53 protein-coding genes and 2 tRNA genes (2 of these 55 only partly in view) are annotated in these 56558 nt (G+C 67.6%); 24 read left to right on the forward strand and 31 right to left on the reverse strand.

The window, feature by feature from the left end; translation table 11 throughout:
* The 7 genes from pulA to ACFOWZ_RS32655 all read right to left on the reverse strand — a co-directional run.
* Positions 1-1036, reverse strand: the 5' portion of a protein-coding gene (gene pulA / locus ACFOWZ_RS32625; RefSeq protein WP_382377804.1) for a pullulanase-type alpha-1,6-glucosidase. Its footprint begins 4364 nt before the window's first position; only the first 1036 of its 5400 coding nucleotides appear in the window; its start codon is at positions 1034-1036; its stop codon lies off the left edge, out of view.
* Positions 1037-1130: 94 nt separating this feature from the next.
* A complete protein-coding gene (locus tag ACFOWZ_RS32630) occupies positions 1131-2372 on the reverse strand; it encodes a hypothetical protein (RefSeq protein ID WP_382377805.1) in 1242 nt (413 codons plus the stop codon).
* Between the two features lie 21 nt (positions 2373-2393).
* Positions 2394-3902: an alkaline phosphatase D family protein gene (locus ACFOWZ_RS32635; RefSeq protein WP_382377806.1), complete on the reverse strand. Its 1509-nt coding sequence runs from the start codon at positions 3900-3902 to the stop codon at positions 2394-2396.
* Positions 3903-3968: 66 nt separating this feature from the next.
* Positions 3969-4667, reverse strand: a complete 699-nt coding sequence (locus tag ACFOWZ_RS32640) for an ESX secretion-associated protein EspG (protein WP_382377807.1) — start codon at positions 4665-4667, stop codon at positions 3969-3971.
* Position 4668: 1 nt separating this feature from the next.
* On the reverse strand, positions 4669-5943 hold the full coding sequence (locus tag ACFOWZ_RS32645) for a WXG100 family type VII secretion target (RefSeq protein WP_382377808.1): 1275 nt from the start codon (positions 5941-5943) through the stop codon (positions 4669-4671).
* On the reverse strand, positions 5940-6554 hold the full coding sequence (locus tag ACFOWZ_RS32650; RefSeq protein ID WP_382377809.1) for a DUF3558 domain-containing protein: 615 nt from the start codon (positions 6552-6554) through the stop codon (positions 5940-5942). Before ACFOWZ_RS32650 ends, ACFOWZ_RS32645 begins: the two co-directional genes overlap by 4 nt.
* Positions 6555-6558: 4 nt before the next feature.
* Positions 6559-6864, reverse strand: a complete 306-nt coding sequence (locus ACFOWZ_RS32655) for a PE domain-containing protein (protein WP_382377810.1) — start codon at positions 6862-6864, stop codon at positions 6559-6561.
* An 84-nt stretch (positions 6865-6948) separates the two neighbouring features.
* Here ACFOWZ_RS32655 and ACFOWZ_RS32660 point away from each other — a divergent pair, with 84 nt between their 5' ends.
* The gene (locus tag ACFOWZ_RS32660; protein WP_382377811.1) at positions 6949-7698 is read left to right on the forward strand and encodes a hypothetical protein; all 750 of its coding nucleotides are present in this window, start codon (positions 6949-6951) and stop codon (positions 7696-7698) included.
* Here the strand turns inward: ACFOWZ_RS32660 and ACFOWZ_RS32665 are convergent.
* The 3 genes from ACFOWZ_RS32665 to ACFOWZ_RS32675 are packed head-to-tail and all read right to left on the reverse strand — an operon-like array spanning position 7683 to position 12048.
* A complete protein-coding gene (locus tag ACFOWZ_RS32665; RefSeq protein ID WP_382377812.1) occupies positions 7683-8081 on the reverse strand; it encodes a DUF4233 domain-containing protein in 399 nt (132 codons plus the stop codon). The two genes, ACFOWZ_RS32660 and ACFOWZ_RS32665, sit on opposite strands and share 16 nt — an antisense overlap.
* Positions 8078-9415 (reverse strand): bifunctional tetrahydrofolate synthase/dihydrofolate synthase, encoded by a 1338-nt coding sequence (gene folC, locus ACFOWZ_RS32670; protein ID WP_382377813.1) that lies wholly within the window; start codon positions 9413-9415, stop codon positions 8078-8080. The genes ACFOWZ_RS32665 and folC overlap by 4 nt, the downstream gene beginning before the upstream one ends.
* Before the next feature lie 5 nt (positions 9416-9420).
* The gene (locus ACFOWZ_RS32675; RefSeq protein ID WP_382377814.1) at positions 9421-12048 is read right to left on the reverse strand and encodes a valine--tRNA ligase; all 2628 of its coding nucleotides are present in this window, start codon (positions 12046-12048) and stop codon (positions 9421-9423) included.
* 119 nt (positions 12049-12167) lie between these two features.
* On the opposite strand from ACFOWZ_RS32675, the gene ACFOWZ_RS32680 reads away from it, so the two are divergent.
* Positions 12168-13025 carry a hypothetical protein gene (locus ACFOWZ_RS32680; protein ID WP_382377815.1) on the forward strand — a complete coding sequence of 286 codons (858 nt, stop codon included), beginning with the start codon at positions 12168-12170 and terminating at the stop codon, positions 13023-13025.
* A gap of 473 nt (positions 13026-13498) precedes the next feature.
* Positions 13499-15784 carry an FdhF/YdeP family oxidoreductase gene (locus tag ACFOWZ_RS32685; protein ID WP_382377816.1) on the forward strand — a complete coding sequence of 762 codons (2286 nt, stop codon included), beginning with the start codon at positions 13499-13501 and terminating at the stop codon, positions 15782-15784.
* Here the strand turns inward: ACFOWZ_RS32685 and ACFOWZ_RS32690 are convergent.
* Both ACFOWZ_RS32690 and ACFOWZ_RS32695 read right to left on the reverse strand, forming a co-directional pair.
* Positions 15781-17238 carry a glycoside hydrolase family 28 protein gene (locus ACFOWZ_RS32690; protein ID WP_382377817.1) on the reverse strand — a complete coding sequence of 486 codons (1458 nt, stop codon included), beginning with the start codon at positions 17236-17238 and terminating at the stop codon, positions 15781-15783. The genes ACFOWZ_RS32685 and ACFOWZ_RS32690 overlap by 4 nt on opposite strands.
* A 270-nt stretch (positions 17239-17508) precedes the next feature.
* Positions 17509-18066: a winged helix-turn-helix domain-containing protein gene (locus tag ACFOWZ_RS32695; protein WP_382377818.1), complete on the reverse strand. Its 558-nt coding sequence runs from the start codon at positions 18064-18066 to the stop codon at positions 17509-17511.
* 178 nt (positions 18067-18244) lie between these two features.
* Here ACFOWZ_RS32695 and ACFOWZ_RS32700 point away from each other — a divergent pair, with 178 nt between their 5' ends.
* Positions 18245-18394, forward strand: coding sequence for a DUF2238 domain-containing protein (locus ACFOWZ_RS32700; protein WP_382377819.1), 150 nt, complete (start codon positions 18245-18247; stop codon positions 18392-18394).
* Here ACFOWZ_RS32700 and ACFOWZ_RS32705 read toward each other — a convergent pair.
* Both ACFOWZ_RS32705 and ACFOWZ_RS32710 read right to left on the reverse strand, forming a co-directional pair.
* The gene (locus tag ACFOWZ_RS32705) at positions 18339-18830 is read right to left on the reverse strand and encodes a hypothetical protein (RefSeq protein WP_051783551.1); all 492 of its coding nucleotides are present in this window, start codon (positions 18828-18830) and stop codon (positions 18339-18341) included. The genes ACFOWZ_RS32700 and ACFOWZ_RS32705 overlap by 56 nt on opposite strands.
* Before the next feature lie 47 nt (positions 18831-18877).
* Positions 18878-20392, reverse strand: a complete 1515-nt coding sequence (locus ACFOWZ_RS32710) for a phytoene desaturase family protein (RefSeq protein WP_382377820.1) — start codon at positions 20390-20392, stop codon at positions 18878-18880.
* Between the two features lie 64 nt (positions 20393-20456).
* Here ACFOWZ_RS32710 and fdhD point away from each other — a divergent pair, with 64 nt between their 5' ends.
* From fdhD to ACFOWZ_RS32725, 3 genes are read left to right on the forward strand one after another with little or no spacing between them, the layout of a single operon-like run.
* Positions 20457-21284: a formate dehydrogenase accessory sulfurtransferase FdhD gene (gene fdhD / locus ACFOWZ_RS32715; RefSeq protein ID WP_382377821.1), complete on the forward strand. Its 828-nt coding sequence runs from the start codon at positions 20457-20459 to the stop codon at positions 21282-21284.
* On the forward strand, positions 21271-22401 hold the full coding sequence (locus tag ACFOWZ_RS32720) for a CaiB/BaiF CoA transferase family protein (protein ID WP_382377822.1): 1131 nt from the start codon (positions 21271-21273) through the stop codon (positions 22399-22401). The genes fdhD and ACFOWZ_RS32720 overlap by 14 nt, the downstream gene beginning before the upstream one ends.
* A gap of 39 nt (positions 22402-22440) precedes the next feature.
* On the forward strand, positions 22441-23319 hold the full coding sequence (locus ACFOWZ_RS32725) for an alpha/beta hydrolase (RefSeq protein WP_382377823.1): 879 nt from the start codon (positions 22441-22443) through the stop codon (positions 23317-23319).
* Here the strand turns inward: ACFOWZ_RS32725 and ACFOWZ_RS32730 are convergent.
* The 6 genes from ACFOWZ_RS32730 to tig all read right to left on the reverse strand — a co-directional run bounded on the left by ACFOWZ_RS32730 (position 23316) and on the right by tig (position 29843).
* Positions 23316-24593, reverse strand: coding sequence for a serine hydrolase domain-containing protein (locus ACFOWZ_RS32730; protein ID WP_382377824.1), 1278 nt, complete (start codon positions 24591-24593; stop codon positions 23316-23318). The two genes, ACFOWZ_RS32725 and ACFOWZ_RS32730, sit on opposite strands and share 4 nt — an antisense overlap.
* A gap of 227 nt (positions 24594-24820) precedes the next feature.
* Entirely contained in the window at positions 24821-25399 is a 579-nt protein-coding gene (locus ACFOWZ_RS32735) for an RBBP9/YdeN family alpha/beta hydrolase (protein WP_382377825.1), read from the reverse strand.
* Between the two features lie 152 nt (positions 25400-25551).
* Complete coding sequence (clpX, locus tag ACFOWZ_RS32740) at positions 25552-26832, reverse strand: ATP-dependent Clp protease ATP-binding subunit ClpX (protein ID WP_030468156.1); 1281 nt, start codon at positions 26830-26832, stop codon at positions 25552-25554.
* Positions 26833-27076: 244 nt separating this feature from the next.
* Positions 27077-27691 (reverse strand): ATP-dependent Clp protease proteolytic subunit, encoded by a 615-nt coding sequence (locus ACFOWZ_RS32745; protein ID WP_154697940.1) that lies wholly within the window; start codon positions 27689-27691, stop codon positions 27077-27079.
* A gap of 36 nt (positions 27692-27727) precedes the next feature.
* Positions 27728-28312, reverse strand: a complete 585-nt coding sequence (locus ACFOWZ_RS32750; RefSeq protein ID WP_030468158.1) for an ATP-dependent Clp protease proteolytic subunit — start codon at positions 28310-28312, stop codon at positions 27728-27730.
* 187 nt (positions 28313-28499) lie between these two features.
* Complete coding sequence (tig, locus tag ACFOWZ_RS32755; protein WP_382377826.1) at positions 28500-29843, reverse strand: trigger factor; 1344 nt, start codon at positions 29841-29843, stop codon at positions 28500-28502.
* A gap of 192 nt (positions 29844-30035) precedes the next feature.
* Here tig and ACFOWZ_RS32760 point away from each other — a divergent pair, with 192 nt between their 5' ends.
* Positions 30036-30761 (forward strand): hypothetical protein, encoded by a 726-nt coding sequence (locus tag ACFOWZ_RS32760; protein ID WP_382377827.1) that lies wholly within the window; start codon positions 30036-30038, stop codon positions 30759-30761.
* A gap of 290 nt (positions 30762-31051) precedes the next feature.
* Complete coding sequence (locus ACFOWZ_RS32765; RefSeq protein ID WP_382377828.1) at positions 31052-31951, forward strand: LysR family transcriptional regulator; 900 nt, start codon at positions 31052-31054, stop codon at positions 31949-31951.
* Between the two features lie 328 nt (positions 31952-32279).
* Here ACFOWZ_RS32765 and ACFOWZ_RS32770 read toward each other — a convergent pair whose 3' ends face one another.
* Positions 32280-33269, reverse strand: a complete 990-nt coding sequence (locus tag ACFOWZ_RS32770) for a LacI family DNA-binding transcriptional regulator (RefSeq protein WP_382377829.1) — start codon at positions 33267-33269, stop codon at positions 32280-32282.
* Positions 33270-33369: 100 nt separating this feature from the next.
* On the opposite strand from ACFOWZ_RS32770, the gene ACFOWZ_RS32775 reads away from it, so the two are divergent.
* From ACFOWZ_RS32775 to ACFOWZ_RS32800, 6 genes are read left to right on the forward strand one after another with little or no spacing between them, the layout of a single operon-like run.
* Positions 33370-34635 carry an ABC transporter substrate-binding protein gene (locus ACFOWZ_RS32775; protein ID WP_382377830.1) on the forward strand — a complete coding sequence of 422 codons (1266 nt, stop codon included), beginning with the start codon at positions 33370-33372 and terminating at the stop codon, positions 34633-34635.
* Between the two features lie 10 nt (positions 34636-34645).
* On the forward strand, positions 34646-35515 hold the full coding sequence (locus ACFOWZ_RS32780) for a carbohydrate ABC transporter permease (RefSeq protein WP_382377831.1): 870 nt from the start codon (positions 34646-34648) through the stop codon (positions 35513-35515).
* On the forward strand, positions 35512-36333 hold the full coding sequence (locus ACFOWZ_RS32785; RefSeq protein WP_382377832.1) for a carbohydrate ABC transporter permease: 822 nt from the start codon (positions 35512-35514) through the stop codon (positions 36331-36333). The genes ACFOWZ_RS32780 and ACFOWZ_RS32785 overlap by 4 nt, the downstream gene beginning before the upstream one ends.
* A gap of 22 nt (positions 36334-36355) precedes the next feature.
* On the forward strand, positions 36356-37474 hold the full coding sequence (locus ACFOWZ_RS32790; RefSeq protein ID WP_382378078.1) for a glycoside hydrolase 5 family protein: 1119 nt from the start codon (positions 36356-36358) through the stop codon (positions 37472-37474).
* A gap of 7 nt (positions 37475-37481) precedes the next feature.
* A complete protein-coding gene (locus ACFOWZ_RS32795; protein ID WP_382377833.1) occupies positions 37482-40388 on the forward strand; it encodes an alpha-mannosidase in 2907 nt (968 codons plus the stop codon).
* 3 nt (positions 40389-40391) lie between these two features.
* Positions 40392-41291, forward strand: coding sequence for a chitinase (locus tag ACFOWZ_RS32800; protein ID WP_382377834.1), 900 nt, complete (start codon positions 40392-40394; stop codon positions 41289-41291).
* Positions 41292-41352: 61 nt separating this feature from the next.
* Here the strand turns inward: ACFOWZ_RS32800 and ACFOWZ_RS32805 are convergent, their stop codons facing one another.
* Positions 41353-42489 (reverse strand): cytochrome P450, encoded by a 1137-nt coding sequence (locus ACFOWZ_RS32805; protein WP_382377835.1) that lies wholly within the window; start codon positions 42487-42489, stop codon positions 41353-41355.
* Between the two features lie 181 nt (positions 42490-42670).
* Here ACFOWZ_RS32805 and ACFOWZ_RS32810 point away from each other — a divergent pair, with 181 nt between their 5' ends.
* Entirely contained in the window at positions 42671-42847 is a 177-nt protein-coding gene (locus ACFOWZ_RS32810; RefSeq protein WP_382377836.1) for a hypothetical protein, read from the forward strand.
* A 216-nt stretch (positions 42848-43063) separates the two neighbouring features.
* On the opposite strand, the gene ACFOWZ_RS32815 is transcribed toward ACFOWZ_RS32810, so the two are convergent.
* From ACFOWZ_RS32815 to ACFOWZ_RS32825, 3 genes are read right to left on the reverse strand one after another with little or no spacing between them, the layout of a single operon-like run.
* Positions 43064-44017, reverse strand: a complete 954-nt coding sequence (locus ACFOWZ_RS32815) for an ABC transporter substrate-binding protein (protein WP_382377837.1) — start codon at positions 44015-44017, stop codon at positions 43064-43066.
* Positions 44018-44029: 12 nt separating this feature from the next.
* A complete protein-coding gene (locus tag ACFOWZ_RS32820; protein ID WP_382377838.1) occupies positions 44030-45952 on the reverse strand; it encodes an ABC transporter permease in 1923 nt (640 codons plus the stop codon).
* Positions 45952-46869, reverse strand: a complete 918-nt coding sequence (locus ACFOWZ_RS32825; RefSeq protein ID WP_382377839.1) for a quaternary amine ABC transporter ATP-binding protein — start codon at positions 46867-46869, stop codon at positions 45952-45954. Before ACFOWZ_RS32825 ends, ACFOWZ_RS32820 begins: the two co-directional genes overlap by 1 nt.
* Before the next feature lie 344 nt (positions 46870-47213).
* Here ACFOWZ_RS32825 and ACFOWZ_RS32830 point away from each other — a divergent pair, with 344 nt between their 5' ends.
* Entirely contained in the window at positions 47214-48155 is a 942-nt protein-coding gene (locus ACFOWZ_RS32830; protein WP_382377840.1) for an ABC transporter substrate-binding protein, read from the forward strand.
* 22 nt (positions 48156-48177) lie between these two features.
* On the opposite strand, the gene ACFOWZ_RS32835 is transcribed toward ACFOWZ_RS32830, so the two are convergent.
* Positions 48178-49932: a hypothetical protein gene (locus tag ACFOWZ_RS32835; protein ID WP_382377841.1), complete on the reverse strand. Its 1755-nt coding sequence runs from the start codon at positions 49930-49932 to the stop codon at positions 48178-48180.
* A gap of 19 nt (positions 49933-49951) precedes the next feature.
* Here ACFOWZ_RS32835 and ACFOWZ_RS32840 point away from each other — a divergent pair, with 19 nt between their 5' ends.
* Positions 49952-50707 carry an alpha/beta hydrolase family protein gene (locus ACFOWZ_RS32840; RefSeq protein WP_382377842.1) on the forward strand — a complete coding sequence of 252 codons (756 nt, stop codon included), beginning with the start codon at positions 49952-49954 and terminating at the stop codon, positions 50705-50707.
* 49 nt (positions 50708-50756) lie between these two features.
* Here the strand turns inward: ACFOWZ_RS32840 and ACFOWZ_RS32845 are convergent.
* Positions 50757-50830 (reverse strand) — tRNA-Pro (locus tag ACFOWZ_RS32845).
* 63 nt (positions 50831-50893) lie between these two features.
* On the opposite strand from ACFOWZ_RS32845, the gene ACFOWZ_RS32850 reads away from it, so the two are divergent.
* Positions 50894-50964 (forward strand) — tRNA-Gly (locus tag ACFOWZ_RS32850).
* A 544-nt stretch (positions 50965-51508) separates the two neighbouring features.
* Here the strand turns inward: ACFOWZ_RS32850 and ACFOWZ_RS32855 are convergent.
* Positions 51509-52063, reverse strand: coding sequence for an NAD(P)-dependent oxidoreductase (locus ACFOWZ_RS32855; RefSeq protein WP_382377843.1), 555 nt, complete (start codon positions 52061-52063; stop codon positions 51509-51511).
* Positions 52064-52120: 57 nt separating this feature from the next.
* On the opposite strand from ACFOWZ_RS32855, the gene ACFOWZ_RS32860 reads away from it, so the two are divergent.
* The 3 genes from ACFOWZ_RS32860 to ACFOWZ_RS32870 all read left to right on the forward strand — a co-directional run bounded on the left by ACFOWZ_RS32860 (position 52121) and on the right by ACFOWZ_RS32870 (position 53354).
* Entirely contained in the window at positions 52121-52471 is a 351-nt protein-coding gene (locus ACFOWZ_RS32860) for a winged helix-turn-helix transcriptional regulator (protein ID WP_382377844.1), read from the forward strand.
* The gene (locus tag ACFOWZ_RS32865; protein WP_382377845.1) at positions 52461-52796 is read left to right on the forward strand and encodes a VOC family protein; all 336 of its coding nucleotides are present in this window, start codon (positions 52461-52463) and stop codon (positions 52794-52796) included. The genes ACFOWZ_RS32860 and ACFOWZ_RS32865 overlap by 11 nt, the downstream gene beginning before the upstream one ends.
* A gap of 222 nt (positions 52797-53018) precedes the next feature.
* Entirely contained in the window at positions 53019-53354 is a 336-nt protein-coding gene (locus tag ACFOWZ_RS32870; protein ID WP_382377846.1) for a histidine triad nucleotide-binding protein, read from the forward strand.
* Here the strand turns inward: ACFOWZ_RS32870 and ACFOWZ_RS32875 are convergent.
* Positions 53351-53956, reverse strand: a complete 606-nt coding sequence (locus tag ACFOWZ_RS32875) for an MBL fold metallo-hydrolase (RefSeq protein WP_382377847.1) — start codon at positions 53954-53956, stop codon at positions 53351-53353. The two genes, ACFOWZ_RS32870 and ACFOWZ_RS32875, sit on opposite strands and share 4 nt — an antisense overlap.
* Positions 53953-54618: a 2-phosphosulfolactate phosphatase gene (locus tag ACFOWZ_RS32880; RefSeq protein WP_382377848.1), complete on the reverse strand. Its 666-nt coding sequence runs from the start codon at positions 54616-54618 to the stop codon at positions 53953-53955. The genes ACFOWZ_RS32875 and ACFOWZ_RS32880 overlap by 4 nt, the downstream gene beginning before the upstream one ends.
* 27 nt (positions 54619-54645) lie before the next feature.
* Here ACFOWZ_RS32880 and ACFOWZ_RS32885 point away from each other — a divergent pair, with 27 nt between their 5' ends.
* A complete protein-coding gene (locus tag ACFOWZ_RS32885; RefSeq protein WP_382377849.1) occupies positions 54646-55095 on the forward strand; it encodes a ribose-5-phosphate isomerase in 450 nt (149 codons plus the stop codon).
* Positions 55095-55895 (forward strand): Fpg/Nei family DNA glycosylase, encoded by an 801-nt coding sequence (locus ACFOWZ_RS32890; RefSeq protein ID WP_382377850.1) that lies wholly within the window; start codon positions 55095-55097, stop codon positions 55893-55895. The genes ACFOWZ_RS32885 and ACFOWZ_RS32890 overlap by 1 nt, the downstream gene beginning before the upstream one ends.
* Positions 55896-55952: 57 nt before the next feature.
* Here ACFOWZ_RS32890 and ACFOWZ_RS32895 read toward each other — a convergent pair whose 3' ends face one another.
* Positions 55953-56558 carry the 3' portion of a hypothetical protein gene (locus ACFOWZ_RS32895; RefSeq protein WP_382377851.1) on the reverse strand. 111 nt of this gene lie beyond the right edge of the window, so only the last 606 of its 717 coding nucleotides appear in the window; its start codon lies off the right edge, out of view; it ends in the stop codon at positions 55953-55955.

Consider the following 56558-nt stretch of genomic DNA (forward strand, 5'->3'; position numbering starts at 1 on the left):
AGGAGTCGAAGACCTCGCCGAACACGAAGAAGTCCTTCTTGCCCTTGCGGTTCGCGTACTGCTTCACGTGCGGCGCGAGCGCCTGCCAGAACTCCAGGTTGACGTGCTTGACGGTGTCGACCCGGTAGCCGTCGATGTCGAGCGTGTCGATCCAGCTGGTGAAGATGTCCTTCATGCCGTTGACCACGCGCGGGTGCTCGGTCATCAGGTCGTCGAGACCGGAGAAGTCGCCCTGCTCGCTGGACTCACCGGAGAACGTCGAGTCACCGCGGTTGTGGTAGAGCGTGGAGTCGTTGAGCCACAACGGGAACTTCGTCGGGCCCTGCTTCACCGGCGTGTACGGGAACGACTTGGACGCGTCGAGCTTCGGGAAGTCCTTGCGGCCCGCGTACTCGGCGATGTCGAACGGCTTGCCGTCGGCGTCCAGGTACGGCTGCGCACCCGTGCTGACGTACTGGGTCTTGCCCTCGGCGTACTTGATCACGTCGGCGGTGTGGTTCGCGACGATGTCGAAGAACACCTTGATGCCGCGCCGGTGCGCGTCACGGATCAGGTCGCGCATCTCCTGCGTCGTGCCGAAGTGCGGGTCGAGCTTGGTGAAGTCGACGGTCCAGTAACCGTGGTAGCCGGCGGAATCGCCCTGCACCCAGCGGTTGAGGAACATCGGCGTCATCCAGATCGCCGTGATGCCCATGCCGTCGAGGTAGTCGAGCTTCCCGCGCAGGCCCTTGAGGTCACCGCCGTGGTAGAAGCCCTTGTCAGCGGGGTTGAAGCCGTTCTCGGCGGCGGTGGAGCGGCCGCGGTCGTTGCCGGGGTCACCGTTCGCGAACCGGTCGGGCATCACGAAGTAGAACCGCTCACCTCGCAGGTCGTCGCGCTTGGGCGGCAACGCGAGTTTCGCGTCCCCGTCGCGCACACCGGGCGCTATGTCCACCACCTCGCCCACGGCGAGGCGTTGCTTCGGTGCGGCAACGGCCTGGACCGGTGTGAGGGGGAGCAGAACGAATGCAGCGAGCGCGGCGACGACCCGACGCATCGCGACCTCCTTGTCGCAACTTCTTGCAGGGTTGCTGCACGAAACCACGAGAAAGAGCGGGAAACAATACGTCGGGCCTTGCAAATATTTGCGATCAGCCTGCCGGGCGCCTGTAAGTGATCGCCATCCGGAGGGGGTGCGACCGCCACTCGTTGACCGCCATCCCGGCGATCAGGCCGATGCCCTCGACGGACTCCGGTGTCGCGGGCGCGCTGCGGCTCGGCGACCCCGCGAGCGGTCCTTCCGTCGGCGGAGGCGAGAACTGGGCGATGACGACCGGCTGTCCCTCGTGCTGCTGCACGGCGAGCAGTACGTGCGGGTTCGCCTGCTCCCCCTGGTTCTCGACCGGTTCGAGGGAGAGGTACTCACCGCGTTCCGCCGCCACCGCTGCCATCCGGCCCGCCCACGCGAAGGCTTCCTTCACGTCGTCGTCGGAGAGCTGGGCATCCGCTTCGGGCAGCGTGACCTGAACCAGATGCGTGCCGTGCGCGGTCATGTTGCCGTTGGTCGTGAAGCGGTCGGGGATCATCGCTTCGCCGGACTCGACGTCGATCATGAGCATGTCGCGGAACCTGGTCTCCGCGAGCGGCGACCGGCCCATGAGGCCGCGGCCGAGCATCTCCTTGAGCTTCGGGTCGGTCATGCGCCAGTACGTGGTCTGCTCACCGATCTGCAAGCCGACGAAGTCCTTGACCGGCAGGCTGGGCAGTGCCGTCACGAGGGTCTGACCTGGTGCTACCGGTGGCGGCGCTTGGACCTGGAACGGCGGCAGCGACGCGAACTGCGGGTCCAGCCGTGCCGTGCGGACGACGTGGTGCGCCCACGCGCGCACGCGCGACAACGGGTGGTCAGGGAACCTCGAGTCGTGGCGCGGATCGTCGCCCGCGTGGAACGGCAGCACGCCCTGCAGCTCCGGCGCGTACGGGTGCGGCTTCACCCACTGGTCGAACCCGATCTCCGCCATCAGCATCGCCTCGCGCAGGCCCGTCGTCCCGCGCTCCACCGCCCCGAGCTGCAGCACGGCGCTGCAGTTCGCCTTGGGCACGGTGAAGGAGCAGAGGAACATCTGCCCGTTCGGCTGGTTCGGCAGCGGCATCTTGACGATCCGCAGCAGCGCCGGCACTCCGGCGAGCTGGACGACGTGCGCCTCGATCAGGCAGCCGCTCTCGCCGTGGATCAGCGCGAGGTCGTGCCTGAGCTTGGGCAGGTCGTCCAGCCCGGCCGGCAGGTCCGGCACCAGGTTGTAGTAGGTCAGCTCGGCCTGGTCACCGCTGGCGTGCTGCCAGGTGTGCTGGCCGAGCTGACGGAAGCCGGTGGTGTCGAACGAGATGGGCACGCACCGACCCTATTGCGACCGTCAGGCCGCCCTCAGCGTTTTGGACCAGAGCGAAGCGCCGGTCGCGTCACGCAGCCAGACCGTGAGCTCGTCCCGGCCCGCCTGGACCTCGCCGAAGTGCTGGAACCCGTCCAGCGGCGTGGTGTTGGCGGCCGGCGGGGCGTGCACGAAGACGGCCTCGGGGCCGAACGTCGGGTCGAGGGTGTTCGGGCCGAACGCGCCGGCGTGCAGCGGGCCGGACACGAACTCCCAGAACGGGTCGAAGTCGCCGACGGCCGCACGCTCGGGCGAGTAGTGGTGCGCGGCGGTGTAGTGGACGTCCGCGGTGAGCCACACGGTGTTGCGGACGCGCCGCTTCTTGAGCTCCCGCAACACCCACGCGATCTCGTGCTCACGACCGTTGGGTGCGCCGGGCAGGCCGTTCGCGACGCCCTCGATGTCGGTGCCGTCGGGCACGGTGAGGCCGATCGGCAGGTCCGCGGCGATGATCTTCCACGTGGCGGTGCTGCGGGAGAGCGCGTCCACGAGCCACTTCGCCTGTGCCGCACCGAGAATCACGCCCGGCTGGTCCTTGGGCGAGGTGTTCTTGTCCTTGTAGGTGCGCATGTCGAGCACGAAGATCTCGACGTTGCGACCGTAGGAGAACTTCCGGTACACGCGACCGTCGACAGCCTTGTGCCGGTCGATCGGCATCCACTCGTGGAACGCCTGGAAAGCCCTCTGTGCCAACACGTCCACGCGCTTCTCGGTGTACTGCGGCAGGTCGAGGATCTCGCCGGGATACCAGTTGTTGGTGACCTCGTGGTCGTCCCACTGTGCGAAGACGGGAACCTGGGCGGCGAAGCGCTTGAGGTTCTCGTCGAGCAGGTTGTAGGCGAACTGGCCGCGGTACTCGTCGAGCGTTTCGGCCACTTTGGACTTCTCCGGCGTGACGACGTTGCGCCAGATCCGGCCGTCCGGGAGCGTGACGGACTCCTTCATCGGGCCGTCGGAGTAGACGCTGTCGCCGCTGTGGATGAAGAAGTCGGGGCGGCGGTCGGCCATGGCCTTGAAGATCGGCATGCCGCCGATGTCGGGGTTGATGCCCCAGCCCTGACCCGCGACGTCACCGGACCACACGAACCGCACGTCGTCGCGGCCGAGCGGGGCGGTGGTGAAGCTGCCGGTGACGGGTTCGCTGCAGGTGCGTCCGTCGAGGTCCTCTGCCGTGACGCGGTAGTAGGCGGGACGGCCCGGCAGCAGGCTCGTGACCCTGACCTGGCCGGTGCCACCGGTTTCCGGCGTGAGCAACGGACCGCGGACGCACCGGGCGTGGCGGAACCTCGGGTCGGTGGACACCTCGACGAGCATCCGGGACGGGCGGTCGGCGCGGGTCCACACGATGGCACCGTCCCGCGTGACGTCGCCGGACTGCACGCCGTGGGTGAGGATCGGTCGGCCGGTCTGCGCGAGGCCGATGCCGGACGGCACCAGCGCCGCGGCCGTGCCGAGTGCGCCTGCCTTGAACAACGTGCGACGGTCGAAGGTCATGCGCGGTTTCTAGTCCGCTGGTCTGACCAGCACTGAAACCGCAAGTGAACTTCGACCGTCACACGATCACGTGAGGCGCTGGAGCCAGTCCGTGATGATCTGACGCGACGCGGGCGTGGCGTGCACCCACGTCTGGTGGTTCTGGTCGGTGTACTTGACCACGAGCCAGCGGCCGTCCTCGAAGTCGATCGTGGTGAGGAAGGTCTTGGCCCGCTGCCTGCCCTCGGCACCGCGCTTCGCCGCGTACAGCTTCGCCGTGCCCTTGCGGGGCTGGGCGAGCAGCTGGCGCAGCGACACCGACGGCGACGCCTTGCCCGGCTGGTGCACGTTGATCTCGGACGCGTGCACGTTGATCGACGCACCCCGGCCCGCGGGCACGTCCGGCAGCTGCATCGCGAGGACCTCCGGCGCGTTCTCCGGACGGATCGGGTGCAGCTGCACGAACCCGTTGTCGTGCACGGCGAGCACACCGTGCTGCCCGTTCGCCGCGACGACGACCGGCTTGGTCTCACTCGGCGTGACCGCGATCCACGCCGAGTAGTCCCTGTCCGCCTTGGCGATCAGGTGCAGGGTGCCCCGAACGTCCGGGTGGTCCAGCCCGACCCTGCGCAGCTCGCCGATGACGTCGCGCTCGATGACCGCACGCTCGTCCTCGGTCTCACCGGGCGAGTCGACGTGCAGCGCCGGGTGGTAGTCACCCAGCTTCTCCTGCTTCCACAGCACGTCGAACGCGAGGTCGGACAGCTGAATGGACGATCGCAGCACTTCACCCCCCGATCGTCGGCGGTGCGACCATCGGCATGTCACCGATGATCTCGTTCGTGTTCTCCTCGGTGATCAGGTAGTCGGCGGACTTGTGCTCGAGGTCGTCCTCGCCCTGACCCTTCTGCCCCTGACCACCCATGCCACCCATGCCGGCAGCGCCACCACGACCGGCAGCACCGGCAGCACCACGACCGCCCGCGTTGGGCCCGTGCTCGCCCATGCCACCGAACACACCGGACTTGCCGCCGGGCTGCTGAGCACTCGTACCGCTACCGGTACCCGTGCCGCCGAGCCCGCCCATCTTGCCGGCGCCACCGGGCCCGCCACCGAACTTGCCACCGCCACCAGGCCCGCCACCGGACTTGCCACCGCCACCGGGCCCGCGACCGGTGTTCTGACCACCCAGGCCGGGACCACCGGGCACCCCGATCGGCGGAATGCCCGCGTTCGGCGGCCGGTCGATCACGTTGCCGGCGGGCGGCTTGACGCCACCGACGTCACCCGGCTTGTTGCCACCACCGCCGCCCCCACCGTCGCCGCCACCGGCCCAGCTGAGGTCGGTGCGGCCGCCGTTGAGGTCGCCGGGCTGGGTCCAGCCGTTGCCGTTCGGGCCCTGCGGGGAACCGGTCGGGTTCGGGAAGCCGGTGCCGGTGTTGCCGGACGGGCGGCCGGTGTTGCTCGTGTTCGTGTTGTTGACGCCGCCGCCATCGTTGTTCTCGACGACCTCGATGTCGAGGTTGTCGGCGGTGACGCCGGGGAACTGCTGCGGCAGTTCACCCTTGTTCGTGCGGGCAGCGCCCTGGAACTCGGTGTAGATCTTGCGGTTGTGCGACTCGTCGCTGTTGTACTGGTTGGCCGCGTCCTCGGCGTCGGTGTCCCACGGCGTCACGTCGTCCCAGAAACCGGTGTCCGGCTTGCTGCCCGGCATGTTCTTGAGCTGGGACTTGTTGTGGTTGAACTGGTAGACCTGGTTCGACAGCGAGTGATCAGCCTGACGGAGCGAGTCCTGCATCTGCACCATGGCCTGGTGGATCGGGTTCGCCGCCGCCTGGGCGGCATCTGAGCTCGTGCCGACCCACGCCTCGCCCAGCGTCTCGCCGACGCGCTTGAGCCGAGCCTCGACACCGGCGTAGGAGCGCTCGAGCTCAGCGGCCTTGTCGGACGCGATCTGCGTGCTGGTCGTGCCTGGGCCGGAGGTCATCAACGAGTAGATCTGGTGACCGGACAGTGCGTCCGCGCGTGTGTTGTCCTCGGAGTAGCAGTTCGGCGCTGTCATTTCGCACCTGCCTTGATCGTCGTGATGACCTGGTTCGCGAAGTCGGTGACGGCAGCGCAGGGTTCCGAGTACCTCGTGCCGCCCTTGTCGGTCTGGATCAGGAACGAGAGAACCTGCTTGTCCGTGATGCCGACATCGAGCGAGCAGTTGCCCGACGCCCGCAAATCAGCGGCTGAGTTCAACACCGCCGGAAAGCCCTGAATGGGTGGCTGCGGCTCCCACAGCTCCATGTTGGCCTTCGCGCCGTACAGGGCGTCGAGTCCTTCGACGCCCTGCAGGAAGACGATGCCGGGGGTCGCCTTGCTAGGGGTCTTGCTGCCGTGCCAGATGCAGGACTTGCCCGGCGCACTGGGGTTGAGTTCCCCCTTGATCCCCGGCAGTCCCAGCGCCTCCAGCTGGGCCGCCGTCACCACCGAGCACGGGTCGGCTTCGAAGCGCTCATACGCCAGCGGCGTCTTGACCCTCGGCGCCCCGTTCGGGGTGGTGTCTCCTGAAGACGAGGACGTGTTCGTCGACGTCTGCGTGGGCGTGCCGGTGGTGCCACCACCGGTGCAGCCGCTCAGTACGGCGAGTGCGGCCGCGATACCGATGACAGTGGTTCGGATGCGCAACAGCTCAGTCCTTCGGAGTGAGATTGGCCTTGTTGCCCTCTTCGGTCTGCTCGTACTGCTGAAGAGTGGCGGTGAGGTTGTCGATGCGAGTGGTGAGGGCGTCCACCAGCTGCTGATTGGACTTCAGGTGCATTCGGCCCGCAGTCACCGCTGCCTGGGCATACACCTGACTCGGTACGTCCTTGCCGGCGGACTGCACCTTGACGAGCGCATCACCCGTCAGCTGAGCGTTCCGGACTTCTTCGCGGATGGCCTCGTACTCCTTGATGGCCGCGCGCAGCGTGTCGAGATCGACCTTGGTTCCGCTCATCCCCAGTGCCTCCCCTGCAGATTCGTGCGCCTTGCAGCATAGCGCCAGGCCACGGCCCTCGTCCCGGTTTCAAAGCACGATCGGGTGAACCAGGCGAAGTGTCACCTCGGCATTGCGACGACTAAGGGTACGAAGTGCGGCATGCGTCGTTCTTTGGTGCTTTTCGTCAGTGCCGCAATGCTGCTCGCCGCCTGCTCCGAGCCAAGGCCGGTCGCGGCTCCCAAGATCAAGCCGCCTGCGCCCGGCACCGGTCCTCAGCAGGACTGCGCCGAGGTGATTGCGATGGAGGACTCGCGGTGTCTGGGGTGGGCGGCGCCGGAACCTCACTCGTTCGCGGAAGTGCGGCGGATCAACAACGACGACGCCGGCACGGGCAAGGGGCTGGAGTGGGGTCCCTATTACTGGTGTGACGCGCTCAAAGACGACGTTCTCGCGGGGGTATTGGGATCAGCTGACGTCGCGCGGGTCGTCACGGACAAGTTCTACTGCCAAATTGTGGTTCGTGGGCACAAGGCGAGTGGAATTTACAACAGCCTTTCCGTTTATCTCTCGCCCTACGAGCCCGGGAACCCCGCATTCGACTGGTTCGTCGAGCCGAACGAGCTCGGCGACGTCACCGAGTACCGGGGCAGGAAGGCCACGCGCAACGCGAAGCTGAGCGACGACAGCAGCGAGCGGATCCAGTACACCGTCGAGATCCCCGGCCACGGCTCGGTGTGGAACCTGGAGCTGTGGCGCTATTTCCGCGACTCGCAGGGCGTTGCGGACCACGCCGATGCCGAGCGGCGGGTGCGGCTCGCCATCGACGCGTTGATGGCCTACGACGAGGCCTGATCCGCCTGCTGCGCGGGCAGCCTGCCCTCCGCCATCCGCTTGAGCAAGTCCTTGCGCAGCCACAGCATGTAGATCCACACCAGGGCGAAGATCACGCCGATCACGCCCAGCGCGGGCAGCAGGAACCACGTGGCGATCAGCAGGACGTGCAGCGCCACCACGGCGGGGATGGCCCACGGGCGGCGGACGAAGGCGCACATCGCGATGAACACCGCGATGAAGCCGAACGCCACCCAGCCCACCAGGGTGCCCACGCCGCCGTGCAGCTTCGCGATCACCGGCAGCGCCAGGGCCACGACGATGACCTCGAGGATCAACGTGCCGGCCATGATGCCCCGGAACGCCTTGAGCGGGTCCTTCTTCAGAGGGGCCGGGGTGGTCATGCCGGCTCCTTTCCGAACAGCGCACGGGCCTCGCCGGCGGTGACGACGGAGCCGGTGACGATCACGCCGCCGCCGGACAGCTCGTCCTCGGTGAGGTGGATGGCTTCCTCCACGGCGTCCACGAGGCGCGGGCGCACCTCGAAGCGGTCCTCGCCGAAGATCGGCACGGCCAGACCCGCCAGGACGTCCGGGTCCATGGCGCGCGGGGACGAGTTCGTGGTGATCACCAGCTCCTGCACGACCGGTTCCAGGGCCGACAGGATGCCCTCGGCGTCCTTGTCGGACATCACGGCCACTACCGCGACGAGCTTGCGGAAGCCGAACTCCGACTCCAGAGCCTGTGCCAGAGCCGCGGCGCCGTGCGGGTTGTGCGCGGCGTCGACGAACACGTTCGGTGCGGACCGGACCCGCTCCAGGCGGCCCGGGTTGATCACGGTGGCGAAGCCCTCGCGGATCGCCTCCACGTCGAGCTGGCGGTCCGGGCCCGCGCCGAAGAACGCTTCGACGGACGCCAGCGCCAGCGCGGCGTTGGCCGCCTGGTGCTCGCCGTGCAGTGGCAGGAAGATGTCCTCGTAGATGCCGCCGAGGCCCTGCAACGTGATCAGCTGGCCGCCCACCGCCACCGACCTCGACACGACGCCGAACTCAGCGCCGAAACGGGCCACCGTCGCGTCAACCGAGGCCACACGCTCCAGGATGACCTTCATGACCTCGGGCTTCTGCTCGCCGACGATCGCGACCGAGCCCGGTTTGATGATCCCGGCCTTCTCCACCGCGATGTCCTCGGGACGGTTGCCCAGGTACTCGGTGTGGTCCAGCCCGATCGGCGTCAGCACGGCGATGCGGGCGTCCGCGATGGACGTCGCGTCCCACGTGCCGCCCATGCCGACCTCGACGACCGCGACGTCGACCGGCGCGTCCGCGAAGGCCGCGTACGCCATGCCGGTGAGCACCTCGAACTTGCTCATCCGGATCTCGGACCGCGAGTCGACCATCGCGACGTACGGCTCGATGTCGCGGTAGACCTCGACGTAGCGCTCCGGGCTGATCGGCTGGTTGTCGAGACTGATCCGCTCGGTCGCGAGCTGCAGGTGCGGGCTCGTGTACCGGCCGGTGCGCAGACCGATGCGCGTGAACAACGCATCGGTCATGCGCGACGTCGACGTCTTGCCGTTGGTGCCCGTCAGCTGAACGACCGGGTAGTTCGTCTGCGGGTCGCCCAGCACGTGCGCCAGCGCCTTGATCCGGTCGAGCGACGGCTCGAGCTTGGTCTCGGGCCACCGCTCGTTGAGCTCGTTCTCGACGTCGAGGAACTCGTCGAGGTTCGTGTCCACTGTGCTTACGCCTCCGGCAGCGCGGCCAGGCGCTGGTTGATCCGCTCGATGTCGGCCTCGGCCGTGGCCTTGCGCTCCTCGATCTTGGCCTTGACGTCGGCGGGCGCCTTGGCGAGGAACGCCTCGTTGCCCAGCTTCTTCGTCGTGCCCTCGAGCTCCTTCTGCGCCGCGGCCAGGTCCTTCGCCAGCCGCTTGCGCTCCGCCGCGACGTCGATCGCGCCGGACAGGTCCAGCTCGACCCTCACCGCGCCCTTGGGCAGGCCGACCTCCAGCGTCGCCGAGACCGTGAACTCGGCAGTCGGCTCGGTCAGGCGCGTCAGCGAACGCACCGCGGGAACCTGGTCGGTCAGGCCGACGCAGCACGCGCCGCGGACCTTGCCGACGACCTTCTGTCCCGGCTTGAGGCCCTGCTCGGAACGGAACCGGCGGATCTCGGTGGCCAGCTTCTTCAGGCCCTCGATCTGCGCCAGGGCGTCGAGATCGCGCTCGGCACCGGACGCCTTCGGCCACGCCGCGACGACGAGCGACTCCTCGCCGGTCAGCGCGGTCCACAGCGTCTCGGTGATGAACGGGATCGACGGGTGCAGCAGGCGCAGCAGCACGTCGAGGACGTGGCCCAGGACGGACTGCGTGGCCTCGGCGCGGCCGTCCGCGATCTGGACCTTCGCGATCTCCAGGTACCAGTCGCAGAACTCGTCCCACGTGAAGCTGTACAGCGCCTCGCAGGCACGCGAGAACTGGAACGCCTCGAAGTTGGAGTCCACAGTGGACACCAACGCGTCGAGCTCGTCGAGGATCCAGCGGTCGGCCGCGGTCAGCTCGTCACGTGAAGGCAGCGGACGGGCGACCGTCGCGCCGTTGGCCAGCGCGAAACGGGTGGCGTTCCACAGCTTCGTGGTGAAGTTGCGGGAACCGGCGGCCCACTCCTCGGCGACGGCCATGTCCGAACCGGGGTTCGTGCCGCGCAGCAACGTGAACCGGGTGGCGTCCGCGCCGTAGCGCTCCATCCAGTCCAGCGGGTCGATGCCGTTGCCCTTGGTCTTCGACATCTTCTTGCCGTACTGGTCCCGGATCAGGCCGTGCAGGAAGACGTGGTCGAACGGCTGCACGTCGTCCATCGCGTACAGGCCGAACATCATCATCCGGACGACCCAGAAGAACAGGATGTCGTAGCCGGTCGACAGAACCGACGTCGGATAGAACTTGCGCAGGTCCTCGGTGGAGTCCGGCCAGCCCAGCGTCGAGAACGGCCACAGGCCCGACGAGAACCAGGTGTCGAGAACGTCCTCGTCCTGCCGCCAGCCCTCGCCGGAGGGAACCTGGTCGTCCGGTCCGACGCAGACGACCTCGCCGTTCGGGCCGTACCAGACCGGGATCCGGTGCCCCCACCACAGCTGACGCGAGATGCACCAGTCGTGCAGGTTGTCGGTCCAGTCGAAGTACCGCTTGTTCAGCTCGGCCGGGTGGATCTTGGTGCGTCCGTCGCGGACGGCGGCCGACGCCTTGGCGGCGATGCTCTCGACCTTGACCCACCACTGCAGGGACAGCCGCGGCTCGATGACCGTGTCGCACCGCGAGCAGTGCCCGACGGCGTGGACGTACGGCCGCTTCTCCGCGACGATCCGGCCCTCCGCGCGCAACGCGGCGACGATCGCCGGACGCGCCTCGAACCGGTCGAGCCCCTCGAACGGGCCGTGCGCGGTGATGGTCGCGCGGCCGTCCATGATCGTGAGGTTCGGCAGGTTGTGGCGCTGACCGATCTCGAAGTCGTTCGGGTCGTGGGCAGGCGTGACCTTGACCGCACCGGTGCCGAACTTCGGGTCGACGTGCGTGTCGGCGACGATCGGGATGCGCCGACCGGTCAGCGGCAGCTCGACCTCGGTCCCGATGAGGTGCTGGTAGCGCTCGTCGTCCGGGTGGACGGCGACCGCGGTGTCACCGAGCATCGTCTCGGCGCGCGTGGTCGCGACGACGATCGAGTTCTCCCCGTCGCCGTAGCGGATCGAGACGAGCTCGCCGTCGTCGTCGCTGTGGTCGACCTCGACGTCCGACAGCGCCGTCTGGCAGCGCGGGCACCAGTTGATGATCCGCTCGGCCTGGTAGATCAGGCCGTCGTCGTACATCTTCTTGAAGATCGTCTGGACGGCGCGCGACAGCCCCTCGTCCATGGTGAAGCGCTCGCGCGACCAGTCGATGCCGTCGCCGAGCCGCTTCATCTGGTCGAGGATCTTGCCGCCGTACTCCTCTTTCCACTCCCAGACGCGCGCGACGAACTTCTCGCGCCCGAGGTCGTGCCGCGACAGGCCCTGCTTGGCCAGGTCGCGCTCGACGGCGTTCTGGGTCGCGATGCCGGCGTGGTCCATGCCCGGCAGCCACAGGACCTCGTAGCCCTGCATGCGGCGGCGCCTGGTCAGCGCGTCCATCACGCTGTGGTTCATGGCGTGGCCCATGTGGAGGCTGCCGGTGACGTTGGGCGGGGGCAGGACGATGGTGAACGGCGGCTTGTCGCTCTTGACGTCCGCCTCGAAGTAGCCCCGGTCGACCCACCGCTGGTACAGCTCCGCCTCTACCTCCGCCGGAGTCCACGCGGCGGGGAGGTCAGGACGCTGGGTTGCGGTGTCGAGTTCAGTCACAGCTGACGAGTCTACGGAGCCGGGGGTATCGACTTGAAACGAGATACCTGCTAACGCGGTGGCAACCCGCAGGAGCCCGCGAACGTGTGAGGTCGTATCGGAGCTTTCCTGGGGGGCACGTGCAGTACGACATCGACAACCATCCCGATCTGAAGGACGCGGCGTGGATCCGCGCGGCCAACAGGCGGGCGAAACGCGAGATCCGCAGGCAGCGGCGGCAGGCACGGCTGCGCAGGCACGGCGGCAAGATCGTGTCCGGGATCGCGCTGCTCGTCATCGGCGGCGTGCTGTCCGGGTTCTACCTGGCCGGCAGGTTCGACCAGGTCTCGCTGCCCGATGTGAAACTGCCTCCCACGGGCGTGAACGTCGAGGTCCCGTTCGCGAGCACGCCCGCGGAGCAGTGGCCGGAGGGCGAGAAGGGCATCGTCGTGCCGGACGCCAACCCGGCGTACGAGCAGGTGCGGCAGGCCCTCATCGCGTCCCGGATGGACCCGGCCATGCTCAACGAGCACAAGCCCGACCGGTTCCTCGCGATGCTGGCGCCGGAGGTCCGCGAGCACGTCGCGAAGAACCTGCCCGGCTGGACCACCCGCCTCAAGCAGGGCACGAAACTGCTGCCGGGCGGCATCCGCGTGTCCGGGAAGATGACCCTCGGCGAGAAGGACGGCTATCCGGCCGTGACGGCCGACTACGTGTTCGCGTACGCGTTCGAGCCGCCGGAGCCGAAGAAGCTCCTCGACCAGATGGAGATGGTCGCGGCCGTCCGCGAGCAGGTGACGTACGCGATCACCCCCGAAGGGCTGTGGCCCTCGGACTCCAAAGGCTTCCAGTACTCGATCTCGTGCACGGCGGCACGGGAGGGCTTCCTCGCACCGCAGTTCGTCGAGCCGCCCAAGCCCGACCAGGGCCTGCCGGGCGACCGGCGCAGGTACTTCTCCACGGACGGTCAGATGCCGACCGAGAACACCTGCGAATGATCACCCTTTCAGAGGTGCCGGGCGGGAGTGACCCCGATCACAATTGACCGTCACGGACCGTTCAACCCCTTGGGGCCCGTGACGGGCGACGCCGCCGCGTTCTTCGGGGGCGCTGGCGGCGCCGACGTCGATCACTTCTTCTCTCAGCGAAGAATGAACCCTTGACCTCTGCCATGGCTGACGCCCGGCATCCCACCCTCACGGGTAGATCTTTCTGCTTCTCCGCTCGCCGCCGCCTGGAACCACCAGCGAAGGGACGGTGTGCCGCCCACGGTCTTACGCAAGCTCCACAGACCTGACTTTCCGCAAGCCCGGCGGTAGGCCGGTCGAGTCGCCTCGACCAACGGGCCCAAACTACCACCTGGCGTCACTCGGCATCTGCCTGGGTTGTCACGGATTCCTGATCTTGTGATGCCTGAATACGGGACTGTTCCCGCTACGCCTTAAGGTGGAGGTCTTCACGGAGGTCCCCCATGAGCAGCAAGCCCCCGCAGCACGACGTCGACGAGTCCGCGCTCGAAGTCAGCACCCCCAAGACATGGGCAGCGGGTATTCCCGGTGTGCTCGTGTCGCTCGACCGCGCGGTCGAGCAGATGGGCGTGAGCCGCACGGTCAAGACGTTGCGCCTGCTCAACCAGCGCGAAGGTTTCGACTGCCCCGGTTGCGCGTGGCCGGAGCCACAGGGTCACCGCAAGATGGCGGAGTTCTGCGAGAACGGCGCCAAGGCCGTCGCCGAGGAGGCCACCAAGCGGCGGATCGGGCCGGAGTTCTTCGCCGAGCACTCGATCGAGAGCCTGCGCACGAAGACCGACTACTGGCTCGGGCAGCAGGGCCGGCTCACCGAGCCGATGGTGCTCGAGCCGGGCGCCACGCACTACAAGCCGATCGGCTGGGACGCCGCGTTCACGATGATCGCGGACGAGCTGAACGCCCTGTCGTCACCGGACGAGGCGATCTTCTACACGTCGGGCCGCACCAGCAACGAGGCCGCGTTCCTCTACCAGCTGCTGGTCCGCTCGTTCGGCACCAACAACCTGCCGGACTGCTCGAACATGTGCCACGAGTCGTCGGGCTCCGCGCTGAACGAGACCATCGGCATCGGCAAGGGCTCGGTGTCGATCAAGGACTTCGACCGCGCAGACCTGATCGTGGTCATCGGCCAGAACCCCGGCACGAACCACCCGCGCATGCTCAGCGCGCTGGAGGACGCCAAGAAGAACGGCGCCAGGATCATCGCCGTGAACCCGCTGCCGGAAGCGGGCCTGATGCGGTTCAAGAACCCGCAGAACGTCGCGGGCGCCCTCGGCCGCGGCACGGCGCTGTGCGACGAGTTCGTGCAGATCAAGGTCGGCGGCGACCAGGCGCTGTTCCAGGCGATCGGTCACCTGCTGCTGTCGTGGGACAAGCTCGACAAGGACTTCATCGCCTCCAAGACGCACGGCTTCGAGGCCTACGCCGAGAGCCTGCGCGAGCTCGACTGGGACCGAGTGCTCACCGCGACCGGCCTCACCCGCGAGCAGATCACCAGGGTCGCCGGCATGTTCGTCGACTCGCAGCGCACGATCGCCTGCTGGGCCATGGGCCTGACGCAGCACAAGCACAGCGTGCCGACGATCCGCGAGGTCGCGAACGTCATGTTCCTGCGCGGCATGATCGGCAAGCCGGGCGCGGGCCTGTGCCCGGTGCGCGGCCACTCGAACGTGCAGGGCGACCGGACCATGGGCATCTACGAGAAGATGCCGGAGAAGTTCCTGCTGGCGCTGGAGAACGAGTTCGGCATCCCGGTCCCGCGCAAGCACGGCTTCGACACCGTCGACGCGATCAACGCCATGCGCCACGGCCGCGGCAAGGTCTTCATCGCGATGGGCGGCAACTTCGTCAGCGCCACCCCGGACACCCCGGTGACCGAGAAGGCGCTGGAGCAGTGCTCGTTGACCGTGCACGTCTCCACGAAGCTCAACCGCTCACACGTGGTGCACGGCCGCACCGCGTTGATCCTGCCCGCGTTGGGGCGCACCGAAAGCGACGTGCAGCACTCCGGCGAGCAGTTCGTGACGGTCGAGGACTCGATGTCGGTCGTGCACCGCTCCCGCGGCCGGCTCAAGCCCGCGTCCGACCAGCTGCTGTCCGAGGTCTCGATCATCTGCCGGCTCGCCCGCAAGGTGCTCGGTTCGTCGCACCCGGTGACGTGGGAGGAGTTCGAGAAGGACTACGACATCATCCGCGAGCACATCTCTCATGTGGTGCCGGGCTGCACGGACTACAACACGCGCGTGCGTCAGCCGGACGGTTTCGTGCTGCCTCACCCGCCGCGCGACTCGCAGGAGTTCGCGACGACGACCGGCAAGGCGAACTTCACGGCCAACGAGCTGACCGTGATCGAGGTGCCGCAGGGCAGGCTGCTCATGCAGACCCTGCGCAGCCACGACCAGTACAACACCACGATCTACGGCCTGGACGACCGCTACCGCGGCGTGAAGGACGGGCGGCGCGTGGTGTTCGTGAACCCCGACGACATCAAGGAGCTGGGGTTCACCGACGGCCAGATGGTGAACATCGTGTCGGAGTGGAAGGACGACCCGACGGGCGTCGTGGAACGCCGCGCCGAGTCGTTCCGGATCGTCTCCTACCCGACCGCGCACGGGTGCGTGGCCACGTACTTCCCGGAGGCGAACCCCTTGGTGCCGCTGGACTCCAAGGCGGACATCTCGGGAACGCCGACCTCCAAGTCGGTCATCGTGCGACTGGAAGCTGCCTAGCACTTCTCGGTGGAGCCGGTCGCCGTCACGCGCGGCGACCCGCTCCCCCGCACGCAGAACCCGTTGACGTTCTGGAAGACGAAGTCCGCGGGGCTCTTGCTGCCGCGCTCCCAGCCGAAGCCGTCGAACGTGATGTCGCTGGAGCTGTTGGCGATCACCGCAGGACGGCCGTCGTCGCTGGTGAACGAGACGCCGCCGCCCTGGAACCTGATGCGGTCGGCGTAGCGGACGTACCAGCCGTACGCGGGCCTGGTGCCGATGCTGTTCGGGTTGTAGTTCTTGCGGTCGTTGCTCGGCGGGTTCGTCGACGTCGTGCCGTTGCCGCCGGGCACGTTGATCTTGACGTTGGTGAACGTCACGTCGGTGACGTGGCCGTCGACGTCGCCCATGATCGTCGGGCTGAACGACGGCGAGGCGCCGTTGATGGTGATGTTGTCGTAGGTGATGTTGCGGATCGTGCCGACGCCGGGACTGTTGCCGCAGCGTTTGCGGGCGCCGACCTTGAGCATGATCGGCGACCGCACGCCGCTGACGGTGATGTCCCGGTAGTGCACGTCGGAGATGACCGACCCGTCCATCGACACGAGGCCGAGCCCGGACTTGTTGGAGCCCTTGATGTCGATGCGCTGGAAGTCGTAGCCGGTGAAGTCACCGCACGTCTCGGAGCCGAACATCAACGCGTTGCAGCACTTGGCACTGAGCTTCGTGTCGTAGACCTTCACGTTGCCGTTGGACAGCTTCTGCCCTAGGGCGTAGTCGCTCTTGAACGCGAGCGCGTCGTCGTTGGCCGCGAAGTTGCCGTTGGTGATCGTCACGTTGGTGGTGCTGATGACGTTCCAGCCGTCGCGGTCGCTCGCGGTGTCGATCGTCAGGCGGTCGGAGACGACGTTCCTGCACCCGTTGATCAGCATCGCGAAGTGCCCGCCACGCCGCAGCTTGATGCCGCTGACGGTGAGGTTCTCGCAGCGCGTCAACGAGATGATCTTGTCGGCCTCACCGCTGTCCGGGTTGCCGGTGATCAGCGCGCCGCCGCCGTCGATCGTGCCGGAGCCGACGAAGCCGATGTTGGTCAGCCGGTCGCCCCAGATCATCGCGTTGTGGAAGTGGCTGTGCCCGTAGTCCTGGTACTTGTCGTTGGGGTTCGGCTCGGGTTTGTCGTAGCCGGCGCCCTTCGCCCCCATGATCGTCGCGCCGGCGTCGAGCTGGAGCGTGACGTTGCTCTTCATGTGGATCGACTTGGGCGAGCGGTAGGTGCCGGACGGGAACCGGACCGTCCCGCCACCGGCCGCGTTCGCCGCCGTGATCGCCCTGTCGATGGCCGCCGTGTCGCTGGCACTGCCGTTGCCGACGGCCCCGTAGTCCTTGACGTTGAAGTCCGCCGCTTGGGCTGGTTCTGCGAGCACTGTCGTGGCCAACAGCGCCGCTCCCACCGCCAGGCCGAGTCTCCGGAACACGCATGCCTCCCGATGAAAGGTGGTGAAAACCTTTTCAGCGGCGGCGAGGTCACACGTTACGCCGGTCGAACGCGCCCGAACAGCCTCCAGCGGCGAGACCCTGAGGCGAGTAAGCCTCCACCGGCCTTGCCTTCGCGCTTCACGCCGTTGTCGGGCGCCTTGACGAGCCGTTGCGTAGCCGCGTCGGCTTCGAGGTCGAACTGCTTCTGCTTCGCGATAGCAAACGCCTGGTCGTGTGACAGCACGGGAAATCCCCTCGGTCTCGTGTTGCTATTCGGGTGCGATCGTCGTGGCCAGGAAGAACCGCACCGCCCGGACGCCCTCGGGGCGCAGCGACGGATCCGTCCGGCGGTCGTCGTACTTCAGGACCACCTTCTCCAACTCCGCCTTGAGCTCAGCGAGCTCCGCCGCAGTGAGGAACGCGATCACGCCTTCCGTGCCGGACGGCTCGTGCCACTCGGCAGGCAGGTGCTCGCGCTGACGCAGGCGGTTCCGGATCTCCTCGAACTCCTGATCCAGGTACGCCATCGAGGCGGCCTCCGCGGCCATCGCCGCCTCGGTGCCGAGCCCGACGGACGAGATTTGCTGGCGCTTGCTCACCACCTGCCACGGCTTCTGCCGCCCAGGCCCCTCAACCTCGGTGACGAACCCGTACTTGGCCAGCATGTTCAGGTGGTACGAGCAGCTCGCGACACTCTCCCCGAGCTTCTGCGAGCACTGGGTCGCGGTGCGCGGCCCCTCCTCGGCGAGGAGCTTGATCAGCTTCCACCGGAAGGGATGCGACAGGGCGCGCAGCGCTTTGGGGTCGGTGATGCGAGCGTCGGTCATGACACCACCGTACGCGTATCAATAAACCTTTAGCAAGGTTCATTGATATATAAATCCAGATATAAAACCCCCATGACACGGGGGCAGCGGTGGTTGCTGGGGGCGCTCGGAGCACTGGTCGCGGTGATGTGGATCGACCCGCCGTGGCCCGCTGAGCCGTGCACTTCGCGTACGGCGTGTGCGTGACCGCGGTCCTGCGGCAGAAGTGGCCTACAACGGTCAGCAGGGCGACATGTGGGACGCCCACGCCGACATGGCACTGGCCGCGCTGGTCACCAGTCTGGCGAGTTCCGTGCGACGGCGGTCACCAGCGGCAACGACTCGATGACCGGCACCCGCAGCAGTTCCGCGGGCACGTCCGGGTCGCGCACAGGCTCGACGAGCTCCCGCAGCAGCGCGCCCACCACGTCGTCCGCGGTCTGGTCGATCTCGTGGATCAGGTCGCGCAACTGGTCCGCCGCCTCGTTGAGCACCCGCGGCCGCTGGGGCTCCTCCAGCATCAGCGCCGCGAGCCGCAGCACCCGGCGACACGTCCGCAGCCGCAGACTCCGGCTCGCCGACTCCCGCGCCCCGGCGAGGCCGAGCCGTCCTCGGGTCCGCTCGATCCACGGCTCGACGGTCTCGCGGCGCCAGATCGGGCCGGACGCGAGCTCGGCGTCCGGCTCCGGGATGCCGTGCGAGCGACGCTTGCGCCACACGGCCACCAGCTGCCGGCTGAGGCCCATGGCGTCAGCGATCTCTGCGATTCCGTAGAAGTCCCCCACACCGACAACTGTAACCAGAGATGACGGAACCTGTCATCAAAAATATCTTAAATTCGTTCGAGAACCGCCCGCGCCGCGTTGTGGCCGCCGATGCCGCTGACCCCGCCGCCCCGCCGGGACCCCGCGCCGCAGACGAAGACGTTGTCGTCGCCGGTCTCGACGCCCCACCTGCCGACCTCGTCGTCGGTCTCGGCGAACGGCCAGTCGAGCTCCCCGTGGAAGATGTTGCCACCTGGCAGGCCGAGCTCTTCCTCCAGGTCCAGCGGCGTGCGGGCCTCGATGCAAGGATCGCCGTCGGCGTCGACGGCGAGGCAGTCCTGGATCGGCTCAACCAGGTGTGCGTTGAGCTGGTTCAGGTAGCGCTGGACGAGCTCGTCGCGGAGTTCGGAGTTGCGGCCCTCGAACAGCGAGGCCGGCAGGTGCAGGCCGAACAGCGTCAGCGTCTCGTGGCCCGCGAGCGACGGCCCGAGGATCGACGGGTCGGTCAGCGAGTGGCAGTACATCTCGCCCGGCAGCACCGACGGCACCTGCCCCGCGACGCTCTCCAGGTACGCGGTCTCCAGCTGGTCGTACGACTCGTCGAGGTGGAACGTGCCGGCGAACGCGAGCCGAGCGTCCACACCGGACTTGAGCTCCGGCAGCCTGCGCAGCAACATGTTGATCTTCAGCTGGCAACCGGGCGTGTCGTGAACTTCCTCGCCCCGCAACCGCCCCAGCACCGAAGGGGCCACATTGGACAGCACGAACCGCGCCTCGACCGTGGTGTCGTCGTACGTGACGGAGGCGGTCTTGCCGTCCGTCTCGATCGACGTCACCTGAGCGTTGGTGACGATCTGCGCGCCGGCCTCGCGCGCCACCCGTTCCAGCTCGGCGGTGACCCCGCCCATGCCGCCGACGGGGACCTTCCACTCACCGGAACCGTTGCCGATCACGTGGTAGAGGAAGCACTTGTTGGCGCGCAACGAGTGCAACGACGAGTGCGTGCCGATCAACGCGTCCGTGGCGACGACACCGCGCACCAGGTTGTTGTCGAAGAGCTCCTGCAACGTCGCGCCGATCGGCCGTTCGAAGACCTGCTCCCACAACCGCCCGCGCGCCACCGCGTCGACGTGCACGCGCAGGTGTTCCCGTGACACCAACGGCTCCAGGAGTGTCGGCGCCAGGGCAGCAGCCATCAGCTCCAGGTCCGCGTACCAGCGCTGCCACCGCTCCCAGTCGTCCAGCGACCCGCAGACGGCCTCGAACGACTTCACGGTCGCTTCGCCGGGCGAACGCTCGACCAGCAGCCCGGTCTTGCCGTTGGGCGTGTACGACGACGCGGCCCGCGACCGCAGTTTCAGGTTGAGCCCGAGATCGGACACGATCTGGTCGGGCAGCAGCGACACGAGGTACGAGAAGCGCGAGAGCCGGGCGTCGACACCCTCCCACGGTGACGCGCTCACCGCCGCCCCGCCGACGTGCGGCAGCTTCTCCAGCACCTTGACCGACTTCCCCGCCCGTGCCAGGTACGCGGCCGCCACCAGCCCGTTGTGGCCGCCTCCCACGATCACGACGTCGTCCATGCCCCGAGACTCCTCCCACGTAGCCTGGTCGCTGGGAACATAGCGGTCCGAAGGAGATGTGCACATGGGCCGAGTGACGGTGCGCCGAGCGGTCGAGCGGGTGTCGTCGAGCGGTCGGCGCCGCAGGGTCGACGCGCTCGCCGCCGAGGAGCCGCTGGAGCTGAGGGTCAACGGGAAGGCGTTGGCCGTCACGATGCGCACGCCCGGCCAGGACGTCGAGCTCGCGCACGGCTTCCTGCTCAGCGAGGGTGTCATCGGGTCGGCGGAGGACGTGTCGATCGCCCGGTTCTGCGAGGGCACCGGGCCCGACGGCATGAACACCTACAACGTGCTGGACGTCGCGCTGGCCGACGGGGTGCCGCCGCCGGACACCGGGGTGGAGCGGAACTTCTACACCACGTCGTCGTGCGGGGTCTGCGGGAAGGCCGCGCTGGACGCGGTGAAGCTCAAGACGCGGCACTCGCCCGCGCTCGACCCCGTGCAGGTCACGCCGGAAGCGCTCACGGGGTTCCCGGACGCGTTGCGGGAGCGGCAGAAGGTCTTCGAGAGCACCGGCGGGCTGCACGCGGCCGGGCTGTTCGTGAACGGTGAGCTGCTGGTCGTGCGGGAGGACGTGGGCAGGCACAACGCCGTCGACAAGGTGCTGGGCTGGGCGGTGCTGCAGAGCCTGGTGCCGTTGCGCGGTGCGGTGCTCATGGTGTCCGGGCGGGCGTCGTTCGAGCTGGTGCAGAAGGCGGCGATGGCCGGGATTCCGGTGCTCGCCGCGGTGTCGGCGCCGTCGTCGCTCGCCGTCGAGCTCGCCGAGGAGCAGGGCATGACGCTCATCGGCTTCCTGCGCGGCGACTCGATGAACGTCTACACCGGTGGGGAGCGCGTGCTTGAGACCGCTTGACGGGGTCGTGGTGGTGAGCCTGGAACAGGCCGTCGCCGTGCCCTACGCGACGCGGCTGCTGGCCGATCTCGGGGCTCGCGTGATCAAGATCGAACGGCCTGGTGTCGGCGACTTCGCGCGGCACTACGACTCGGCGTGCGGCGAGGTGTCGTCGTACTTCGCGTGGACGAACGTCGGCAAGGAGTCGGTGTCGCTCGACATCAACCACCCCGAGGGCCGCGAGGTGCTGGAACGGCTGGTCGCGCGGGCTGACGTGCTGCTGTGCAACCTGTCGCCCCGCGTGTGGTCCCGCCTCGCGCTGGAGCTGCCGGAGACGTTGATCGTCGGTGAGCTGTCCGGTTACGGCTGGGACGGCCCGTACGCGGACCGCAAGGCGTTCGACGCGCTGGTGCAGTCCGAGGCCGGGCTGGTGTCGCTGACCGGCGAGGGTGACGTGGTCGCGCGGGCCGGCATCTCGGTCGCGGACATCGCGGCGGGTGTCCAGCTGCACGCGGCGGTGCTGGCGGCGTTGTTGCAGCGGTCCAGGACGGGTTCCGGCGCGCGGCTGCGGCTGTCGCTGTTCGGGGCGATGGCCGAGTGGATGCACCAGCCGATGCTCTACGCGGCCGGGACGGGTGCCGCCGCGCCGCGGTCGGGGGCGCACCACCCGAGCATCGCGCCGTACGGGCCGGTGGCCTGCGCGGACGGCGCCGTGCACCTGGCCGTGCAGAACGACGGCCAGTGGCAGCGGTTGTGCGCGCTGATCGGGCTGGCGGCGGAGGAGAGGTTCGCCACAGTGGCGTCCCGCGTCCAGCACCGAACGGAGCTGCAGAAGATCCTCGAACAGGCCTTCTCGGACCTCACCGCGACCGAGTTGCTGACCGCTCTGGACCAGGCCGACGTGCCCGCCGCCCTGACCCGCTCGATCACCGAACTGCCCACCCACCCGCAGCTCGACACGTGGGTTGACGTGCAGGTTCCCGGTGGAACGGCCCGCATGCTGCCACCTGCGACCGAGGGCTTCGAATGGTCACCGGGTGCGGTGCCCGCGCTCGGCGCGCACAATGATCACGTGTTGCGCTGGCTGGGTTTTTCGGACGAGGAACTGTCCTCCTTACGCGTGCGTTCCGTCCTCTGAGAAGGAAACGAGGAACGGTGCCCACGCGATGAGGTGAGCATGGGGGAACCGACGTACAGCCGCCGCACACTCCTCGCGGCGATCGGCGCGGTCGTCGCGACGGCCACCGGTGTCGCGACGTACGTGTCGTCGTCCAGCGCCACCGAGCAGCAGGTCGCGACGGCGGAGGGTCTCAGCCGGACGCCGGCGGCCAAGCCGACCATCCGCTTCGAACGCGTGTACTCGGCCGCACGCCGCCGCGAGGTCACCCTCAGCTTCTACCTCCCGACCGGCGCGAGCACCCGCGGCCTGCCGATGTCGATCCTCCTGCACGGCCTGCACGGCGACGCCCGGCACGCCAACGCGGGCGACCTCGCCGGCGTCCTGACCTCTGCCGTCGCGAAGGGCTCGGTCCCGGCGTTCGGCTTCGTCGCTGTCGACGGCGGCGACAACTACTGGCACGAGAACGTCCCCGGCGACGACCCGATGGCCATGCTGCTCGACGAGATCCCCAGCTGGCTCAAGGAACGCGGCTACGGCGAGCCGTTCGCGGTGACGGGCGTGTCCATGGGCGGCTTCGGCGCGCTGCTCTACGCCCGCCGTCGCGCCGAGCGTGGCGACCCGATCGCGGCCGCGGCGACCGTCTCCCCCGGCCTGATCACCACCTGGCCGGAGATGGCCAAGCGCAAGGCGTTCAAGAACGAGGCCGAGTGGACGTCGCTGGACCCGTTGCGCCACCTGGACTCCACCGGTCCGACCGCGCTCGGTGTGTGGATCGGCGACCACGACCGGTTCATCGAGGGCACCCGCCGGTTCATCCGCGAGGTGCGGCCCGAGGTCGGCACGGTGAAGCCCGGCGGGCACGACGACGAGTTCTACCGCAAGGTGACCCCCGACGTCGTGCAGTTCCTCGCGAAGTACGCGAAGCGAGCTGTCTAGACCCGCACGGCCACGCGGCCGTAGTGCAGCCACTTGACCCTGTCCTGCTCGTCGCGTCCACAGAGGACGACCACGGAGTGGTGCCCGCCTTCCTTCTCCACGGCGATCAGGGCGTCGTCGCGGAACCCGGTGTACTCCTCGACCACGTCCTCACCGATATCGGGCACAGCACGCATCTGAACCGTGCCGCGCTCGGTCGCGGTGACGTGGACATCCGCCCGCACCGCGCGGTAGACGCCGGCCACCTTCTCGACGTCGATCGGGACGGGAACGACAGGCGGCTCCGGCCGGGTCGGCAGACTGATGTTCGCCAGCTCTCCCAACACCTTCTCGTGCACCGCCCGCACGACCGGCGCGGGCGCACCCCCGTTGGTGAGCACCGCGATCGCGAGGCCGCGCTCCGGAACGACCCGCAGGGACGACTGGAAACCCGGCGTCTGACCGGTGTGTCCGAGGCCGGTGATGCCGCCGTCGTAGTCGTGCAGCATCCAGCCGAGCCCCTGCCTGCCACCGAAACCGAGGTCGGGCAGCACGACCTGGGTCTCGCGCATCGCGTCGAACTCGGTGGTGTCGAGGTGCATCCGCACGAACGCGAGCAGGTCCCGCGCGCTCATCGCGAGCACGGACCCGGCCGGTGAGTCGCCCTCGGGTGTCTTCTCCTCCGTGGGCTTGAGCTCAGCACCGATGTGGCCCGAGGCGCACGTGTGGCCGGCGTACTCGGTGTGGCGCGTGGCGGCGGTCAGGCCGAGCCGTTCGATGAGACGTTCGCGCAGAACCGTGTTGAAGGGCTTGCCGCGCAACACTTCCACGATCCGGCCGAGCACCACGTAGCCGGCGTTGCAGTACACGTACAGCGCGCCGGGCGGAGTGGTCTGCGCGGTGTCGGCCATGCGCTCGATGTACTTCACCAGGATGTCGTCGCCACTGCCGGTGTCGTGGTAGAGGTCGCCCTCGAAACCCGCGGTGTGACTGAGGAGCTGCCGCGGCGTGATGACCCGAGCGGCCTGCTCGTCGGCCAGCCGGAACTCGGGGACGACGTCGCGCACCGGCCGGTCGAGGTCGAGCACCCCCTCGTTCACCAGCTCCTGGACGAGCGTCGCGGTCCAGATCTTGGTGATCGACCCGATCTGGAAGATCGCGTCCGGCGTCACCCTCTCGCGTGTGACGTTGTTGAGCACACCTGCTGCTGTGTCGACGATTTCGCCGTTGTGCAGCACGGCCACTTGAGCACCGACGACACCGTGTTCGTCGATCAGCTCCTGCAGGTCGATCATCCGTCCCCCTGTCAGATCCGAACCGCTGCCCGCCCGTGGTGCCGCCAGCGCACGAAACCCGCTCGAGACCGACCAGCTCGCCGAGGACGTGGTCGTAGATCTCCTGCAAGACCCGATCTGGAACAGCGATGACGAGGTCACCGCCGCACCGGTGCCGGTGTGCCTCGACGAGTTCAGGCAGCCTGCGGGCCAGCCACTCGATCACCATTGCCCCCCAGCAACAGTCTCTAGCGCGGTGAGAGCGGCACCGTCTTCGACCGCACCCACTTGAGCACCGACGGCCACTCCCCGTAGCCCGCGTCGGTGTTGATGTGCGCCGCCCCCGGCAGTACGTCGATCTCGATCCGCAACGCCTCGGCGAGCTGCTTCGAGGCGGTCATCGAGCAGTACGGGTCACCGTCGCCCACGACCAGGCGGGTGTCGGTGGCGGCGCGGCGCAGGCCCGCTGGGTCGAGCGGGGCCGGGAAGAACGACTTGATCGCGCGTTCCGGGTAGTCCGGGGCGGGCGGCGCCACCAGGAGCACGCGGTCGACGTGTCCGATGCCCTGACGGGCGGCGTGGTGCAGCCACAGGTAGCAGCCGAGCGAGTAGGCCACGACGACCCGTTCGCGGTCGGCCGGGGCGGCTTCGAGGTGGGTGTCGAGCTCACGCAGCCAGGTGGCCAGGTCGGGCTCGTCCGGGTCGCTGAAGTGCGGCATGTCGGCGAGGCCACCGTGCTCGGACACCGTGCGGGCGAGCCAGCTCTGCCAGTGGTCGGGGCCCGAGCCGGTCCAGCCGTGGATGAGGAGCACGTGAGGCAGCGACATGACTCCACCTTAGAACGCCGAAAGGGCGCCCGGCCGGAACCGGACGCCCTTCACGTTGAAGATCGAGCTAGGCCGACTTCTCCCGGGGGTTCGGGGGTGTCCCCCGACTGGCACGAGGGAGAAGTCCTTGGCGAGCGCTCTCCGCGAGCATGTCAGGCCGACTTCTCCCGCCGCTCCCGGCGCGAGGGCTGCCGGGCCACGATCGTCGGGTTCACGTTCTCCTTCACCGTCTGCTCGGTGATGACGACCTTGGCGACGTCCGTGCGGCTCGGGATGTCGTACATCACCGGGAGCAGGACCTCTTCCATGATCGCGCGCAGACCACGAGCACCGGTGCCGCGCAGGATCGCCTGGTCGGCGACCGCTTCGAGCGCGGTCTTGGTGAACTCGAGCTCGACGCCGTCCATCTCGAAGAGCTTCTGGTACTGCTTGACCAGCGCGTTCTTCGGCTCGGTGAGGATCATCACCAGCGACGGCTTGTCGAGGTTCGTGACGGAGGCGACCATCGGCAGACGCCCGATGAACTCGGGGATCAGACCGAACTTGATCAGGTCCTCCGGCATGGAGTCGGCGAAGTAGTCCGCCGCGTCCACCTCGGCCTTGGAGCGCACCTCGGCACCGAAGCCCAGGCCGCGCTTGCCGACGCGGTCCTGAATGATCTTCTCGAGACCCGCGAAGGCGCCCGCCACGATGAACAGCACGTTCGTCGTGTCGATCTGGATGAACTCCTGGTGCGGGTGCTTGCGGCCGCCCTGCGGGGGCACCGATGCGGTGGTGCCTTCCAGGATCTTGAGCAGCGCCTGCTGGACACCCTCACCGGACACGTCGCGCGTGATCGACGGGTTTTCACTCTTTCGAGCGATCTTGTCGACCTCGTCGATGTAGATGATGCCCGTCTCGGCGCGCTTCACGTCGTAGTCCGCGGCCTGGATGAGCTTCAGGAGGATGTTCTCGACGTCCTCACCGACGTAGCCGGCCTCCGTCAGCGCGGTCGCGTCGGCGATGGCGAACGGCACGTTCAGCATCTTCGCGAGCGTCTGCGCGAGGTAGGTCTTGCCGCAGCCCGTCGGGCCGAGCATCAGAATGTTCGACTTCGCCAGCTCGACGCCGTCGTCACGACCCTCGCGCCCGCGGTCGCCCGCCTGGATGCGCTTGTAGTGGTTGTAGACGGCGACGGAGAGGGTGCGCTTGGCATCACTCTGGCCGATGACGTACTGGTCGAGGAACTCGTGGATCTCGGCGGGCTTCGGCAGCTCGTCGAGCTTCACGTCGCCGGCTTCGGCCAGCTCCTCCTCGATGATCTCGTTGCAGAGATCGATGCACTCATCGCAGATGTAGACGCCGGGGCCGGCGATGAGTTTCTTCACCTGCTTTTGACTCTTTCCGCAGAAAGAGCACTTCAGCAAGTCGCCGCCGTCACCGATACGCGCCATGACCGCTGACCTATGTCCCCTCCGGCGCACACCTGCTGTAGTGCGCCTGCTGACTTGCTGTGGCAGTCCCACTGGCTGTGGGTGCTGAGCCCGTTCTCCTGACGGTACCTGGCCTACCCCGTTTCAGGGGAGGACCAGCGTCCCTCCGACGCGCCGATCAGGCCAGTTAACCGGTCACACCGGCGTGTCGGACGGGTGCGCGGCTCCGAGGGCTGGAGTTTCCCAGCCCTCGGAACAACTCACATCAGGACTTGGCCGAGAGCTTGCGGTAGGGCAGCACCGAGTCGACGATGCCGTACTCCTTGGCCTCGTCGGCCGTGAGGATCCGGTCGCGCTCGATGCTCTCGCGGACCTCCTCTGCCGTCCGGTTGGTGTGCCGCGCGAGGGTCGACTCCATCAGGCGGCGCACGCGCTGGATCTCGTTCGACTGGATCTCCAGGTCGGACACCTGACCGTACGCGCCCTCCATGGAGGGCTGGTGGATCAGGATTCGCGCGTTCGGCAGCGCGTGGCGCTTGCCGGGCGTGCCGGCGGCCAGGAGCACCGCGGCGGCCGAGGCGGCCTGGCCGAGGCAGTACGTCTGGATGTCCGGGCGGACGAACTGCATGGTGTCGTAGATGGCCATCAGCGAGGTGAACGAGCCACCCGGCGAGTTGATGTACATCAGGATGTCGCGGTCGGGGTCCTCGGACTCGAGCACCAGCAGCTGCGCCATCACGTCGTTGGCCGAAGCGTCGTCAACCTGCACGCCGAGGAAGATGATGCGCTCCTCGAACAGCTTGTTGTACGGGTTCGACTCCTTCATGCCGTAGCTGGTGCGCTCGACGAACGACGGCAGCACGTACCGCGACTGAGGCATGTGGAACTGGCTCACTTCGAGATCTCCTAGCTGACGTCAGTTGCTCGAGCCGACCGGCTGCGCGCGGGTAACGACCTTGTCGACGAAGCCGTACTCCAGCGCTTCCTGCGCGGTGAACCAGCGGTCGCGGTCGGAGTCCTGGATGATGCGCTCGACCGGCTGGCCGGTGTGCTCGGCGATCAGCTCGGCCATCTCGCGCTTGGTGCGCGTCAGCATGTCCGCCTGGATCGCGATGTCCGCGGCCGTACCGCCGACACCGGCCGACGGCTGGTGCATGAGGATGCGCGCGTGCGGAAGCGCCTGACGCTTGCCAGGAGCACCCGCGGAGAGCAGGAACTGCCCCATCGAGGCCGCGAGACCCATCGCGACGGTGGCCACGTCCGGCTCGATGAGCTGCATCGTGTCGTAGATGGCCATGCCCGCCGTGACGGAACCACCCGGCGAGTTGATGTAGAGGGTGATGTCCTTCTCGGGGTCCTCAGCGGCCAGCAGCAGCAGCTGAGCGGTGATCTGGTTGGCGATGCCCTCTTCGACCTGCGATCCCAGGACGATGATCCGCTCGCGGAGCAGCCGCTCGTACACCGAGTCGTTGAGGTTCATCCCGGCGGTGGCCGACCGCATCTCGGGGGTCGGGAAGGAGTGCTGCGTCACGTCTGCCTGCCTAACTCCAGGTGGAACGAATCTGGATGCCAAAACTCTCTGCGATCGACCTTAACGAAGACGGGCGGCGTCAGATGCCCGACACCGCCCGCGTTCGCTCAGGGCTGCATTTCCGGCGCTCGCCCGCTCGCGCGGGGAGTGACGGGAACTACTCCGCGTCCTCTTCGGACTTGGTCTCGCCGAAGAGCTCCTCGAGGTCCAGCTTGGTGCCCGAGGTGTCGCTCACCGTGGCCTGGCGCACGACGCTCGCCAGCGCCTTGCCGCGCCGGACGTCGGCGAAGATCGCGCCGAGCTGGCCGGACTGCTGCGCGCGCTTGACGTACTCGTCGGGCGAGATGCCGAAGCGCTGGGCCTGGTAGATGATCCGCTCGGTCAGCTCGCCGTCGGACACCGTGACCTGCTCGGCGTCGGCGATCGAGTCGAGCACCAGCTGCGTCTTGACGGCCTGCTCGGCGGCCGTGCGCAGCTCGGTGTCGAACTCCTCCTCCGACTGGCCCTGCTCCTCGAGCCACGCCGCGAACTTCGCGTCGTCGTGGTCGAAGGCGTGCACGGCGTCGTGCTTGCGGGCGTCGATCTCGCCCTGGACGATGCCCTCGGGCAGCGGGACCTCGGTGGTCTCCAGCAGCGCCTCGAGGACCTTGTCGCGCGCCTGAACGCCCTGCTGCATCTTCTTGACGCGGGCGAGGCGGGTCTTCAGGTCGTCCTTGAGCTCGTCGAGCGTGTCGAACTCGCTGGCGAGCTGCGCGAACTCGTCGTCCAGCTCGGGCAGCTGACGCTCCTTGACGGAGTTCAGCACGACGGACACCTCGGCCTCGCGGCCGCTGTGCTCACCCGCGACGAGCGTGGTGGTGAAGGTCTTGGTCTCACCCTCGGAGGCGCCGACGAGCGCGTCGTCGATGCCCTCGACGAGCTGGCCGGAGCCGATCTCGTAGGACAGGCCGGCGGTGCGGGCCTCCTCGACCTCCTCGCCGTCGACCGTGGCGGACAGGTCGATGCTGACGAAGTCGCCGGTCTCGGCCGGGCGGGTGACGCCGGCGAGCGTGCCGAAGCGGGCGCGCAGCTCGTCGAGCTGGGTGGTCACGTCCTCGTCGGTGACCTCCTGCTCGTCGACGGTCACGGCGAGCTCGCCGAACGCGGGCACGGTGATCTCGGGACGGACGTCGACCTCGGCGGTGAACTCGAGCGTCTCGCCGTCCTCGATCTTGGTGACCTCGAAGTCGGGACGGCCGAGCGTCCGGACCTCACCCGCGGAGACCGCTTCCAGGTACTTGGCCGGGATGGCCTCCTGGATGACCTCGTCCAGGACCGGTGCGCGGCCGATGCGGCTCTCCAGCACCTTGGCCGGGGCCTTGCCCGGACGGAAGCCGGGGATGCGGACCTGCTTCGCGAGCTTCCGGTACGCCTGGTCGAAGTTCGACTTGAGCTCGTCGAACGGCACCTCGACGTTGATCCGGACCCTCGTCGGGCTCAGGTGCTCGACGGTGCTCTTCAACGTGGACTCCTCGATACGAACAAGAACGTGCAAGACAGCCGGTACCGCCACACGGGGCGCCCGGATTCCCAGCGAGTCTAGGCGAGACCCGCGCTGTGACCGCCGCCACCCCGGTTCCGCGTCCGTGACCCGACTGTGAGCCGCCCCCGATTGGCTTCCGGACACGACTTCTTCTCAGTTGGGGGAACAACGATGAAGCGTCACCACACGAGACTCCTCGCACTGGCGGCCACGACCGCCGCGCTGATCGGCGCCACCACCGCACCGGCGGCCACCGCTGCAACGCCACCGGAGGCCACGGTCGCGGCCTACATCTACACCGACGGCACCACGTCGGAAAGCCTGATCGCCGAGAACGCCGACCTGACCGCACCGCAGCTGGCCTCCGGCTACACCGAGGCCCACCGCGGCTGGGACATCCGCCTGTCCGACGAGGACTACAACGCGGGCATGCCGACCCAGTCGTTCCGCGCCATCGCCGCCCACCGCGAGACCAACGCGAGCGCGATCGCCGGCGGCTTCGTCTCCCTGCTGGACGGCGACGTGCGCGACGTCCCGTTCGCCGTGGTGAAACTCGGCCAGCGCTACCACTCCTGTTCGGTCGGCAGGCCGTTCAGCAACACCGACAGGGACAAGCCGCGCCTGTGGCTGCGCCAGACCGACGGCGAACTCCACGAGATCAAGGGCGAACTCACGAGCTGGACCAGCGCCATGCCGCCGACCTCCCGGCAGACCGTCCGCATGCCCACCACCGTGAAGGTCAACCGCCTGACAACCGTCACCCAGCTCTCCACGTACCCCGAGTTCGCCAAGTACGACGGCCGCCCGGAGTCCGGTGGCGGCGGCTACGAACTGCAGATCACCCAGGCCGACACGACCTACCGCATCCTCGTGGCCGCAGCCGCCGCGTCCTGCTAACTCCCGCACTCACCAGCGCCGCCGCCCACCCCCGGGCGGCGGCGTTCTTGTTCGCCTGCCGAACCACTTCACAGAAAAGAGTCATCCGACTACGGCCCGTCAAAGGCGTCGTTTAAATTTCACTCTTTCGGAGGCAGCCACCTTTCCCGACCGATCAAGATGACTCCATAAGCACCAATGATCCTGTCGCGACGGACAGGTAGCGTTACGACTCCCGAACCATCCGTAACAGGACCACGGGAACGAACGAGAAAAAGTCGTCGCACCGTTTTACTCCGAGGATCCGCCTGATGGAGACACGCCAGCTTCTCGCGTTCACAACCGTGGTACAGACAGGGAGCTTCACCAAGGCCGCAGCCACGCTCAACTGCTCGCAGCCAACCATCACGACCCGCATCAAGGCCCTCGAGGAGGGCCTCGGCGTCGTCCTTTTCCGCCGCCTCCCCCGAGGTATCCAGATGACGTCGGCGGGCGTGGAACTCCTCCCGTTCGCGCGAAACATCATCAACCTCACCGAAAAGGCCCGAAAAGCCATAACGATGAACGGCGAGCCCCACGGCAAACTCGTCATCGGTTCCGCACAGAGTTTGACCGACTACCGCCTGTTACCACTCATCGAATACATGTGCTGGCGCTACCCGTCCGTCCAACTCTCCCTGCACTCCCGCAACGCCCTGAACAACCTCAACTCGGTGCGCGACGGCCAGCTGGACTGCGCCTTCTTCATCGGCGCCATCGAGCCCCGCGAGGGCCTCGAAACCACAGTCCTCTGCCCCGAACCCCTCGTGATGGTCGCGGGCCCCAACCACATGCTGGCCCAGCGCCAGTCCCTCACCGAGGACGACATCACCAGCAGCACCCTGATCCGCGCGGAGAACGGCGCCTCGTACCACGAACTGTTCGAGAACGCCCTCGGCTTCGACGACACCAGAGCCCCCGTCCTGGAACTGGACTCGGTGGACGCAGCCAAGCGCGCAGTGGCCTCAGGCCTCGGCATCGCCCTGATGCCGGAGGTGACCGTGTCCTCCGAACTGGCGGAAGGCAGGCTGGTCCGCCTCCCCTGGTCGCCGACGTTCCGCGTCTACACCCAGTTCGGCTGGCGCCAGGACAACTCGACGAACCCGGCGGTCACAGCCCTGGTCTCGGCAGCAGCACAGGTGGTCAGCGACCAGGTGGCTTCACTGACCTGACCCCGTGAGGGCGAAGCCGAGCAGTCCTTGCTTGAAACGCGAGGTTCCGGCGGTGTGGTCCCGTCACGAGTCGTGCCACAGCTCTTGTCGCTCCTGGTACGGCTCGTGACGGGACCACACCGCCCGAACCGGCCCACCTACGCAACCGCAAGCCGCCGCCGCCCAACGCAACAGGCGTGCCATCAACCCGCAGACGGCGCTGGACTGGTCTTTGATCAGATTGGCGGGGTAAGGGCAGAGCCCCAAGCTTGAAACAGGAACGCGACACGGCGACGCAACCAACCTACGAACAACAAACCGGCAGCCGCCAACGAAACAGGGGGACGACCTACGCACCCGGCGCGCCCCCAGAAGACCCCCGAACCACCAACTCAGGCAACACATCCTCAACATCGGTGGGCAAAGCCCCGCCAACCACAGCCAACAAGGCCCGAGCAGCCCGAGCCCCAAACGCAAACGTGTCCCGAGACAACGCAGTCAACCGCCCGTGCTGACACAAAACCGAGTCATCCCAAGCCACGATCGACAACTCCGCAGGCACCGCAACCCCCGACGAAGCCGCCACCTCAGCTCCAGCCACCGCCATCACATCGTTGTCGTAAACGATCGCCGTAGGCGGAACACCAGACGACAACAGCGCACGAGTAGCAGCAGCCCCAGACTCAGCGGTGTAGTCCCCAGGAACGATCACACCGTCCACAACAGACGAAGCAAACGCCTCATCCCGACGCACGGTGTGCAACAACGAGGACAACCCAGCCACCCGAGCAATCCGCCGATGCCCCAACGACTTCAAATACTCCACAACAGAAGTCATCGCCGCATAGTCATCAGCCCAAACAGAAGCCAACTCCCCGTGATGCCCAGCCCCACCCACCACAACGGCGGGCAACCCGAGCGAAGACATCAACGACACCCGAGGATCCGACACCAACAGATCCACGAGGAACACCCCGTCCACCCGGTGCTCGGCCCACCACCGCCGATACAGCTCGATCTCCGCCTCCCGCGACTCCACCACCTGCAACAACAACGCAGACGACATCGCGGACTGCATCCCGGCGATCAGCTGGAAGAAGAACGCCTCGTCCCCCAACGCCCGTGGCGGCCGCACCAGCACCAGCCCCACCGCGTCGGCCGAAGCGGACGACAGCGCCCGCGCGGTCACCGAAGGCCGGTACCCCAGGGACGACGCCACCGCCAGCACGCGGGCTCGTGTCGACTCGGACACCCCTGACCGGCCGTTCAGAGCCAACGACACGGCCCCTTTGGACACGCCCGCGGCAGCCGCGATGTCCTTGATCGTCGGCCTCTTCACGACAACCCCGCTCTGTCCGGAACAAGACAACTAGACGTTCGGAGGCTAGCCGGAGATAAACCGGTTTAGCTAGGGTCCGCGTCCAAGGAGGTGGGTGTCAATGAAGAGGCGCACGTTCCTCGCGGGCCTGGTGGCCCTCCCGATCACGTCGTCCGTCGCGGGCTGTGGTCTGTCGGGCAACACCGCGAGCAACTCGTCGGCGTCCGGCCAGGTCACCGGTGAGATCACGTTCCAGACCTGGTCTCTCAAGCCCAAGTACACCGACTACGTCAACGGTGTCATCGACGCGTTCCAGAAGCAGCACCAGGGCACCACCGTGAAGTGGGTGGACCAGCCCGCGGACGGGTACCTGGCGAAGGTCATGGCCGACGCGAGCGCGGGGAGCCTCCCCGACGTGATCAACGTGCCGCCGGATCTCAGCTTCCCGCTCGCCAAGGCCGGGCAGCTCGTCAACCTCGACGAGAGCCTCGAAGACGCCAAGCCCGAGTACCTCGAGAACGCCTGGCAGGCGTTCGAGATCCCCGGCAAGGGCGGCTGCTACGGCTTCCCCTGGTACCTCAACACCGGCCCGATCTTCTACAACAAGGCCCTGTTCACGCAGGCCGGCCTCGACCCGAACAAGCCGCCGACCAACTTCAAGGAGCTGGAGCAGCAAGCACTCCAGCTCGCGCAGAAGAAGGTCGCGATGCTCGGCCAGACGCCGTCCATCGCCGACTTCGGGCTCTACGGCGTCAAGGTGTTCGACAACGACAAGTTCACCTTCAACGAGCCCAAGGGCGTCGAGTTCGTCGAGAGCTACAAGCGGATGTACGACGCGGGCGCGCTGATCCCCGAGGCGCTCACGCAGAACTACACCGGCGCCGGCGCGAAGTTCATGGCGCAGCAGACCGCGCTCAACCCCGGCAGCGCGTACGACCTCGGCAAGTTCAAGACCGACGCGCCCAGCCTGTACGCGAACATCGGCATCACCAAGCCCATCACGAACACGGGCAGCGCCAACATGTTCCTGCACGGCGTGAGCGTGCCGAAGAGCAGCAGGAACCAGGCCACCGCGCTCGCGTTCGGCCGGTTCGTCACCAACGCCGAGAACCAGGTGAAGTTCGCCAAGCTCGCCTCGATCTTCCCGTCCACGAGCAAGGGCGGCGACGACCCGTACTTCACCACGGAGGACGGCAGCGACGAGGCACGCGTGCGCGTCGCGGCGGCCAAGCAGCTCAAGACCGCCGTCAACTACACGCCCGTGCAGTTCAGCGACCAGATGCGCGAGGCACTGTTGCAGCAGCTCGCGGACGCCATGCTCGGCAAGAAGTCCGCCAAGCAGGCCCTCGACGACGCCGTCGCCGAGTGCAACCGGCTCCTCAAGTGACCCCCGAAAAATGACGCACAGGCCCTACACGCCGTGGCTGTTCCTGTTGCCAGGACTGGCCGTCTGCGTCATGTTCACGATCTTCCCGTTCCTGAACATGATCGTGCTCGCGTTCACGGACGCGAGCGCGCTGGGCGGCGGCCAGTTCACCGGCGTCGACAACTTCGTGCGGATGGCACAGGACCCCAAGTTCTGGCTCGCCGCGCGCAACAGCCTGCTCTACATGGCCGGCGTGGTCCCACCGCTGGTGCTGTTGCCGCTGCTGGTCGCGATGCTCGCGCAGAAGGTCGTGCCGGGCATCGGGATCTTCCGCACGGCGTTCTTCACACCGGTCATCGCGTCCGCGGTCGTGGTCGGGCTCATCTGGACGTGGCTGCTCGACAGCCGCGGCCTGGTGAACAGCGTCGTGGAAGCGTTGGGCGGCACGAGGATCCCGTTCCTCACCGACTCGACGCTGCTGCTCGTCAGCTCCATGGTCGTCACGGTCTGGCGCGGCCTCGGCTACTACATGGTGATCTACCTGGCCGCGCTCGCGAACGTGCCGAAGGACCTGCACGAGGCCGCGATGGTCGACGGTGCGGGACCGGTGCGCCGCTTCTGGTCGGTCACCGTGCCCGCGCTCAGGCCGACCATGGTGCTCATCGCGGCGCTGAGCGCGGTCAACGGCTTCCGCGTGTTCTCCGAGATTTACCTGCTCTCCGGCGGCACCGGCGGACCGGGCGGGGCCAGCACCACGATGGTGCTGCTCATCCAGTCGGTCGGCCGCGGCCTCACCGGCGAGGTCGGGTACGCCTCGGCGCTGAGCTTCGTGCTGTTCGTGATCCTGCTCGGCCTGCTGCTGATCACCCTCGAGCTCAACCGCAGGGAGGACCAGCTGTGAAACTGGCCCACTACAAACTGGCACTGCGCTACCTGGGACTCCTGAGCATCCTCGCGATCAGCATCGGACCGTTCCTCTGGCAGTTCGCGACCAGCATCAAGGGACCGAACGAGGACGTCTTCGTCCCCGACTTCATCCCGGACGACCCGACGTTCGGCAACTACGCCGCGGTCGCCGAGGTGGTGCCGGTCTGGACGTTCGCGCTCAACTCGCTCGGCGTGGCGAGCGTCAACGTCATCACCAACTGCCTGGGCGCGGCCATGGCCGGCTACGCGCTGGCCCGGTTGAAGTTCAAGGGCCGCAAGTTCGCCGCGGTGATCTTCGCGAGCAGCATCCTGGTGCCGTTCGAGGCGATCCTGATCTCACTGTTCCTGGTGATGCGCGGACTCGGCCTCACCAACACGCTCACCGGCGTCGTACTGCCCGGCTCGATCGCCGCGCTCAACGTCCTGTTGCTGCGCAACGCCTTCCTCGCACTCCCCGCCGAAGTCGAGGAGGCCGCGGTCATCGACGGCGCCAACGCGTGGCAGCGCTTCACCCGCCTCGCGCTGCCGTCGGTGAAGGGCACGCTGGTCGTGGTGGCGCTGTTCTCGTTCATGTTCAGCTGGGACGACTTCCTCTGGCCGCTCGTGGTGCTCAGCGACCAGCAGAAGTACACGCTCACCATCGGCCTGGCGTACCTCCAGGGCACGTTCGTGCAGAACCAGCGGCTGGTGGCGGCGGGCACGATCATCGCCGTCCTCCCGCTGATCCTGCTGTTCCTGTTGCTGCAAAAGCACTTCTTCCGCGGTGTGGGAGAAGGCGCCATCAAGGGATAGAAACCAAGAGGAATTGAACACTGTGCGTTTCGGCGTGAACTACACCCCGTCCACCGGCTGGTTCCACCACTGGCTCGACTTCTCCCTCGACGACGTCAAAGCCGACTTCGAGTCCATCGCGAACCTGGGCCTCGACCACGTGCGGGTCTTCCCGCTGTGGCCGGTGTTCCAGCCCAACCGCGGCCTTGTCCGCCCCAACGCCGTGGAGCAGCTCGTCCAGGTGGTCGACGCCGCCCATGAGACCGGCCTGGACGTGCAGGTCGACGTGCTGCAGGGACACCTGTCGAGCTTCGACTTCTACCCGTCCTGGGTGCAGACCTGGCACCGCCGCAACATCTTCACCGACGCGGATGTGATCAGCGGACAGAGGTTCTACGTCCGCACGCTCGCGGAAGCGTTGCGCGACAAGCCGAACTTCCTCGGCTTCACCTTGGGCAACGAGGTCAACCTGCTCACCGAGTCGAACCCGTGCACCCCCGAGCAGGCCGCGGCGTGGATCGACACCCTGCTCGCGGAGTGCGACAACGCCGCACCGGGCCTGCCGCACGTCCACTCCGAGTACGACGCCGTCTGGTACGAGAGCGAGCACTCGTTCCTGCCCGAGCACGCGGCCACCAAGGGTGCGATGACCACCGTGCACTCGTGGGTATTCAACGGCACGGCGCAGCGTTACGGCCCTCTCTCGCCGGAGAGCGTTCATCACGCCGAGTACCTCGTAGAACTGGCCAAGGCGCACGCCGAGGACCCCCGGCGCCCGGTGTGGCTCCAGGAGGTCGGCGCCGCCCAGCCCGAGATCAGCGCCGAGCAGGCACCCCAGTTCGCCGAGCAAACGCTTGCGAACGTGCTGACCTGCGCCAACCTGTGGGGCGTCACGTGGTGGTGCTCGCACGACGTCGACCGCGCGTTGGTGGACTTCCCCGAACGCGAGTACGAGTTGGGGTTGCTCACGACGGAACGCAAGGTCAAGCCGCTCGGGGAGGTGATCGCCAGGATCGTGCGCGAGGCCGCACCGGAACCCGCCGAGCGCACACCGATCACGCTGCACGGCGACCGGCCCTCGTGGGGACCTGGTGGCGCCTTCTTCGAAGAGTGGATGTCTCTCGCGCGCAACGGCGTGCGGGCCTCGATCGAGCTGGGGTGACGACGAAGTGCACGACGAACGCGCGCTGCTGGAAGAACGACTCAACCGCACGCTGAAGGAACGCATCCGCCCGGCGATCTACGGCGAGACCGCACCGCTGGAACTGGCCGTCTGGAACGTCCCGGACGAGCCCGTCCCAGTCGCCGAAGCACTGCAAGCCACCTACGCACCAGCAAGCGTCGGCGACGCGTGGGGTGCGCCCTGGAGCACGAGCTGGTTCCGGCTCACCGGCAGCGTTCCCGAGGCGTGGCAGGGCAAGCAGGTCGAGGTCGTGCTGGACCTCGGCTTCACCCACCCCGGGCCCGGCTTCCAGTCCGAGGGCCTCGCCTACAACGCGCAGGGCGAGCCGATCAAGGGCATCGAGCCGCGCAACACCTACCTCCCGGTCGAGGGTGACGACGTCCTCTTCTACCTCGAAGCCGCCGGCAACCCGACGATTCTCGACTTCCACCCGTTCCTGCCGACCCCGCTGGGTGACAAGGAAACGGCGGGCACCGAACCGTTGTACAAGATCCTCAAGGCCGAGCTCGCGGTGTTCCAGCCGCAGGTCTGGCACCTGATGCTCGACATCGAGGTCCTGCAGTCGCTCATGAAGGAGCTGCCGGACCACGACCCGCGCCGGCACAAGGTCCTGCACGCGCTGGACCGGGCGATGGACGCGCTCGACCTGAACGAGGTAGCCGCCACCGCCGACCTGGCCCGCGCCGAGCTGGAACACGTGCTGTCGTTGCCCGCGAACGCCTCCGCGCACAAGATCTCGGCGATCGGCCACGCGCACATCGACTCCGCGTGGCTGTGGCCGCTGCGCGAGACGGTCCGCAAGTGTGCGCGCACGTTCTCCAACGTCACCAAGCTCATGGACTCCTACCCGGACTTCTACTTCGCGTGCTCCCAGGCTCAGCAGTACGCGTGGATGAAGGAACACCACCCGCACGTCTGGGACCGCGTCCGCGAAAAGGTCCGCGCCGGCCAGTTCGTGCCCGTCGGCGGCATGTGGGTCGAGTCGGACACGAACATGCCCGGCGGCGAGGCGATGGCCCGCCAGCTCGTGCACGGCAAGCGCTTCTTCCTGGACAACTTCGGCGTCGAGACCGAGGAGGTCTGGCTGCCGGACTCGTTCGGCTACAGCGCCGCCCTCCCCCAGCTGATCAAGCTGTCGGGCTCGCGCTGGTTTCTCACCCAGAAGCTGTCGTGGAACCAGATCAACAAGTTCCCGCACCACACGTTCTGGTGGGAGGGCATCGACGGCACGCGGATCTTCACGCACTTCCCGCCCGTCGACACCTACAACTCGTCGCTGTCCGGCGAGGAGCTGGCCCGCGCGTCACGCCAGTTCGCCGAGCACGCCAAGGCTTCCCGCTCGCTGGTCCCGTTCGGCTACGGCGACGGCGGTGGCGGCCCCACCCGCGAGATGATGGAGACCGCGCACCGCGTGGCGAACCTCGAAGGCTCACCGACGGTTCGCGTGGAACCGCCGCGCGAGTTCTTCCAGGCCGCGCAGGACGAGTACCCGGACGCCCCGGTGTGGGCGGGCGAGCTGTACCTGGAGAAGCACCGCGCCACCTACACCACGCAGGCCAAGACCAAGCAGGGCAACCGCCGCAGCGAACACCTGCTGCGCGAAGCCGAACACTGGTCCACCGCAGCCGCTCTCGCCGGCGCCGACTACCCGTACGACGACCTCGACCGGTTGTGGAAGACCGTGCTGCTGCACCAGTTCCACGACATCCTGCCGGGCAGCTCGATCGCCTGGGTGCACCGCGAGGCCGAGGCCACCTACGCCCGCGTGGCGTCGGAGCTGAAGACCCTGACCGCGCAGGCCATCGACGCTCTGAAGGGCGACGGCGACGACGAACTGACGTTCGACGTGCTCGGCGGCGACGCGCTCAAGCCGTTCGTGGCGCCGGAGAACGGCGTGCTGGACAACGGCCGGCTGCGCGTCACGATCGATGCCGAGGGCATCGTGGCGTCGATCCTCGACCTGGAGAACGACCGGGAGGTCCTGCCACCACACGGGTTCGCCGGCATGCCGCAGCTGCACCGCGACAACCCGAACCAGTGGGACGCCTGGGACATCGACCCGTTCTACCGCAACTGGAAGGCCGACCTGATCCCGTCCGAGCGGATCGACACCTCCGACGCCGTGGTCGTGCGAGCGAAGTTCGGCAACTCGGTGCTCACCCAGACCATCCGGCTGCGGGAGGGCGCGAAGCAGGTCGACTTCGAAACCGAGGTCGACTGGCAGGAACGGGAGAAGCTGCTCAAGATCGCGTTCCCGCTCGACCTGCGCGCCGAGGTCTCGACCGCGGAGACCCAGTTCGGCCACCTGCACCGCCCGGTGCACACCAACACCTCGTGGGAGGCGGCGAAGTTCGAGATCTGCGCCCACCGCTTCCTGCACGTCGGCGAGCCCGGCTACGGCGTCGCGGTGGTCAACGACTCGACCTACGGCCACGAGGTCACCCGCACGACCCGTGAGGACGGCGGAACCACCACGACCGTGCGCCTGTCCCTGCTGCGCGCACCTCGTTTTCCCGACCCGGAAACCGATCAGGGCGAACACCGCTTCCGCTACGCCCTGGTGATCGGCGACCTCCCGGCCGCGATCGACGCCGGATATCGCATCAACCTGCCGCCGCAGGTCGTCCGCGGCTCCGTGACGCCGGAACCCCTGGTGTCCACGGACAACCCCGCGGTCAGGGTCGAGGCCGTGAAACTGGCCGACGACCGGTCGGGCGACGTCGTCGTCCGGCTCTACGAGGCGCACGGCGGCCGAGCCCGCGCCTCGCTCAGCACTTCCTTCGCCTACAAGGGAATCCAGGAGACCGACCTGCTCGAACGGCCTCTGGGTGACGCGTCGGCAGAGGTGGTGCTGCGCCCGTTCCAAGTGATCACCCTGCGACTCACGAGGTAACGCATGAAGAAGCTGTTCCTGGCCCTGCTGCTGGTGGCGCTCGCCGCGCCACCGGCCCAGGCGGCCACGCAGAAACGCACAGTCGTCTACTACCAGACCCAGTACAGCAACGGCGCGACCGGCACGTACGTCTCGCCGAAGCCGCTGATCGACCGCAACACCGGCGTGACCGACGTCCTCGTCGCCGCCATCCACCTCAACGAGGACAAGGTGGTCCACCTCAACGACCACCCGCCGTCGCACTCTCGGTACACCCAGATGTGGCGGGACCTCGCCGCGATGCAGGCCCGCGGGGTCAACGTGATCGGCATGGTGGGCGGCGCCGCACCGGGCTCGTTCACGAGGCTCGACACCAGGTTCACCGAGTACTACCCGTTGCTGCGGGACGTGATCCGCACCTACAAGCTCAACGGCGTCGACCTCGACGTCGAGGAGCGCATGTCGATCGCGGGCATCCGGCGGGTGATCGACCAGCTGAAGACGGACTTCGGCGCGGGCTTCATCGTGACGCTGTCCCCCGTGGCGAGTGCGTTGTGGGGCGGCGGCAACCTGTCCGGCTTCAACTACGAGGACCTGTACCGCAGCCACGGCTCGAAGATCGCGTGGTTCAACGGCCAGTTCTACAACGGCTGGGGCAACGCGGGCAGCACCGCCAACTACGACCAGATCGTCAACCGCCGGGTGATCCCGGCGAACAAGGTCGTGCTCGGCACACTGACCAACCCGGCCAACGGTGGGTCGGGCTACGTGAGCATCTCGACGCTCAGGAACACCGTGACGTCGTTGAAGACCAAGTACTCCAACTTCGGTGGCGTGGCCGGGTGGGAGTACTTCAACTCGCTGCCCGGTGGCACGGCGGCGCCGTGGCAGTGGGCGGCTGATGTGACGGCGATGCAGAAGTAGGCCGCGGCAGGGCCGTCCCCCAGGAAGCGGCCCCGTTCGCCCAGTTGTAGTGCCCTGAGACCTAGTCGAAGCGGAAGGTGGCTGTCTCGAGGTTGTCGAGCATCCACTCCCGCCGCACGAGCGGTGCGCCGGTTTCCCTGCGCAGCAACGGAAGCCGGCGCACCATCTCCTCCAGCAGAACGCGCTGCTCCAGCCGCGCGAGGTTCGCGCCGAGGCAGTGGTGCGGCCCGTGCCCGAACGACATGATGCGGGTCCGCCGCCGGATGTCGAACACGTTCGGGTCCGGGTAGCGCGCGGGGTCGCGGTTGGCGGCGCTGAGCCAGCCGCTCACCCACTGCCCCGCCCGGAGCTGCTGACCGCCGATCACGACGTCCCGCACCACCAGCCGCCGCGGGCCCGGGAAGACCGGGTACCACCGCATCGTCTCCTCGACGGCACCGGGGATCAGCGACGGGTCCTCGTGCAGTTCGGTCCAGCACCCGTGTTCGGTGAGGAACAGCACGGCGTTCGGAATGCTCGCGAACGTCGTGTCCACGCCGGCGCCGAGCAGCATCGCGCAGTACCCGACGAGGTCCCAGTCCGACAGAGGTCGCCCGTCCACGTGGTAGCCGGCGGCCTGCGCGGCGAGCAGTTCGGCGATCAGGCCGTCTTCCGGCTCGGTGCGCTGACGCTCGATCTCCTCGGCGAAGTACCGCGCCATCTCCTTCTGCGGCGGGACGGTGCTGGTCGTGATCGAGGCCCGGTACCACTCGTCGATCCAGGCGGTCATCTTCGTCTCGGCGCTGAGGTCGAGGCCGAGCAGGTGGCAGATCACCCTGGTGGGCAGCGGCCGGGCGATGCGCGGCACGACGTCGAACCCCGACGGCTCGAGCCCGTCGATCAGCTCGGTGGCGATGGCGCGGATCTGGTCCTCGAGCCGGGACATCACGCGCGGGCTGAACGGGTCGGCGACGGCCACCCTCAGGTCGCGGTGGCGTTGCCCGTCCGCGGCCCACATGCCGCTGAGGACGGGGTTGGCGAGCGGCCGCGTCTCGTCGGTGAGGCCGTAGCCCGCCGAGAAGTGCTCCTCGTCGAAGAGCACGCGCTGGACGTCGCTGAGGCTGAAGACGTGCCAGGTGTCGAGCACCTCGTCGAAGTGCACCTCGGTGGTCGGATCGAAGAACTTCGCAGCTCGCATGGGTAAGTGGGCGACAGTCATGCCTTCGATCGTGGTCCCTTACCCGCACCTCGGGAATCGCCTGATCCAGCTACGAGAGCCCGGCGTAAGGGGTCCTGCGGCCGTCCCTTAGGTGATCGTCGGATGTGAGGCGTCACCCCTCAGGAGCAATCTCATCCTCGTCGACAGTGACATCTACACGGCGAACTGAGGAGTGAGTCAGATGGAATGGACGCCCGAGGCGATCAAGGCCGAGATCGACTACCGGCAGGCCGCCCTGCACGAGGACGCCCGCCGCGTCCAGGAGTACTACCGCAACGGCGGGCAGCCGCGTTCGTGGTGGCACCGGATGACGCATCGGCACGAGCCTGAGGTACCGAACGGGCAACAGGCCGCGTGATGCCGGGGGTATGGGCGTCTGCGATCACTATCGGCTCGGGGGCCGGTAGTGCTTGCAGACGCCTTTCCGCGTGTCAGCGGGCAGGCTGACACGACAAGCCCACCTTCTGCGTGGTGTGACGGCGGTGGCCGCGGACGCAGAACTGCCGGCCCCGCCGCGTCCGACCAGCGGAACACGGCGAAGACCGGCAGTCACAGCAGCACCAGGTCTTGCCGGCTAGGCCTTGGCCATCCAGGCCTTGACCTTGTCGCCGTTGGCCTCGACCCACTTCTTGGCCGCGTCCTCGGGCTTCATCTTGTCCTCGGCGATGTACTTCGCGACCGTGTTCTGGTCCTCGTTGGTCCACTTGAAGTTCTTGACCAGCTGGAACGCCGGCCCGTTGGCATCGGCGAACTTCTTCGACACGATCTTGTCGAGGTCGTAGTCCGGGTAGTCGCAGGCGACCTTCTCGGCGTCGGCGTCACAGCCCGCCTTGTACTCGGGCAGCTTCACCTTCTCGAGCTTGATCTCGTTGAGCAGCCACTGCGGCGAGTAGAAGTAGCCGATGACCCACTTCTTGTCCTTCTCCGCCTGGCGGAAGGCCTGGATCAGCGCGGTCTCGCTGCCGCCGTAGACGACCTTGTAGTTGAGGTTCAGGTTCTTCACCAGAGCCTCGTCGTTGGTCACGAACGACGGGTCGCCGTCGAGCAGCTGGCCCTTGTCACCCGACTCGGACGTCTTGAACTGGTCGGCGTACTTGTTGAGGTTGTTCCAGTCCAGGATGTCGGGGTGCTCCTTGGCCAGCCACGGCGGCACGTACCAGCCGATCTGGCCCTTCACGCCCGTCGAACCCGCGCTGACGGCGGTCTTCTGCTCGTCGATGTACTTCTTGCGCAGGTCGTCGTGGCCCCAGTTCTCGACCACCGCGTCGACCTCACCGGTGCCGAAGCCCTGCCAGGCCACCTCTTCCTTGAGCTCCTTCTTGGTGACCTTGCACTTGAGCTCCTTCTCGGCCACGTACGCGAGAACCGCCGCGTTCGCCTCGTAGCCGACCCACGGGTTGACCGCGAGGTTGAACGTGCCGCAGTCGCCGGTCGCGCCCGAGGACGAGTCACCGACCTTGGCGCCACCGCAACCTGAAAGCGCGAGTGCCCCTACGAGCACCGCTCCCAGCACGTTGTGCCTTGCCACTTTCCAGACCTCCTAGTTGGTCCACCGCTTGGCGGCCGCCTGGGTGAGGCGGTCGAGCATCACGCCCAGCACGACGATCGCGACACCTGCCGCGAGCCCCTTGCCGTACAAATTGCTCTGCGAGAACCCGGCCACGACGTCGTAGCCGAGTGCGCCTGCGCCGACGAGACCGCCGACGACGACCATCGAGAGCACGTAGATCAGCCCCTGGTTGGCGGCGAGGGTCAACGCCCCGCGCGCCATCGGGAGCTGCACCTTCACGATCGTCTGCCACGAGCTGGAACCGAGAGCCGTGGAAGCTTCCACCGTCGCGGGCGAGACCGCGCGGATGCCGTCCGCGATGATCTTGATGGCGACCGGTGCCGCGAACACCACGGCCGCGATGATCGCGGTGAACCGCGAAGCCGCGAACAGCGCGAGGAACGGCACCAGGTACACGAACGCGGGCATCACCTGGCCGGCGTCGAGGATCGGCCTGATGAACCGGTCCGCGCGCCTGCTGCGCCCCATCCACACGCCGACCACGACGCCGAGGATCATCACCATGATCGTGGCGACCAGAGTGGACGCCAGCGTGATCATCGAGTCCTGCCACAGACCGGTCGCGACGAGCAGACCCACGCACGCCGCGGAGACCACCGCGCACCGGACGCCGCCGATCAGGAACGACAGCGCCACGATCACCAGCGCCACCAGGAACCACGGCGACTCGGCCAGCAGCGCCTGCAACGGGTTGATCAGCGCCCAGGTGACGAAGTCCTTGAAGCCACCCGTGAGCACCGTCAGCGAGTCCTGCGCCCACTCCGTCACGGCCGTCGCGCCCTTGCGGATCGAGCTGCCGATCTCCACTTCGGACGGGAACTCCGCCGCCCACAGGTAGGTGTAGGAGAAGTAGACGGTGACACCTGTCACGCCGAGGCCGCTGAACAACGCCCAGCGCGGAAGCGTGCGGCGTTCGGTCGCGGCGGTCGTCACGCGGTCCAGCACGATCGCCAGCACCACGATCGCGAGGCCCGCGTTGAACGCCGTGCCGACGTCGAGCGTCTGCAACGCCTTCACGACCGTCTTGCCCAGACCGGGCGCGTCGATCAGCGCGGCGATCGTGACCATGGACAGCGCCGCCATGATCGTCTGGTTCACGCCCAGCACGATGGTCTTGCGCGCGGACGGCAGCAGCACCTTCACCAGCGTCTGTTTCCGAGTCGCACCAAGGGACTCCGAAGCCTCGACGGTGTTGCGCGGCACCGACCGGATGGCGTGCGCGGTGATCCTGATCGCGGGCGGCGCCGCGTAGATCAGCGTCGCGATCGTCGCAGAAGCGGGACCGATCAAGAAGAACAGCGTCAACGGTGCCAAGTAGACGAACGTCGGCATCGTCTGCATGAAGTCGAGCACCGGTGTCATGACCCGGTTGGCCCGATCGGACAGTCCTGCCCAGATGCCCAATGGAATGCCGATGAGCAGCGAGATCACGACGGCGGCGAGCGTCAGCGAGAGCGTGTCCATGCTCTCCTGCCACAACCCCTGCAGGCCGAGGAACACGAACCCCGCGACGGCGAGCAGCGCGACCCGCCAGCCGGCGACCACGAGGCTCACGAACCCCGCGATCCCGACCACGCCGAGCCAGCCGATCACCGGCACCGGCCGCCCGAACGACGGCTGCGCGATCAGGGCTTGGACGAAGGTCACGAACTCGTTGATGACGAGCCGGATCTCGTTGAAGAAGTAGAGGAACAGCGGGTTGGAGTTCCTGGACGCACCGACCGCGTCGTTGATGCTGTTGATCCACCGGTGCAGCGGCGTCATCGCGGAAGCGTCCAGCGGCAACGTGCCGATGTTGCGCAGGAGCAACCACAGCACCAGCCAGGCGAGCACGATCCCGCCGATGATGAGTGGCTTGCGCGGTAGTTGCCGCGGGGCGGCGACGGCAACCATCACGCCTCCCCGGCTACGACCCCGAGGATCTCCTCGTCCGCCACCACGCCGAGCAGTTCGCCGTCCCGCACGACTTTCACGGGCTTGTCAGCGCTCAGGACGCTGCGCACGGCCTCGCGCACAACGGTCTCCGGCGACAGCTCCGGCCCGTCCAGTTCGTCCTCGGGACGAGGCGGCCGCATGATCCACTTCAACGTCAGCACGTGCGAACGCGGAACGTCCTTCACGAAGTCCCGCACGTAGTCGTCCGCGGGCGCTCCGACCAACTCGTCACCCGTGCCGACCTGCACGACCTGACCGTCACGCATGATCAGGATGCGGTCACCCAGCTTGAGCGCCTCGCTCAGGTCGTGGGTGATGAAGACCATCGTCTTGCCGACCTCGCGGTGCAGCCTGATGACCTCGGACTGCATGTCGCGCCGGATCAACGGGTCGAGCGCGGAGAAAGGTTCATCGAAGAACAAAACATCTGGATCACCGGCGAGCGCGCGCGCAAGCCCGACGCGCTGCTGCATACCGCCGGACAGCTGATCCGGATAGGACTTCTCGTAGCCCGAGAGGCCTACAAGATCGATCACTTCCTGTGAACGTTCTCCACGTTTCGCCCGCGGTACCCCACGGATTTCCAGTCCGTAACCGACGTTGTCGGCAACGGTGCGGTGCGGAAGCAGACCGAAGTGCTGGAACACCATGGAGAACTTGTTCCTGCGCAGGTCGCGCAGACGTTTGGCGTCCGCTTCGAGAATGTTCTCGCCTTCGAACACGATCGTGCCCGCGGTCGGTTCCACCAGTCTCGTGAGACAACGGACCAGTGTGGACTTGCCCGACCCGGACAAGCCCATGACCACGAACATCTCGCCCGGAGCGACGTCGAAGTCCACTCCGCGCACAGCGGCAACGGAACCCGTGCGGTCCATCAGCTCCGACCGTGACAACGACTTCAGCTCGTCCGATGCCACCACTTGAGACGCATTGGAGCCAAACACCTTCCACAGGTCCCTGACCGAAATCACGGGATCCACGCTCAAACCACTCCGACCTGTTGCGGACTGCGCACACCGTTTCTCGATGCGCGACAGCATCGACCTTCACACGGGTGCGGTCAAGGGTTACGACGAATGGAGTCCTTTATGGACAACCAATCATCCCATGACTTGACTGGGTCTGATCGAAGAGGAAAAGCTGAACTGAGCGGTCTCCTGCACCGCTCGTTCCCCTCGACGAGGAGCTGTTCGTGCAAGCCCCCAGAATCGCTCTGGCAATGACATTCGTGTTGGCGATTGCCGGATGCGGCGGTGGATCGACATCGTCGTCACCGCGTTCCAGTTCGGCAGCGCCGACCGAGCCCTGTGACTCCATCACCATCGCCGTCAACCCGTGGGTCGGCTACGAGGCGAATGCGGCCGTCATCGGCTACCTCGCCGAGAAGCGCCTCGGTTGCAAGGTGACCAAGAAGGAAGTCGACGAACAGACCGCCTGGCAAGGCCTCGACTCCGGCGAGATAGACGTGATCCTGGAGAACTGGGGTCACGAGGACCTGAAGCAGAAGTACATCGACGAGAAGCGCACCGCCGTCCGGGTCGGCCCGTCCGGCAACAAGGGCGTGATCGGCTGGTATGTGCCGCCGTGGATGAAGAAGACCTACCCGGACATCACGAACTGGCAGAACCTCAACAAGTACGCGGACCTGTTCAAGACCGCCCAGTCCGAGGGCAAGGGCCAGGTGCTCGACGGCGACCCCTCGTACGTGACCAACGACGAGGCCCTGGTCAAGAACCTGGGCCTCAACTACAAGGTCGTCTACGCGGGCAGCGAGCAAACCCTGATCAAGGCGTTCCGCCAGGCCGAGGAGAAGAAGACGCCACTGATCGGCTACTTCTTCGAGCCGCAGTGGCTGCACCTCGACATCGAACTGGTCAAGGTCGACCTGCCCGAGTACAAGGCGGGCTGCGACGCGGACGCCGCCAAGGTCGCCTGCGACTACCCGCGCTACGAGCTCGACAAGATCGCGTCCAAGAAGTTCATGGACAAGGGCGGCCCCGCTGCCCGGCTCGTCCAGAACTTCCAGTGGAGCAACGACGAGCAGGACGCGGTCGCGTCGTTCATCGCCAAGTACAAGATGTCGCCGGACGAGGCGGCGCGGCGCTGGATCGAAGCGAACCCGGACCGCGTCGACGACTGGCTCACCAAGGCAAAGCCGTAACTGTGATCTGTAACTCAGGGCTTTAACTCTTGCCGCGGGACCACCACTTCTCGTCGGGGCCGGAGATGTCCTCGACACTGAGCCTGCGGACGGATCCCGCCCGCTTGAGCCGGGCCACCAGCTGATCCTGCCTCTGCGCGAGCCGGCGGTAGATCTCCACCGAGGAGGTCTCCTGCCGGCTCCGCTGTCTTTCCACCGTGCGCCAGTTCCCGAGGAACTCGAGCGTCAGATCGGCGACGGCCTGACCGGCGTGCGCGGTGAGGGTGTCGGCCGGGGAGACGAACCGGCCCGCGTGGAACGCCAGGTTCCTGGTGACGTAGAGCCATTCCAGCACCGCGGCGGCCGTGTCCTCCTGCTCCCGCAACCAGCCCGCGAGGACCTTCGAGTCCGCGAGCCTGCCCTGCCAGAGCTCCACCAGGTCCTGCACCAGCCCGCCCTCGTCCTCGGCCAGCGCCGCGAGGGCCTCCTGGGCAGCGGCGAGCTGTTCGTTCGGGCGGTTGTTGCGGACCAGCACCTCCAGCCAGGCGTCCACGGACCTCAGGTGGTGCTTCACACCGGTGGTCGGCACCTGCGCGGCGAGCGGCCGGCGCAGCTCGTCGTCGTGGTTGATGACGAGGACGTGCAGGCTGATCAGGTGCTGCCGCAGCATCTGCAGCGCGCACGCCTTGGCCAGCCACGCGATCTTGCTCGGATCCAGCCCGGTCGCCTCCAGCGCACTCCACGCGAGCCCGGCGCTGGCCATCGGCGCGTCGACCTGACGTGCGAGGTTCGCCACCCTCATCGCACTGCGCAACTCCGCCGGCCAGTACGCGGTGAGCGGATACGCGTTGCCGACCGTGCGCCGGTGCTCGGTACCGCGCGTGACCCGCCCGCCGGGCCCGCTGACCTGCCAGACGGGCGCGACGTGCAACTCGGTGAGCCGCTCCCCCGCCGCGTACTGGTCGAGCACCTCGTTGAGGATCCGCCGCCCCTTTAGAGCCGCAGTGTGCGTGTCGGCGGCGTTGACCGGCAGCCGCACCAGCACCGACGACCCGTTGACGGCGTCCTTGAGGAAGTCGTCCTTCGGCAACCTGTTGCGGTGCAACGGCTCCTGCCGCGCCTCGGGCAGCAGCTCGTCCAGGTGCCGCAGCACCCGCGCACCCCGCACGACCAACGCCACGACGTGCCGGCGCGGCTCCGGCCAGAGCACCTCTTCGAGATCACCGGGCTTCTTGAGCCACCGCAACAGATCCGCACGCAGCTGCCGCCCGTCCCTGCCGTGCACCGCCACCACGACCGCGACCTCCGCGATCATCCTGGCGCGCAACGGAAGTTCGACCCCGTTCCACAGTGGAGTGATCCACCGCTTCACCGCGTCCCCCAACGCCCGCGGGTCGAGCTTCACGGCAGCCGCGGCCGTGACCTGCGGATCGAGCCTCTGACCGTCCGCCGCGATGGCCGCGTCGACGTCGAGGAGAACCCGGCGAGCCCGCGCGAGCTCCCTGGCGCCACCGTGGACGTACGCGGGCTTGGCGGCGTCCACACACGCGAGCGAGGTGGTGATGATGCGCCGCAACAGGTTCCACCGCGGCTGGTCCTCGGTGGCGTGACTCTCGAGAGCGACCTGCGCACGCGTGACGGCGAGAAACGCGCTGTTGAGCCCGGCCACGTGCTCCCCAAGGTGCGCGTCGGGATCGAGAGCCCGCAACACCCCCTGCAACAGCGCCCGCTGCCCCCGGTCGAGCTTCGCGTCGTCGAACGCGTGCCGGAGCCGGGCGTCGAGGTACTGATAGCGCACGTGACGCACCATAGAGGTCATGGACAACCGGAAAGCGGTCTTCGCGGGCATCGACGGTCAGTCGCTGGCAGGCCGGCTCGAACTGCCGGCGGGAGACATCACCGCGACCGCGGTGTTCGCACACTGCTTCACCTGCGGCAAGGACTCGGTGGCCGCCACCCGGATCTCCCGCGAACTCGCCGCCCGCGGAGTCGCGGTCCTGCGGTTCGACTTCACCGGCCTCGGCCAGTCCGGCGGCGACTTCGCCAACACGACGTTCACCTCCAACGTCGACGACCTCGTCTGCGCCGCAAGCCACCTCCGCGACACCATCGGCGCCCCCAGCGTCCTCATCGGACACTCCCTCGGCGGCGCCGCAGTCCTCGCCGCCGCACGCCAGGTGCCCGAAGTCCGCGCCGTCGTCACCATCGGCGCACCAGCCGACACCGCCCACGTCCAGCACCTGATCGGCTCGTCGACAGCGGAGATCGAACAACACGGCGTGGCCGAAGTGCAGCTCGCCGGACGCCCGTTCCGGATCAGCAACCACTTCCTGACCGACATCAAAGAACAGAACCAGGCAGCGTGCATCGCCGGCCTGAACCGCGCACTGCTCGTCATGCACTCGCCCCAGGACGACCTCGTCGGCGTCGACAACGCCAGAACCATCTTCGACGCGGCCCGCCACCCCAAGTCGTTCATCTCGCTCGACGGCGCCGACCACCTGCTCACCGACCGCGCCGACGCCGCCTACGTGGCAGAAGTGCTCGCGGCCTGGGCCAGCAGATACCTGTGAAACCGGAAGCCCCCGACAACAGCCGTTGCCGAGGGCTTCCGTCAACCGATCGGGGCGACAGGATTTGAACCTGCGACCCCCCGCTCCCAAAGCGGGTGCGCTACCAAACTGCGCCACGCCCCGGTTGCAACCACCTTACCGCCCTCCGCTAAGGTATTCACCGCAGCCCCTACCAGGGACAGCAACGCGGGCGTAGCTCAATGGTAGAGCCCTAGTCTTCCAAACTAGCTACGCGGGTTCGATTCCCGTCGCCCGCTCGCGGCCGAGGCCGACGTGTGTCTGCGGAGAGCGCAGACCCCGTCGGCCTCTCGTGTTTTTTCTGGGGGCCGAGCCCCCAGACCCCCAGCCGGGGGCTTGCCCCCGGACCCCCATCGGCGGTGGTTGCGTGAGTGGGCGGGGTGCGTGAGGGTGCGGTTCCCATGTGGATTGCGTGAGCTAGGTCCGGCGCGGTTCCCACGTGGAGTGCGTGAGTGAACCGGGTGCGGTCCTTGGTTGTGTGAAGTGAGTGGCTGCCAACCCGTGGTTGCGGGATCTGGGTGACCTGCGGACTTCGCGGTTGCGTGATGACGGTGGCTTGTGGCCTTTGTCCTGCGTGATGCGGGCGGGTTGCGATGCCCGGTTGCGTGATGGGTGGTGTGCGGCCGTTGTGGTTGTGGGGTGGCAGCGGTTTGCGGGATTCGGAGGCGTGTCTCGTGGGGCGGGCGGACTCCGATAGCTGGTGGTGGGTCGGTGCCGCGCGTGTCAGCAGAATGCGGTGGCCGTGTCTTCCGCGTTTTCTTTGAGGCGTCGGTATGAGGTCGGTCACGTTGAGGCGATGCCCACTTGGGTGTGGTGGTGGGTCGGGTGGTCGATTTCGTCGGCCACGGCCAGGGCGAAGTCCTCGTAGGTGAGTTCGTTGGCCGGGTTCACCGGTGATGTGCGGTAGCTGCCTGTGGGTTTGCCGCCCAACATGCCTGCTGGGCTCATCACCAGCCAGTTCGCGTTGGAGTCGGCCAGCACCTCCACGCCCGCCGCGTGGCCCAGGCAGAACGGCCTGTGCTCCGCGGGGAAGTCCGGGGCATCGACCACTCGCACGCCTGGGGAGGTTTCCAGGAGTGGGTAGATGCCGATCACGATGATCCGGGGCACGCCGGACGCCACCAGGGCGTGGGCCGCCTCCCGGTAGAAGTCGGCCGGGTCGCGGGAGAGGTCCACCACCGCGCTCACCGCCACGTCGTGGCCCGCGGCCACCTCTGCCGCCGCCTGCACGCCGGGGGTGCGGCCGATCTCCGTCACCTCGTGGCCGCGGGAGCGGAGTGCCGCCACGATCTGTCGTCCGGCGTTGCCGGACGCTCCGAAAACAACGATCTTCGCCATGAGCGCGACGGTAGGGTGCGGGGGTCCGGTTTCCGCAACGATACTGGGGGTGAGCAGGTGGAATGCCAGCACGGCGGCCCAGTGGTCGGCGCTGTGGCCGGCCTGCCGTACCGCATCGGTGACAAGTGGACGGCGCACGTGTTGCGCGGGCTGCAGAGTGGTCGGCGGCGGTTCACCGAGTTGCGGGGCGGGCTGCCTTCCGTGACACCCAAAGTGCTCACCGAGACGTTGCGGGCGATGGAGCGCGACGGCACGGTGGTGCGCGAGGCGTTTGACGAGAACCCGCCGCGCGTCGAGTACGAGCTGACCGCGCGAGGGCGCAAGATGCTCGGACTGCTCGACCTCTGCTGCGACTGGGCCCGAGAGAACTGGGCACGGGAGAACCTGGTGGACACCGATGCGTCTTGAGCAGATCGTCATCGACAGCAACGAGCCGAGCCGGCTGGTCCGGTTCTGGGCCGAGTTGCTCGGCTGCGAGCCGGTGAACCGCGAGCACGGCTGGGCGCACGTCGAACCGCCCGGCGGAGTGCGGATGTCGTTCCAGCCGGTGCCCGAGCGCAAGGACGTGAAGAACCGGCTGCACCTCGACTTCGAGGTCGACGACATCGAGGCGGCGGTCGTGAAGGCGGTCAACCTCGGCGCGTCACGAGAGGGCGTGGTCCACACCGACGAGAAGGGCAGCTTCCAGGTCATGCGCGACCCGGAGGGCAACGAGTTCTGCTTCGTCCACTGAGGAAACAGCCGGGGAACTACTCACCGAACTACTGGACCGCCCGCCAGAGCGCCTCACCGAAGCGGATCGCGAGGACCAGGAGCAGCACGCCGATCGCGAAGCTGATGAGGCACCGCACGACCACCAGCAGCTTGGCGCCTTTCATCCCGACATGATTTATCCCCGGCGGGCGGGAACAACAGAGCCCAACGGAACCAATGCGGCACCCAATAGCATTCAGGGGTGACTGACTGCCTGTTCTGCCGCATCGTCGCGGGCGAGATCCCGGCGACCGTGGTGACGGAGACCGACACCACGCTCGCCTTCCGCGACATCGACCCCAAGGCGCCCACGCACGTCCTGGTGATCCCCAAGGAGCACCACCAGGCGATCGGCGACGTCGATCCGGTGCTCGCGGGGCAGATCCTCGCCACCGCGCACCAGGTCGCGAAGTCCGAGGGCGTCGACGAGTCCGGCTACCGGCTGGTGTTCAACACCGGCAGGGACGGCGGCCAGACCGTCTTCCACGTGCACTGCCACGTCCTGGGCGGGCGCGGCCTCACCTGGCCCCCTGGCTAGATCCCGGGGATCGCCATCTCCCGCACGAACTGCGCGTCGACCGGCTTCCCGTGGCCCGGCACGATGATCCGCGGGTTCAGGTCCAGGATCCGATCGAGGACGGCGCGCCAGTTCGAGGGCGTGGCATCCGTTCCGGCCTTGGCCTCAGCGCCCTCCTCGACCAGATCGCCCGCGAACACCACGTCCACGTCCGGCACGTGCACGATCACGTCGTGCGAGGAGTGCGCGGGCCCGAAGTGGTGCAGGTCGACCCTGCGGCCGCCGACGTCCAGCGTGACGGTGTCGCGGAACGTGTGCGTGGGCTCGATCAGCTTGCCCTCGAACGGCTCCGAGTAGTACACGGCACGGCTCTCGAGCAGCTCCTCGTCGACGACGCAGTCCTCGTGCGCCCACACCTCGCACGGCAGGAACGCCTCCGTCGCCAGCACGTGGTCGAAGTGGTTGTGCGTCAACACGATCCGCGACGGGCGGATCTCCTGCGCGAGCGCGTAGTCCATCCCCGAGTCGACGAGCAGCGAATCACCTGATCCGGTGATGTACCCCAACGTCAGGTCCAGCTCGGTGTGCCGCTTGATGAACACGCCGTCGGCGATCTCGATCACCGCAGTACCCCCTCCACCAGTACGGGGACAGCGTCACTGACCCCGATCTCCACCGCCAGTTCCACGTCCGCCGCGTGACCGTTCTCGACCAGCTCACGGCCCGACCCGCACTTCCGCACGGCGTCCGCAACAGCTGTGTTCCTGAACGCCGCGACCGCGAGCTGAACCTCAGGCGACGCGTCACCGGACAACGCAGAAAGCACCGCACCCGCACCCAGGTAGTCCTCGACGCACGGCCGCAGCGGCCCGAACTTCCGCGGGCCGGAGTTGAGGATGTCGAGCCCCCACCGTTCACCGGCCGGGATCACGCCGATCGTCTCCCCCAGCTCCTGCGCCCGCCTCGCCACCGCCGAGGCGTTGCGCAGGCAGGCGGCGAGCACGTGCGCACCGGTCTCGGCGGCGAGGAAGCAGAGGTTCGACCCGTTCGGTGACGGCAACTCGACCAATCCACTGCTGCCGACGAGTGATGCTGGTCGCAGCGTCTTCCCCGACGTGGGCTTCCACAGCGACGGCCGCACCTGACCACCGTTGCCGACGACCAGGTCGACAGACGTCGTGAACGACAGCACGTCGACGACGACCAGCACGTCACAGTCCCGCAGCGCGTCGACGCCCTCGGGTCCCCATTCCAGCTTCAGCTGGTACCCCGCTTGGCTGAACACACCCACCAGCGTGTCAGACTCCCGGACGTGCGCGTTTATCTGGCAGCAGACCACGCGGGCTTCGAGCTGAAGTCCCACCTGTCCACGGCTCTCAAGGAGCAGGGTTACGAGGTCGTCGACGTCGGCGCCCACACCTATGACGCCCAGGACGACTACGTGTCGTTCTGCACCGACGCCGCCGAGCGGGTCGTCGGTGACCCCGGCAGCCTCGGCGTCGTCATCGGCGGCTCCGGCAACGGCGAGCAGATCGCCGCGAACAAGGTGAAGGGTGCCCGCGCCGCGCTCGCGTGGAACACCGACACCGCCCAGCTCGCCCGCGAGCACAACGACGCCAACCTGGTCGGCATCGGCGCCCGTCAGCACACCACCGAGGAGGCGACGGCAATCGTCTCGACGTTCCTCAAGACGCCGTTCTCGGGCGAGCCGCGGCACCAGCGCCGCATCGACAAGGTCAGCGCCTACGAGAACAAGGCCTGATGCCTGAGGGCCACACGCTGCACCGCCTCGCGCGGCTGCACCAGCGCCGGTACGCGGGCAGGCCCGTGTCCGTCACCAGTCCGCAGGGACGCTTCGCGGCGTCCCTCGTGGACGGACGGAAACTCGTCCGCGCGGAGGCCCACGGGAAGCACCTGTTCCACGTCTACGGCCCGGACGCGGTCGTGCACGTCCATCTCGGCCTGTACGGGACGTTCACCGAGTCACCGCTGCCGGTCCTGGCGCCAGTCGGCCAGGTCAGGATGCGGATGGCCGGCGAGACGCACTGGACGGACCTGCGCGGCCCGACCGCGTGCGAGGTGCTGAACAAAGACGAGGTCAAGGCCATCCGGGAACGGCTCGGCCCCGACCCGTTGCGCAAGGACGCCGACCCCGACCGCGCCTACGAGCGGATCATCCGGTCGAAGCAGCCGCTCGCCGTGCTGCTGATGGACCAGAAGGTCCTCGCGGGCGTCGGCAACGTCTACCGCGCCGAGGTGCTGTTCCGGCACAACGTGAACCCGCTGCTGGTCGGCAACAAGGTCAGCCGCGAGCTCTGGGACGCGATGTGGGACGACCTGGTCGTGCTGATGAAGGACGGCGTGAAGGTCGGGCAGATCAACACCGTCCGCCGCGAGCACATGCCGCGGGCCATGGGCCGTGCGCCGCGCGTGGATCGGCACGGCGGTGAGGTGTACGTCTACCGCCGTGCCGGTGAGCAGTGCCTGATCTGCGGCACCGAGGTCATGACCACGGAACTGGCAGCTCGCAACCTCTTCTGGTGCCCTGCCTGCCAGCCCTGAAAAAAGTTCGGTGGGGTGGTTCGGGGAGCGGCTGGAAAGTGCTCAGTTCGTGAGCACTTAAAAATCGAACCCGCCGCCCATGTCGCCGAAGTCGAAGCCACCGGCGTCGCCCATGTCCGCGGCACCGCCCATGTCGCCCATGCCCATGTCCGCCATGCCGTAGTCACCGACTCCGTGCATGCCGGAGAACATGGCGTCCATCAGCAGGAACGTGCCCACGCCCCATGCACCGGCCACCAGCGCGGGCTTCCACCACGGCTCGGAGTACCAGCCACGCGGCACCGGGCGCCCAGCGACCATGCCACCGGGGTAGTAGTAGGGCGTGCCAGCGCCGGACTGCGGCGACGCGGCGTACTGGTGGCCCTCGACGCTGACCTGGCGGTCCTCGCTCACGGCACCCGCCTGCCGCTGCCCGGCGCTCTCCGGCAACGCGGGTCCGGGGTCCATGCCCATGGCCTCACGCGCCGCGCGCACGTAGTGCAGACCTTCCATCGCGGTCTCGGTGACCAGCCGCGCCTGCGGAATCGTGCGGGCCTGCTCCATCTGCGAGCCGGCCGCGGTGAAGCGCTCGGACGCGTCCGCCAGCGCCTGTGTGGACGCGGAGTTGGTGCCCGTGAGGCTCATCACCTGCCCGCCGAGCCGCTCGACCCACCGACGTGCCTC

Source organism: Lentzea rhizosphaerae (genome assembly GCF_042649515.1).
Classification (GTDB): domain Bacteria; phylum Actinomycetota; class Actinomycetes; order Mycobacteriales; family Pseudonocardiaceae; genus Lentzea; species Lentzea aerocolonigenes.

Coding starts and splice junctions, on each gene's coding strand:
- ACFOWZ_RS32635 (WP_382377806.1), bottom strand. CDS start 3,902: ATGACCTTCGACCGTCGCACGTTGTTCAAGGCAGGCGCACTCGGCACG.
- ACFOWZ_RS32645 (WP_382377808.1), bottom strand. CDS start 5,943: ATGACAGCGCCGAACTGCTACTCCGAGGACAACACACGCGCGGACGCA.
- ACFOWZ_RS32655 (WP_382377810.1), bottom strand. CDS start 6,864: ATGAGCGGAACCAAGGTCGATCTCGACACGCTGCGCGCGGCCATCAAG.
- ACFOWZ_RS32665 (WP_382377812.1), bottom strand. CDS start 8,081: ATGACCACCCCGGCCCCTCTGAAGAAGGACCCGCTCAAGGCGTTCCGG.
- ACFOWZ_RS32685 (WP_382377816.1), top strand. CDS start 13,499: ATGAGCAGCAAGCCCCCGCAGCACGACGTCGACGAGTCCGCGCTCGAA.
- ACFOWZ_RS32695 (WP_382377818.1), bottom strand. CDS start 18,066: ATGACCGACGCTCGCATCACCGACCCCAAAGCGCTGCGCGCCCTGTCG.
- ACFOWZ_RS32710 (WP_382377820.1), bottom strand. CDS start 20,392: ATGGACGACGTCGTGATCGTGGGAGGCGGCCACAACGGGCTGGTGGCG.
- fdhD (WP_382377821.1), top strand. CDS start 20,457: ATGGGCCGAGTGACGGTGCGCCGAGCGGTCGAGCGGGTGTCGTCGAGC.
- ACFOWZ_RS32725 (WP_382377823.1), top strand. CDS start 22,441: ATGGGGGAACCGACGTACAGCCGCCGCACACTCCTCGCGGCGATCGGC.
- ACFOWZ_RS32730 (WP_382377824.1), bottom strand. CDS start 24,593: ATGATCGACCTGCAGGAGCTGATCGACGAACACGGTGTCGTCGGTGCT.
- ACFOWZ_RS32735 (WP_382377825.1), bottom strand. CDS start 25,399: ATGTCGCTGCCTCACGTGCTCCTCATCCACGGCTGGACCGGCTCGGGC.
- clpX (WP_030468156.1), bottom strand. CDS start 26,832: ATGGCGCGTATCGGTGACGGCGGCGACTTGCTGAAGTGCTCTTTCTGC.
- ACFOWZ_RS32745 (WP_154697940.1), bottom strand. CDS start 27,691: ATGCCTCAGTCGCGGTACGTGCTGCCGTCGTTCGTCGAGCGCACCAGC.
- ACFOWZ_RS32750 (WP_030468158.1), bottom strand. CDS start 28,312: ATGCGGTCGGCCACCGCCGGGATGAACCTCAACGACTCGGTGTACGAG.
- ACFOWZ_RS32760 (WP_382377827.1), top strand. CDS start 30,036: ATGAAGCGTCACCACACGAGACTCCTCGCACTGGCGGCCACGACCGCC.
- ACFOWZ_RS32765 (WP_382377828.1), top strand. CDS start 31,052: ATGGAGACACGCCAGCTTCTCGCGTTCACAACCGTGGTACAGACAGGG.
- ACFOWZ_RS32775 (WP_382377830.1), top strand. CDS start 33,370: ATGAAGAGGCGCACGTTCCTCGCGGGCCTGGTGGCCCTCCCGATCACG.
- ACFOWZ_RS32780 (WP_382377831.1), top strand. CDS start 34,646: ATGACGCACAGGCCCTACACGCCGTGGCTGTTCCTGTTGCCAGGACTG.
- ACFOWZ_RS32800 (WP_382377834.1), top strand. CDS start 40,392: ATGAAGAAGCTGTTCCTGGCCCTGCTGCTGGTGGCGCTCGCCGCGCCA.
- ACFOWZ_RS32805 (WP_382377835.1), bottom strand. CDS start 42,489: ATGACTGTCGCCCACTTACCCATGCGAGCTGCGAAGTTCTTCGATCCG.
- ACFOWZ_RS32810 (WP_382377836.1), top strand. CDS start 42,671: ATGGAATGGACGCCCGAGGCGATCAAGGCCGAGATCGACTACCGGCAG.
- ACFOWZ_RS32820 (WP_382377838.1), bottom strand. CDS start 45,952: ATGGTTGCCGTCGCCGCCCCGCGGCAACTACCGCGCAAGCCACTCATC.
- ACFOWZ_RS32825 (WP_382377839.1), bottom strand. CDS start 46,869: ATGGACCGCACGGGTTCCGTTGCCGCTGTGCGCGGAGTGGACTTCGAC.
- ACFOWZ_RS32830 (WP_382377840.1), top strand. CDS start 47,214: ATGACATTCGTGTTGGCGATTGCCGGATGCGGCGGTGGATCGACATCG.
- ACFOWZ_RS32840 (WP_382377842.1), top strand. CDS start 49,952: ATGGACAACCGGAAAGCGGTCTTCGCGGGCATCGACGGTCAGTCGCTG.
- ACFOWZ_RS32855 (WP_382377843.1), bottom strand. CDS start 52,063: ATGGCGAAGATCGTTGTTTTCGGAGCGTCCGGCAACGCCGGACGACAG.
- ACFOWZ_RS32865 (WP_382377845.1), top strand. CDS start 52,461: ATGCGTCTTGAGCAGATCGTCATCGACAGCAACGAGCCGAGCCGGCTG.
- ACFOWZ_RS32890 (WP_382377850.1), top strand. CDS start 55,095: ATGCCTGAGGGCCACACGCTGCACCGCCTCGCGCGGCTGCACCAGCGC.